Here is a 57671-nt window from a genome sequence, read left to right as displayed (position 1 = left end):
GCGCCGCTTTGAAATTGCCGACGCGGTGCAGCAGGCCGGCGCCAGCGAACTGGTGGTGCACGGTCGCACCAAAGAAGAGGGCTATCGCGCTGAAAGCATTAACTGGCAGGCGATTGGCGAAATTCGCCAGCGTCTGTCGATTCCGGTGATCGCCAACGGTGAGATCTGGAGCTGGCAGGATGCGCAAGACTGTCTGCGCGTCACCGGTTGCGATGCGGTGATGCTGGGCCGCGGTGCGCTCAACATCCCGAATCTCGGTCGTGTGGTGAAATATAACGAAGCACCGATGCCGTGGCCTGAAGTGGTCGAACTGCTGCTCAAATACACGCAGTTAGAGAAGCAGGGCGATACCGGCATGTATCACGTCGCCCGCATCAAACAGTGGCTCGGCTATTTGCGTAAAGCCTATAACGAAGCCGATGGGCTGTTCAGTGAAATCCGCACCCTGCGCGTATCTGCAGAGATCGCCACGGCGATTGAGCGCCACGCCCTACAGTTAACCGCACCGGTTTAACCCATCCTCATTTAAACGCCGTTGTGTAGTGCATCTGCTTGCTGGCTGAATAGAAGAGGGCAAGTTGCTCGCTGAATTTGCCGGGATCGTGTTGCTCAGCAATTCTCTTCAGTGATTGCGCAGAGTATTGCGTGATCACGCCCGGATTGCGCAAAATATCAATGATATACCCCTTTAGCTGCTGCACGATTTGTCGGCGGATCTGCAATTTACTCTCCTGAGAATCAACCACATACTCATATTCGTCATTCACCGGCTGCTGAATCAGCCACCCTGCACCGGGTGGATTGATCTCCGGCAAGGCGCGAATGTTAGTGGTGATCACCGGACAGCCACTGGCTTGCATCTCCAGCACTGAGAATCCGTAAGTATCCTGCCAGCTGGGCAACAATCCCACGTGCGAATGCTGCAGTAAGGTCAATACCTGATTGTTGGGCAGGGTGGTGAAATGCTGAATGTGGGGCGAGATTTTGATTAAGTGCTCAATGCGCGTGTAGAACGCCTCATCATCCTGAAATTGCCGATGGGCAATATTATGGCGCTGTGTGATGTCCCCAATCAGCGTGACCTGAATCTGGCCGCGGGTGAACACATCCTCTTCGGTTAATTGCGAGATGGCCAGTACCACTTCCGCGCCGCCTTTGCGATAGAACTCATTGCCGATAAAGATGAAACGTATTTCTCCGGGCGAGATCAGGCGCGGTTTAACGCACAACAGCGGTTGCGGCGGATGCAGAACGTGTAACTTGTGTCTGACGGCGGCTTTGATCGCGGGAAACGCATCGAGCAGCTTCCACTGGATGTCGAGGGTCGCTTGCGAGATGGCAATCAACGTGAGGCATTCCGCTTTCGCGATTAATTGCAGCTGCGACTTCAATTCAGGATTGTCGTATTTTGCCACACCGGGCACCGGCAGCACGCGTGGGATTTCGGTTTCAAAGGTGGCGATCCAGTTCCTTTTGGTGTCGGCCACTTCATTGAAAAGGTGAATGACATCCGCATCGTGTGGCAGTAAGCCGGGGAGCGGAAGAAAAATAAATTGTTTATTTTTATGTAAGATTTTTGCTTTGACGGCATTTAAATAGAAATAAATATTCTTTTTTCGGCAATCAATATATTTGTTGTGTGGGTTAGTGATGATATTTCTTTTTTCAGGATATCCGCTTCCACTGATGATTATCTTCATAATCTCTCCTGGTCGGTAGGGAACAGAATGAACAGAGGTCAGAAATTGGCTTAAGCGGGTGCACAGGCTCAACGTTGCCGCTATGCCTATTACGCACCGAAAGTAACGATCGGTATTTGATTGATTAATCTGTAACCTAAAGGCAATCAGGGGCGGAATCTATGTCTTAATGTGAATGATTGCGTGCGCCTCTCTCAGCATTCGCGCGACCTGAAAAGATTAACAGTTGGTTTTGTTGCTATTTTAATGGAATATTTTTTGGATAATCGTTTTCCGAAAAGGTTTTTTTTCAGATTTGTCAGGCCGATGTGTAAAAGAAATTGAATTAATTTCTGTTATTAATCGAAGGTGAAATGCTGGGGCGATATTTAAATAAGCCTGATAAGGGAATTATACAGAATTACCCTATGACACAGTCCCATGTAAAGTCAGGTTCAAGCTCAACGCTAATTGCGCTATAGTAGCGTTTCACATTCATTTGTAATGCCATCACTTATGTCTGACGCCGCTGTACTGAGTCATGCTCAGTTAAATAAACGCATCATCTCCGTTATTGTCTTCACGTTTTTCTGCTACCTCTCGGTAGGGTTGCCGCTCGCGGTGCTACCGGGATTTGTGCATAACCAACTGGGGTTCAGCTCGTTCATCGCCGGATTGATCATCAGCCTGCAGTACTTCGCCACGCTGCTCAGCCGTCCGCATTCGGGCCGTCTGGCCGATCGTTATGGCCCGAAACGTGTGGTGATGATGGGGTTGGTGTGCTGCGGCATGAGTGGCGTACTTTCCCTTTTCGCTGCGTTGTTCACCGATGTGCCGATGCTCAGTCTGGCGCTATTGGCGGTGGGAAGGCTGTTTCTGGGGGTGGGTGAAAGCTTTAGCAGTACTGGCTCAACGCTGTGGGGGATGAACATTGTCGGACCGTTGCAGACGGCGCGTGTGATCTCATGGAATGGCGTTGCCACCTACTTTGCGATGGCGATAGGCGCACCGCTCGGGGTGCTGCTCAATCAAATGTTCGGCATCAGCGGCTTTGCCGGGCTTGTGGCGTTGATGGGCGTCATCGGTTTCTGCATGGCGAGCCGTAAAGCGGCGGTCAGCGTCACCGCGGGCGTGCGTATCCCTTTTCATCGCGTGGTCAGCCGCGTCTGGCTGTTTGGGCTGGCGTTGGGCTTTGGCACCATCGGATTTGGCGTTATCTCAACGTTTATCACGCTCTATTTTGCCAGCCGCTACTGGAGCGGCGCTGCTTTTGCCCTGACGTTGTTTAGTCTGGGCTTTGTGCTGGTGCGTCTGGCCGGTGGCCGCTACATCACTCGTTTTGGCGGGTTGAAAGTGTCGCTGGTGTCATTTGTGCTGGAGTGTGCCGGTCTGCTGTTAATCTGGCAGGCTGATAGCAGTTGGCTGGTGGATATCGGTGCATTCCTGACCGGCGGTGGTTTCTCGCTGGTGTTCCCGGCGCTGGGCGTGGAAGCGGTTAAACGCGTGCAGCAACAGGATCAGGGCTCGGCGCTGGGCACCTACTCGGCGTTTCTTGATTTAGGGCTGGGATTAACCGGTCCGGTGGCGGGATTGCTGATTGGTCATTGGGGGATGCAGTCAGTGTATCTGGCAGCGGCCCTGATGGTACTGGGCGCATTTGCCATAACATTGCGTCTGCAACAGCAGCACGGCCGCGAGGCAGCCGTGCAAACTGTTAATTAATACTTCTCTGGCACCACCATGTTTTCTGGTACTGGCGCGCGGCGATAATCTTCATGACGTTCGCGCGTTGGTAACATTATGGTTTTGCTCTCGCTCTCTTCGTACGGCACCTGTTGCAGCAGATGGCTGATGCAGTTCAGGCGCGCACGCTTCTTATCCACACCTTGCACTACCCACCATGGCGCTTCAGGGATGTGCGTACGCTCCAGCATCTCTTCTTTCGCTTCGGTGTAATCTTCCCAACGGCGGCGGCTTTCGAGATCCATCGGGCTCAATTTCCACTGTTTCAGCGGATCGTGGATGCGGCTCAGGAAGCGCAGTTCCTGCTCTTCATCGGTGATCGAGAACCAGTATTTGATGATCTGAATGCCGCTGCGGGTCAGCATTTTTTCGAATTCCGGCACGCTGCGGTAAAACTCTTCGACTTCGGCTTCATTACAGAAGCCCATCACGCGCTCAACGCCTGCGCGGTTGTACCAGCTGCGGTCAAACATCACAATCTCACCGGCTGCAGGCAGGTGAGCGATATAGCGCTGGAAATACCACTGGGTTTTCTCACGATCGTTCGGCGCGGGCAGGGCGGCGACGCGACAGGTACGTGGGTTTAAACGCTGGGTGATACGCTTGATCACCCCGCCTTTCCCGGCGGCATCACGGCCTTCAAACAAAATCACCACGCGATGTCCGGTGCGCATCACCCAATCCTGCAACTTCACCAGCTCGCCCTGCAGATGCAGCAACTCACGGAAGTAGCGGCGGCGGAAAGCCTTATCGCCTTCCTGCTGCGGTTCACCGTTATCATTGAAGCGCAGATCATCCAGCTCCATTTCCAGCTCTTCGTCGTAGCTGTCGTAAAACTCCTGCAGCAGACGCGCATTGAAGGTCTCGCTGTGGAAGCTATTGTCGTGTGTCGCCATGACTTTTCCCCGTTACAGATGAATAAACAGAGCGTAAAGCAGCCCTGAAAGTAAGACTGAGACCGGCAGCGTCAGCACCCACGCTAGCGCGAGGTTACGAATCGTCGAGAGCTGCAGGCCAGATTTGTTAGCGGCCATCGAACCGGCCACGCCTGATGACAGGACATGTGTGGTGGAGACTGGTAAGCCGAACACATCCGCCGCGCCGATGGTTGCCATCGCCACCAGCTCCGCACTGGCACCCTGTGCGTAGGTCAGATGGGTTTTGCCGATGCGCTCACCGACGGTGACCACAATGCGGCGCCAGCCCACCATGGTGCCGAGCCCAAGGGCAATCGCCACCACCACTTTCACCCACATCGGGATAAAGCGCGTGGCGGCATCCAACTCTTTCTTCACGGCGGTGAGATTGCTGGCAATCTCTTCCGGCATCGCGACTTTGGCCGATTGCAGATGTTTGATGGTTTCGGAGGCGAGGTACATATCATTACGGGTGTTTGTCACCGCCTGAGCCGGGATATTCTCCACGGCACCATAACGACGGATCTGATCGCCGATATCGCCCAGCATCATGCCGAGGGCAGGGAGTACCTGAGGGCGGTTCTGGCTGGTGCGCACGAACTCGGTCAGCACTTCACGCGGCGCGGGCATCGCGGCGGGTGCCGGTTGCAGCGTCAGCAGCTGCTGTTCGGTGACCTGGGTTAATGCGGCCACGCGCGGGATTTGATCCGGCGGCAGCGAACGGTTCAGGGCGTAGGCAATGGGCATGGTGCCCACCAGAATCAGCATGATGAGGCCCATGCCTTTCTGGCCGTCGTTTGAACCGTGGGCAAATGAGACACCGGTACAGGTCAGGATCAGCAGGCCGCGAATCCATGCCGGTGGAGGCTGATTGCCCTTTGGTGCTTCATACAGCTGGCGGTTGCGGATAAAGGCCTTCATCGCCAGCAGCAGGAGCGCCGCACAGATAAAGCCGACAATCGGCGACAGCAGCAGGGCGTAACCCACTTTGATCGCCTGATCCCAATCCACACCGCTGGTACCACTACGACCGTGCAGCAGGGCATTCGCCACGCCCACGCCGATGATCGAACCGATCAGCGTGTGCGAAGAGGACGCCGGCAGGCCGAAGTACCAGGTGCCGAGGTTCCAGATGATCGCTGAGAACAGCAGCGCATACACCATAGCGAAGCCGTTGCCGCTACCTGCCTGCAGAATCAGCTCCACCGGCAGCAGTGAGATAATGCCAAACGCCACCACCCCGCTGGAGAGCAAAACGCCAAGGAAGTTGCAGAAGCCAGACCACACCACGGCAACACCCGGCGACAGCGAATGGGTATAAATCACGGTGGCGACGGCATTGGCGGTATCGTGGAAGCCGTTAACAAACTCAAAGCCGAGCGCAATCACTAAAGCCACGCCCAGCAGCAGGAACGGCGTATAACTGGTGACAGTCGCGCCGGTCTCCTCCACGTCATTAAACAGGTTGATGGCGGTGAACAGCAGGCCGCCGCACAGCAGGATCAGGAAAATGATGCGTGAGATTTTTCCGTTGCCCTGGTTAAGATTCGGGCGTCCGTTTTGGGACGATGATGTAGATGCAGGTAAACTGTTTTCAGCCATAACACACCCCGGTGTGGATTGACGATGCTCGATTGGCATCCGTTACCCGCAGTGTGATACGTGGTTTGTATGACAGAATGATGATCGCGATCACGCTCTGTCATCTTGCTGTAACACGGCTGTCGCAGTCTGTGGATCTGACCGCTTCGGGATCCTCACGCTGCCATGCTCCAGCCTGTCTTGCCGCTTGCCTCATTGCCGGACTTCAATAATGAAGTGGCCGGACTCATTCATGGGTATCTGTTCACGCCGGAAGCACCGCCACAGCGGCTCAACGCGCGTGAAGCTTCGCAGCTCGCGCAGCAAAATTTGCCAGAATCCTATTTTCTTTGGCTACACATCAACCTGAATCATGCCCGTGCCGAGCGCTGGGTTCAGGACCACTTTAGTGTAGACGATGATTTTTTCGATGAGATCCATTCTGCTTCACCGCGCACGCGTTTGGCCCATCAAAACGATGCGCTGCTGGCAGTGCTCAATGATGTGACTTTCAGTAAAGAAGAGCGCAGTACACAGAATGCCACGCTGTGGATTTGGTGTTGTACACACACCATTGTCACCGCGCGTTATCGCCCGGTGGGAATGATTGAGCGCATGCATCAGCAAATTGATCGTCTCCCGTTCGCCGAGCCGGATGCGATGCTGTTGTGGTTGCTGGGTGAGCAGGAAGCGCAACTAGAGCAAGTGGTGCGCCGCTCCAGTCAGGCGGTGGATGCCATTGAGGAGCGTTTGCTCAGTGCCGCGATTAAAAGCAACCGCAGTGAGTTGGGCCATTTACGCCGTATGCTACTGCGTGTGCAGCGTTTGCTGGCACCGGAACCCGCCGCGCTATTTCGTTTGTTAAATCGGCCACCAAAGTGGCTCAAGCGCGAACCGCTAAGTGAACTGCGCATCTTTACCGAAGAGTTCAGCGTCGCATTGAATGACCTGGCGGGACTGATGGAACGCATTCGTTTGTTGCAGGAAGAGATTGCCGCGAGTTTGATGGAGCAGAGTAACCGCACGCTGTTTTTACTGACGGTGATCACCGTGCTGGCGCTGCCGATTAACATCATTGCCGGCTTTTTCGGTATGAACGTGGGCGGGATTCCGCTAGCAAATAATCCGCACGGTTTCTTACTGCTGGTGATTGTGGTGTTGGTGTTTACCCTGGTGGCGGGCTGGCTGGCGTTGAGACGGCGGCGGGAATAACCCCGTAGATAAGCCAATGAGTGCGTATTTAACCCGGTACGCATAAATGCGCCCCCTACGAATACCATACCCAACTTTGTAGGGTCGCCATTAATGCCGACCAAAGCGCACTTAAGTGACAAGCATTACGCAATAACATCGTAGGGTTGCCACTTATGGCGACCGGGCAAAAAAAAGCCAGCCACAATGGGCTGGCTTTTTACTGCATGGCGAGTCAGCGATTACAGGCTGTTGCCGGTCGCTGGCGCAGGCTGAGCAGCCGGAGCCACATCACTCTGCGGTGCAACGGCGCTGGCGCCCTGCGGGGTCATCGGCTCTTCTTTTGGCGTGGCGTCAGAAGATTCCTGAACCGGTACCGGAGCAGGCATCACTTCACCCTGCGGACCGTTGATTTTAGTTGGCATGCCGTTACGCGCCTGAATCGCGTTATTCACCGCGTCCTGGTTAGTGCTGCCATCGGCAATCACTTTGGTCACCGCTGCGGTCAGCGTAATCGGCACCACTTCACGTGAGTTGAACTGCTCTTCGGTAGTAGAGAGTGGGTTGTGCACTTCTACATAGCGAGAACCGTCTGGCTCAACGGTGGCTTTCACCGGCTGATCGATAAACTGTACGCGAGTGCCAACCGGCACGTTGTCGAACAGCCATTTGATGTCGTCAGCACGCAGACGCACACAGCCGTGGCTCACGCGCAAACCGATACCGAAGTTGGCGTTAGTACCGTGAACCGCGTACAGACGGCCGATATACAGCGCATACAGGCCCATCGGGTTATCCGGACCTGCCGGGAATACGGCTGGAATGCTTTCGCCACGTGATGCGTATTCTGCGTGCATCGCTTTGGTTGGCGTCCAGGTTGGACCGGCTTTTTTACGCTGAACGGTCGTGGTCCAGTTCACTGGCGTGTCTTTACCCAGTTCACCGATACCGATTGGCAGCACAACCACGGTCTTGGTGCCTTTCGGATAGTAGTAAAGACGCATTTCCGCGCTGTTGATCACGATGCCTTCACGCGGGGCGTCAGGCAGGATCAGCTGCTGAGGGATCACCATTTTGGTGCCCGCTTTTGGCAGATAAACATCAACGCCCGGATTGGCTTCCAGCATGTTGCTGAGGCCCATCTGGTACTGAGCAGCAAAGGCTTCCAGCGGAAGTCGGCTGTCATCAGGCACGGTGATTTCAAGGTTTTCGCCGATCAAACGGCTGTTAGCCGCTGGCAGCGGATACACTACTGCGAATGCCGACTGGCTGAACGCCGCCAGTACCAAAGCAAGTGAAGCGAACGCGCGAATGCTCTTTTTCATGTTTTTCAAGTCGTTATAGCCGTGTTTCAGGCTTGTCAGTGTGTCGAATCCATCATGGTCTCAATGACCCGGTGCGCATTATATGTGCATAGGCGCAGTGATGGGAATCAGGATTTTCAATGGCTGATGATACTTTACTTAAATAGTGGGCATTTCCCGACCCATCTCGTTGCCGTACCGCCCAAAATGTGAATTTTCTTAAGGCTGCCACAGCGTCACTTCATTGCTCAATTTACGATTGAGGAAAAAAGCGGCACTGATTAACGCCAGATGCGACAGCGCCTGCGGCATATTTCCCAGCGCTTCGCCATGCGTAGTAAATTCCTCGGCGTACAATCCCAGGGGATTGGCATAGCTCAGCAACTTTTCAAACTCAAAATGGGCTTCATGCACGCGTCCGGCCCGCGCCAGACACTCCACATACCAGAAGGAACAGGCGGCAAAGGAACCTTCACCCCCGGTTAAGGCATCGGCAGGGGTTTCACTAATGTTATAGCGGCGCACTAAACCGTCGCTCACCAGATGCGTTTTAATCGCGTCAAGGGTGGCAATCCAGTCGGGATCGGTGGAGCTGACAAAGCGCACCAGCGGCATGAGCAACATAGAAGCATCAAGGAACTTGCCGCCGCGTGTAGCGGTAAAATGGCCCAGTTCCGGGCTCCAGAAGTTTTGCCAGATGTCATCGCGGATCTCGCTGCGCACACGATCCCAGCGCTCATACGGCATCGGCAATGAACGCTTCAGACCGAGACGCAGGGCGCGATCCAGTGCCACCCAGCACATCAGGCGCGAATGCAGAAAGTGCTCTGGCTCACCGCGCATCTCCCAGATACCGGCATCGGGCTGATTCCAGTTGCCGCAGACATAATCAATCATGTCGGAAACATGCCGCCAGCCGCGCTGTGAAATGGCTTCACCGTATTTATTGGCAAGGTAAATGGCATCCATCAGCTCGCCGTAAATATCCAGCTGGGTCTGCCGCCACGCATCATTGCCGATGCGCACCGGGCGCGAGTTGGCATAGCCGGAAAGATTGAGCAACTCGGTTTCATGCAGTTCGGTACCGCTGTCCAGACGGTACATCACCTGCAGGTGCGGCGTGTCGTCATGACTGTGCTCGACGCAGCGACCCACCCAATGGGTAAAGTCTCGCGCTTCTTCCACATAACCCAGGCGCATCAGCGCATACATGCTAAAGGAGGCATCCCGAATCCACGAGGCGCGATAATCCCAGTTGCGCTCGCCGCCTAACTCTTCCGGCAGGCCAAAGGTTGCTGCAGCGGCAATCGAACCGTGCTGTTTCGAGGTGAGTAGTTTGAGTGCCAGTGCGGATCGCGTCACCATTTCCTGCCAGCGTCCGCGATACGTGCTGTGGCTGCTCCAGCGCCGCCAGTAGGCCAGTGTATCGCTGAAGCACTGTTCAGTGGCAATCTCCGCCACAAAGGGATCGTCATCGCTGCCAAAGACAAACTCAGCAGATTCCCCGGCCTGGAGGGTAAATTCGGCAACTGCACTGTGGTTTTCCCGGGTCATTACCACCGTAGCACTCAGCCGTAACGCGGGCTGGCCTTCGGCAAGAAAGGCCACGCCACCGGGGCGCAGTTCGGTATGGGTTTCGGCACGGGCATAATCATGGCGCGGGGCGCACAGCAGATTGAAGGTGGCCGAACCGCGCACCATTTTGACCCGGCGTACCAGCCGCGGCACTTTATTGGGCTGGTCGCAGATCGGCATGTAATCGGTTATCTCTGCCACGCCCGCATCGCCTAACCAGCGCGTCTGTAAAATATTGGTATCCGGCAGATAGAGCTGCTGCTGGCGCGCATTTTTCCAGTCCGGTGCCAGTGAGAACAGACCGGCATCATCGCCATCCAGCAACGCAGCAAACACGGACGGGCTATCCAGTTCCGGCCAGCAGAGATAATCGATGGTGCCGTCATTGGCGATCAATGCACAGGTCCGTAAATCCCCAATCACGCCGTGATCATCAATTCTGCGTTTAATTTTGCTCATCCTGCCTCCTTGACTGCATCTGATTGTTAACTATAGACGAAAGGGTGTTTTCGGCTGACCCGAGGCACAGATCGATAACTTCTATACTGTGAAGACACCCATCACGCAGGAGAATGTTATGGCACTGGGCAAACAGAAAGTGGCCGTGGTTACCGCATCCGATTCCGGCATTGGCCGCAGCTGTGCCGTCATGCTGGCTGAAGCGGGCTACACGTTAGGGATCACCTGGCGCTCAGATGAAGCGGGGGCACAGGAAACGGCGCGACTGGTCGAGAGTAAAGGGCAAACCGCACAGGTACGGCAGCTGGATCTCTCTGATCCGCAAGAAGGGGGCAAGCAACTGGCGCAGCTCATCAATTCACTGGGTCGCATTGACGTACTGGTCAACAACGCGGGCGTGATGATGAAAGCTGATTTTCTCGATGTCACCTTTGAAGATTGGCGGAAAACGTTCAGCGTCGATGTGGATGGTTCGTTTATCTGCGGACAGATCGCTGCCCGTCATATGGTCGATCAGGGCGATGGTGGGCGCATCATTAACATCACTTCAGTGCATGAACACACTCCGTTGCCGGATGCCACCGCTTACACCGCGGCGAAACATGCGCTCGGCGGTCTGACCAAGTCGATGGCGTTGAGTTTGTTGCCCCATCACATTCTGGTGAATGCCGTGGCACCGGGCGCGATTGCCACTGCGATGAACCATCTGACTGACGATCAGGCGCGCAGCACACGTATGCCGGAAATTCCGATTGGACGCCCCGGTGATACGCGTGAAGTGGCAAGTTTAGTGGCGTGGTTGTGTTCGGAATGGGCGACCTATACCACCGGACAATCGTTTATTGTTGACGGTGGCTTTATGTTGGCCAACCCGCAGTTTAAAGGTTACCACCACTAATCCGCCCGGCGGCGGTTCCAGCGGCGAATCACGTAACGCAGCGCGATGCCGAACACAATCGCCGCCACCAGCCACAACAAATGTTTAAGGTGCTGGTCGAGCTTGTGCAGCCACGGGGTAATGATCTCCCCGGCGAAGTAACCCAGGGTGACAAAGATCAGCGACCAGAGCGCGGCGCCTATCACGTTGAGCACAAAGAAGCGCAGCGGTTTTAACCGGCTGGTACCGATGATGATCGGGCCAATAATGCGGAAGCCGTACATAAAGCGCACGCCAATCACAAACAGACTCGGGCGCTTCTGAATCAGGCGATTGGCTTTACGAATGGTGTCTTCATGTTTACGGAAACGGCGCAGGATGCGCGTGCCGTAGCGACGGCCCAGCCAGAACAACAGCTGATCGCCGATAATCCCTCCGATCATCGCGGCCAGCACCACGCCGGTGAAGTGCAGCAGGCCTTCATGCGCCGCCACGCCGCCCAGCAGGGTAAAAGTTTCCCCTTCCGCGATACAGCCAATCAGCAACGCCAGATAGCCGTACTGCGTAATTAATCCATTGATATCGAGATGCAAATTATCCTCCCTGTCGCGATTGATTCAGGTAACAGTTTATACGCCAGCGGCTTTTTTTGTGCCGCTGTCCGCAAAAACAGCCGCGCCGATTATACTTGAAGGGAAGCTGCCTGAGTGAGACAGCCTGATCGCTGAAGTGGCAGCCCGTCGCATCAGAGGAGTGATTTTATGAATCATGTCTGGGGTCTTCTGGCGCATCCTAACCAGGAAATGCGCGATATCAAGCAAGAAAACGAGAGCGTTTCGCACCACTACACCCACCATGTTTTGATGATGGCAGCGATCCCGGTGATCTGTGCCTTTATCGGTACCACACAACTGGGCTGGAATCTGGGCGAAGGGCAGTTCGTACAACTCAACCTGCTGACCGGCATCGGTCTCGGCATTCTTTTCTATCTGATTATCTTAGGCGGCGTGGCGGTGATGGGCCGCGTCATTCATTGGATGGCGCGCGATTATCCGCAGCGTCCCAGCGTTCAGCGCTGTACCGTGTTTGCTGGCTATGTCGCCACCCCGTTGTTTATTAGTGGGCTGGTGGCACTTTATCCGCTGGTGTGGCTGTGCGTGTTGGTCGGCGCGGTGGCGTTACTCTATACCGGTTATCTGCTGTACGTCGGCATTCCGGTGTTCCTCAATATTGATCGTGAAGAGAGCATGCGCTTCTCAGGATCGACACTGGCGATTGGTGTGCTGGTGTTTGAAGTACTGCTGGCACTGACCGTGGTGTTGTGGGGTTACGGACCACGATTGTTCTAACCTGCAATGACACCGTGAACGGGAGGCCATTTGGTCTCCCGTTTTTTTAACGCTCAGAAACAATCTACCTAAGAAATTTCGCAGATAAGCGCGTATTATGCTGCTGCCAGCCCGCATCCCGTCTGGTTTGATGCGCGCGGCCTGTGTCTTAAACACGGCGCAAAACTCCTAACCGGATTTTTTTGACACGATGTCTGTAAAAATGCGTATTTCCTTGCTGTCGCTGGCGCTGTTTGTCGCCGCACCGGCAGCTGTCACTCCGGCACTGGCCGCGCCTGCTGCGCTGTCTAATCTGGCGCCGATTGCCCAACCGCAAATCGCCTCCGGCAGTGCCATGATTGCCGATCTTGAAACCAATAAAGTGCTGTTCTCCAGCCATCCGGATCGTGTGCGGCCTATCGCGTCACTCACCAAGCTGATGACGGCAATGGTGGTGCTGGATGCCAAACTGCCGATGGATGAGATGCTGTCGGTGGATATTAGCCACACGCCAGAAATGCGTGGGGTGTTCTCTCGCGTCAAATTGAACAGCGAAATCAGCCGCCGCAATATGCTGCTGCTGGCGCTGATGTCTTCGGAAAACCGTGCTGCCGCCAGCCTGGCGCATCACTATCCGGGCGGTTATGACGCCTTTATCCGCGCGATGAATGCCAAAGCACGTGCGCTGGGCATGACGCATACCCACTATGTTGAACCGACAGGTTTGTCGATTCACAACGTCTCCAATGCGGAAGATTTGATTAAGCTGGCAAAAGCCACGCGTCAATATCCGTTGATTGGTGAACTGAGCACCACCAAAGAAGATACGGCGGTGTTTAAACATCCGAACTATGCGCTGCCGTTCCGTAACACCAATCACCTGGTGTACAAAAACGACTGGCGTATCGCGCTGACCAAAACCGGTTATACCGATGAAGCCGGCCACTGCCTGGTGATGCGCACGGTGATCAACAACCGTCCGGTGGCGCTGGTGGTGCTGGATGCGTTTGGCAAGTACACCCACTTTGCCGATGCCAACCGTCTGCGTGACTGGCTGGAAACCGGCAAAGCGGCGCCGGTTCCGGCAGCGGCGCTGGCCTACAAGAAGCAGAAATCGTCGCAAACGGCCAGCAACGAGTAATCACGACGTCTGTTTCCCTTCACAGATGCACAATGGATTGTGCGTCTGTGAGTGCTTCCGATTGGCGGGATAAGTACTCCCGAACGACCAAAAAAATCCCTAATCGTCAGCACCAAAGTTTTCGCGCTTCATTCCTATAGTTTCCGCTTCGGCTACGCTCTACACTGGCCGCCATCTAAAGTTAACTGGCATTTATCGGCTGTCATTGCGCTGGAATCTCACTCATATGTACAAGCTTCGTTCGCTATTTACCCCATTTATACTGCTGCTGGTGCTGTTAAGCCCGGCACTGAGCTACGCGGATGACAACACTGCCGCCGCGGCTCAGCAAGAGGACGCCGCACCCAAGGTCAATCCTGCGGTTGAGCTGCCGAAAATGCAGAAAATCCTCGACAAGATTAAAGGCCAGGTGTCAGGCGATACCAATGAGAGCCAGCTCAACCAGCTCAATGAGATGGCGCTGGAGCTATCCGGTAACGCAGAAACTTTAGGCCAGGCGCTGATCCCGCAGCGTCAGCAACTGGATGCGCAGCTCGCGGTACTGGGTCCGGCACCGAAACCGGACAGCGGCGTGAAAGAAACGCCGGAAGTGACGCGCAAACGCGCCTCGCTGGAGAGCCAGAAAAGTAAACTGGACGATCAAATCAAGCAGGCCGATGGCATTAAAAATGGCGCGCTGGTGCTTTCCTCCCAGATCGTCAACCTGCGTCGTGACCAGCTGAAGAGCCAGCTGGCGCTGAACTCCGGTAGCATCCTGGGACCGCGCTTTTGGGCGCCGATGGTCAGCCGTCAGGATTTGGATGGCGAGAAAATCAGCGACTTTATCGCTGAATTGCAGGACACCGCAGCACTCTCCTGGGAGCCTGGCTGGCGCTTTGGCACTATCGGCTGGTTGATTGCGGCCATGCTGGTGATGACGCTGGGGCGCCGTTACAGCGAAGAGTTTCTCGCCTGGGTGAGCATCCATAAAATGCCGGAAGGGCGTCTGCGCCGTAGCTTCCTGGCGGCAGCGATTGCGCTGACAACCCTGGCCGCGGTGGTGCTGACCTTTAACTTTATCGCGCTGGCGTTTACCCGTCGTGATGAGGTCTCGACTGATGTGCAGGATTTTGTTGAGCGTCTGGTACAACTCAGCGTCTATTGTGGTTTGATCGCCGGTTTGGGCCGTGCTTTCCTGTCGACGCGCCGTCCGAGCTGGCGATTGCCCAGCATCTCCAATGAAGTCGCGCAGGCGCTGAAGCCGTTCCCGCCGATTACCGCTGCGCTGGTGTTTATTTTCCAGACCGCAGAGTCCTTTAACTACAGCGTCGGCACCAGCCTGAACACCACCATCTTCGCTAACGGCCTGACGGCACTGCTGATCGGTACCACCGGCCTGGCGATTAGCATGCGTACCAACCGCGTGCGCCGTCGCCTGGCGCAAGAGGGGAATCCACCGGAAGCGCGTCCCACTATCGTTGGGCTGGTTCAGCTGGCGTTGACCCTGACCGCGCTGGCGATTCTGATTTCGTTGATCATCGGCTATGTCACGCTGGCCCGCTTCCTCGGTTATGAGGTGATTTGGTGCGGCATTCTGTTTGGCTCGTTCTACTTCCTCAGCCATTTGATCAATGACGGCTGTGAAAGCCTGTTTTCTACCAACAACGCTACCGGCAAACGTCTGCAGACCTCGTTAAACATTGACGAACGCCATCTGCAGCAGGCGGCTACGCTGCTGGGGGCTATTGGTAAAACAGCACTGATAGGGATTGTGGTGCTGGCGCTGCTGAACGGCACCTTCGCCTCTTCAACGCCGATCGAACTGATTCAGAAGGTGATTGAGTTCTGGGGCGGCAAAGGTCTGGAATCACTGAACATCGTGCCGGCGCATATGGTGAATGCCATTCTGTGTCTGGTGGTGGGCATCTACGTGCTGCGTTCGGTGCGTCGCTGGCTGGATAAAGATTTCCTGCCAAAAACCACCATGGACGTGGGCATGCGCGTATCGTTGGTGACGCTGTTCAGCAATATCGGCTATGTGCTGATCATTCTGCTGACGCTCTCGATCATGGGCCTGCAGTGGAACAAACTGGCGTGGATCGTCAGCGCCTTGTCGGTCGGTATTGGTTTCGGCTTACAGGAGATAGTGAAGAACTTTATCTCCGGTTTGATTCTGTTAACCGAGCGCCCGGTGAAAGTGGGCGATCTGGTGAGTATCAGCGGCATTGAAGGGGATATTCGCCGTATCAATGTGCGCGCCACCGAGATTCAGCTGAGTGATAAATCCACGGTGATTGTGCCGAACTCACAGTTCATCTCACAGAACGTGCGTAACGCCACCATGGGCAATGCACAGGGTGTGGTGACCATTATGTTGACCTTCCCGCTGGATATCGATCCGGTGCGCGTGCGTGAGATTCTGCTGGAGGTTTACCAGGAGAACGAGCGTATTCTGGAAACGCCTGAGCCATCCGTCTCATTCAAGGATTTGACCTCTGCGGGTATCGTGTTGAGCGTCACCGGCAACGTGGCGGGCCAGCGTCAGATCTCCAGCGCCAAGAGTGATTTGCTGTTTGATATTCTGACACGCCTGCGTAAAGAGGGCATTGTGCTCTCGACACCGCAGACGATGATCATTGAACGTCGGGCAATACCTGCCGCAGCGCAGGATGAAGGCGAGCAACTGTCATAATCCAATGGGCGGCTTTCGGGCCGCCCATTAGTTTAATCAAGCCTTCACCGCCCAACCCTTCTGCTTACTGGTTTTACCAATCCCCGGATTAAAGGTATTGGTCGGATCGAGCTGACGATAAAACGCCTGCAACTGCGGTTTCGCCTGATAAAGATGCCCGACGTTGTGCTCGGCGGGATACTCGGCACCACGCTCGCTCAGAATTGCCAGCATCTTCTCCTTCAGCGCATGCGCATCCACGCCTTTCTTCACGATGTAATCCTGATGGAATACATGGCAGAAGAAGTGGCCGTAATAGAGGCGATGGCTCAGATCGTTGTCGAACTCGGCGGGTAAACGTTCAAACCAGTCGCTATCGTTGCGGCGCAGCGCAATATCCAGTGCCAGAATATCTTCCACTTCATCCGCATGCACCGCGTGGTAGCGCACCGCGGCACCGGCAGCGGCGAAGCGATGCAGGAAAGCATGTGCGCCTTCCTTGCCGTCGCAGGCAAAGAACTCGCCACCGCCTTCGCGGAAGTATTCGTGCAAATACTCCTGCGCTTCCGTAACGCCTTCACCGGACATTTTCAGCATCAGGTGATGTTCAAACTTATCGCGATACTGCTTCATGCGTTTCGGCAGATGGGCAGGTAACCAGCCGCTGATGCGCTGCAACACGCGATCGGTAAAGTGGGGTTTAACAAAACTCAACTTACCCAGCCAGGCATCCACCCGACCTTTCAACGTGAAGAACAGCGGCATTTTGTCGGTGCCGAGCTTGTCGATCATCACAAAGGTGTCTTTGCCGTACACTTCGGCGATATCGAAAATGTCGCGGTGCATGTATTCGCCCGCTACCGGTAAGTTGTTAAACTCGGCCAAAATATGGCGGCGCAGATCGCCCAATACCGCCGGATCGTTGGTACCGATATAAAACACCTGCTGTTTCGGTTCGGTGGGGAAGGTATCAAGACGCACGGCGAATACCGCCAGTTTGCCCGCGCAACCCGAAGCCTCGAACAGGCGGCGCTCATCGGCGTTGAAGCGAGCGGGTGTATCCGCATGGATATCGCGCACGCGTTCTGCATATTCATGATCCGAAGCATGACGTTCATCCCAGCGCACATCGCTCTGCTGCCAGCGATCGTCATCCAGTCGACCGAGCATCTCTTCCGGCGAGTGGCCGAGATCCATGCCGAGATGATTGACCAGCTTCAGTTTGCCGTCGGCATCAATCTGCGCATAAAGCGCCATTTCGCTGTAGGCCGGACCGCGTTTGATCAGCGAACCGCCGGAGTTATTACAAATCCCGCCCATGACCGACGCGCCGATACACGAGGAACCGATCACCGAGTGCGGTTCACGTCCCAGCGGCTTAAGGGCTTTTTCCAGCTGATAAAGGGTGCTGCCGGGGAAGGCCAGAATCTGATTGCCGCCATCGATCAGCTGCAATTTATCGAGGCGCAAAGTACTGATGATCACCACCGGTCGATCGTAATCATTGCCGTTGGGCGTCGAGCCTTCGGTCAGGCCGGTGTTGGCGGCCTGCATCAGAATCACTGCATCGGCCTGCACCAGCGCCTGCAATACCCGCCACAACTCCAGCAAGGAGCCGGGGAACACCACCGCCAGCGCATCGCCTTCACCGGAGCGGAAACCCTTACGATAGCGTGCGGTTTGTTCCGCCTCGGTTAACAGATGTGACGGGCCGACGAGGCGGCGCAGTTCAGCCAGCAGTGTAGGGTGTGAGGTGTTGTTATTCATGAACCTGTCCTTGTCGTTAACGTTGCGCATCTACTTTAGCACGCGTCAACGGCATGGTCGCGGTGTGACATCGGTGGCTACCTGCTATCCTGAACTTGTGGCACACTGGCCCGGTTATTTCGATATTGCGCAGTCACTTAAGAGAACCCGACCTGATGAAATGGATTTGCTCTGTTAGCCTCGCTGTTTCCCTTGCCATGCAGCCTGCCTTCGCAGATGACCTGTTTGGCCCCCATCCGATGACTGAACAGGCGCGTGACGCCTTTGTTAACCAGCTGCTCGGCAAAATGACCCTTGATGAAAAAATCGGGCAGATGCGCTTGATCAGCGTGGGGCCAGACACGCCAAAAGAGGCGGTTCGCGACATGATCCAGCACGGTCAGGTTGGCGCAATCTTCAATACCGTCACGCGTCCGGATATTCGCGCGATGCAGGATCAGGTGATGCAACTCAGCCGCCTGAAAATTCCATTGTTCTTCGCCTACGACGTGGTGCACGGTCAGCGTACCATTTTCCCGATCCCGCTCGGCCTCGCAGCCAGCTGGGATCTGGATGCGATCGGGGAAGTCGGCCGCATCTCCGCCTATGAAGCCGCCGATGATGGTCTCAATATGACCTGGGCGCCGATGGTGGATGTCACGCGCGAGCCGCGCTGGGGACGCGTGTCTGAAGGCTTTGGAGAAGACACTTTCCTGTCCTCGCAAATGGGCAGCGCGATGGTGAAATCCATGCAGGGCAAAAGCGCGGCCGACCGTTATTCGATCATGACCAGCGTGAAGCACTTCGCCGCTTATGGCGCAGTGGAGGGCGGACGTGATTACAACACCGTGGATATGAGCCCGCAGCGCCTGTTCCAGGATTATCTGCCACCGTACAAAGCTTCTCTGGATGCGGGCAGCGGCGGCGTGATGGTGGCGCTCAACTCACTGAACGGCACGCCAGCGACGGCGGATGGCTGGTTGCTGAAAGACCTGCTGCGCGGTGAGTGGAAATTTAAAGGCATCACCATCAGCGATCACGGCGCGATCAAAGAGCTGTTGAAACACGGCGTGGCCAGCGATCCGCAGGATGCGGTGCGTATTGCGCTGAAGTCCGGCATCGATATGAGTATGAGCGATGAGTACTACAGCAAATACCTGCCAGGGCTGGTCAAGAGTGGTGCCGTTACCATGGCAGAGATCGACGATGCCGCGCGTCACGTGCTGAACGTCAAATATGATATGGGCTTGTTTAACGATCCCTACAGCCATTTGGGGCCAAAAGGCAGCGATCCGCAGGACACCAATGCCGAGAGCCGTCTGCATCGTGCCGAAGCGCGTGACGTGGCGCGTAAGAGCATTGTGCTGCTGAAAAACTGGCATGAAACCTTACCGCTGAAAAAAGACGCCACCGTGGCGCTCGTGGGGCCATTGGCCGACAGCCAGCGTGACATTATGGGCAGCTGGTCAGCCGCGGGCGTGGCGAAACAGTCGATTCCGCTGCTGCAGGGTGTGCGCAATGCGATGGCGGGCAAAGGCACCGTGCTGTATGCCAAAGGAGCCAACATCACCGATAACAAAGGTATTCAGGACTTCCTCAACCTCTACGAACAGGCGGTTAGCGTGGATAAACGCTCGCCGCAGGAATTGATTGATGAAGCCGTTGCCCAGGCGAAGAAAGCGGATGTGGTGGTTGCTGCCGTGGGCGAAGCGCAGGGGATGGCGCATGAGGCCTCCAGCCGCAGTGACCTGGTGATTCCGCCAAGCCAGCAAAAACTGCTGGCGGCGCTGAAAGCGACCGGCAAGCCGTTGGTGATTGTGCTGATGAATGGCCGTCCACTGACGGTGGTGAATGAAGATCGTATTGCGGATGCGATGGTAGAAACCTGGTTCAGCGGCACCGAAGGGGGGAATGCGATTGCTGACGTACTGTTTGGCGATTACAACCCATCGGGCAAACTGCCGATGTCCTTCCCGCGCTCCGTGGGCCAGCTGCCGATTTACTACAACCACTTGCCAACCGGGCGTCCGTACAACTTCGCGAAGCCGAACAAGTACACCTCGCATTACTACGATGCGGTGAATGGCCCGCTGTATCCGTTTGGTTACGGTCTGAGCTACACCACTTTCACCGTTTCGCCGGTGAAAATGTCCGCCAAAACCATGCCGCGCAATGGATCAGTTGAAGCGAGCGTTACTGTTACCAACACCGGCAAACGTGATGGTGCCACGGTGGTACAGATGTATCTCAACGATCCGGTGGCCAGCATCAGCCGTCCGGTGCAGGAGCTGCGCGGCTTCAAACGCATCATGCTGAAAGCGGGCGAGTCACAGACCGTAAGCTTTAAGATTGATGTGGATGCACTGAAATTCTGGAATCAAAAAATGCAGCATGTCGCCGAGCCGGGCAAATTCAATGTGATGATTGGCCTGGATTCGGTCCGCACGCAAGACGGGCAGTTTGATTATCTGTAAACGTTAGTGCGATTTGGCACAGGGTCAGCAGGAATGCTGTCCCTGTAATGCTATGCTGGCGGGGTGTTGTCAGGTTGAACTAAAAACCGATCTGACAACGCTTTGCTTGCCAGGTTTTGCAGGATTGGCCTGAGTGCTGATCCTGCAATGCTTTGCTTGCCAGATTTTACAGGGTTGGCATTTATGCCTGCTACGTCAATCAGCTCATCATCCAGACACCATGAATCTTCGTAACCGCATCCAGCAGCAAGTCTTTCGCCTGAATGGCCTCGCACTGAACGAATTCGATATCTCGCAACCGTTGGGCGATCCGGGTCTGTTTGGCCCCGATCATGTGATTTGGCGTGTGCACGGCGATTTCCCTTCGATGCTGTGCGGTGGGATTAGCGCACTCATGCTGCAAATGCTGCATCCGGCAGCGCTGGCAGGAGTGTGGGATCACTCCAACTTTCGTCAGGACATGCTGGGCCGTTTACGGCGCACCAGCCAGTTCATCGCTGTCACCACCTTTGGTAACACGCAGGATGCCAACATCCTGATCGAGCGCGTTAAAGCTATCCACCTGCGCGTCACCGGTATTGATAACGCAGGGCAACCCTACGCCGCCAGCGATCCGCATTTACTGACCTGGGTGCACGTGGCGGAAACCAGCCGCTTCCTCGCCGCGCATCTGCGCTATAAAAATCCGCAGCTCTCGCTAGCCGAGCAGGATCGCTATTACGATGAAGCGGCGCTCATCGCCGAAGCACTGGGCGCGGAAAAGGTGCCGAAAACGGTGCAGGCGGTGGACGCTTATCTGCAGGCCATGCGCCCGGAACTGATTTGCGATGAACGCACGCTGGAAGTGATGCAGCTACTAATCAATGCACCGGCCCCAAGCTGGCAGGCGAAACCGGCGATGCGGGTGATGCTAAAAGCCGGGATGGGATTGCTACCGGACTGGGCGCAACAGCAAATTCAGCAGCCGATCAGCCCGTTGACACAGTGGCGCGTGGATAAAGAGATCGCGTTGATTGCCGGTTTGCTACGCTGGTCAATTCAGCGCGGGGCTTATTCCCGCGCCATGCAACGCATGGGACGCTAACGCTACAAATGCAGCTCGTCCTGCTTTTTGGTGTAGGTGCGCGGTGTGCGGGCTTCACGTTTAAGAGTGAGCTGGCGCTGCTGATAATGATGAAGCAGCATCCCTAATCCCACTCCCAGCAGTGCTAATGGCAGCAAGCTGTAGTAAATGTCGATGGGTAACAACACCAATAGCACCGCACCACCGAGCATGAACGTGAGCGCTGACATCACCCATGTATAGCGAAGAAACAGCCACACTAAAATCGCGAAAATCACGACATCGCGCAGGTTCAAATCGAGGTTTTGCAGCACCATGCTGAGCAGCTCCGCAAGGAGGAATGTGCAGACAATAGCATGCGAGGCGGCAAATGAATCGCGAATTAATTTGAAGTTTGTCAGGGCGTTGTGCTGGCATTCATCAGCCATTCTCACGCTTCCTGACTGCACTTTGAGAGTTTTACCCTTGTGTCACGTGGTGCGAGTGCCGATCCTGCTCTATTCTCAGGGAAAATGGATCCCTCAAGGCTTTGTCGAGGCGTTATGACACACCAACCTCTGATTGCTGAGGTGCCAAATCAGCAAAACACACTCACCGCTATCGTCGAACAGGATGCGCGCACGGCCTACTTTTACATCTGGCCGAATGATCTGTTTCGCAGCCAGTATGCGGTGCGCGGCTGCTGGCTGCGCAATCTGTTGCCTGCACCGGCGCGTGAAGATCGTGAAGCGATGGAGCAGGGCATTGCGCCACTGCTCAGCGCAGAGTATTGCCGCACCTTAGAAGCCGAGCCGATGCTCGATCCTGCTGGTCTACAGATTCTGTGGGAACCGAGTGATGACGGCGCAGCCCTGTGGTATTACGGCCAACTGCTGGCGGTGATCCCTGGCTGGAGTCTGTATCAGGATAAGCAGGTTAGTTTCTCCGCGGGCTGCATCAAAGAGAATCGCCTGACCGCGCCGCTCGGCTCCGCCTCCACCAATGATTACTATGCTCGCGCCGAGCAGCAGCGCCACTTCTGGCGTGACTGGCATGACGGCCATTTATGGGATGTTGTGCAGCATGAGCTGATGCAGTGCTACCAGGCGCAGTTTGGTGAGTCGGTAAAGTATTACGCCATCGATCAGGGGAGCTGGCCGCCAATGGCCATCTCTCAGCACTGGCACAATGGCGTGTGGGTTTTTCTCACGCTGGGTATGGGGATTCGGCCCATGCCGCAAGTGGATTACCTGTTTGATGAGCTGGCCCCGCAGTACCGCCGTGTTGAGCTGGCGATGGCAGTGGACGGCGAAGTGATGACCGAAGCCCATGCGGTGCAGATGGCCAGCGCGCTGGCGGAATTCGCGCACTTGCCGTGGGCGCGCCTGACGTGGATTGGCGAAGGGCATACGCTGGCATCGGAAGTGGCGCCAGTGGGCTTCGAGAGTTTCCTGCTGGCCAATGGTTTAGCACCGGAAGTTGCCCAGTTCCGACTGCCCAAGCGCGATGGCGATCGGCCGAATCTGCTGTGGGCCACCCCGATCACCGAAGCGGAACGTCAGTTTGCTCAGGCCGACGATCGCGGTGGACAACAGCTGCTGCAGCGTTTGCAGGCAGAAGGTAATGACCATGTATTTCGGCCACGTCAGGAAGTGGTGGATCCGCCGCAATAGCCCTCTCTGCGGGCGGTTGCCCGCACGCGACTCAGTAAGCGCAACGTTAGTCACCCGCCTAATGATCACCTAAATCAACTATTTGCATTTTTGTGATCTGGCGCACCTCAAGTTCCTCTGTAACACGCCGTTAACCTCGATCAGGCAACTCGCCAACCAGGGTAAGGGCACACTGATGTTAAAAACTACACAATCTCGTTTTACCGCGACGCTGGTCGCATTTTTCGTGGTCCTGATGCTGGTTACCGTGGTGGTGATCAATCAGTTTGTGGCACCGCAGTTGAGTCAAAACGAAAGCCGATTAGTGCGCTATGAGGTGGATGGTCTGGCGGGACGTATCGTCGAGCAGATGAACCGCGTGCAGGCGCAGCAACGTGCCATTACCGAAGCCGCAGGCGTGATGGATAGCGCGGCCATCGACAACTTGCTGCCTGCGCTGGTGAACCAGTATCAGGACAGCAACGTATTTGGCGGCGGTATCTGGCCGCTGCCTAATCGTCGCGATCCGGCGAAGGAAAAAGACAGTTCGTTCTTCGCCCGTAACGCCAGCAACCAGTTACAGGTCAACACCTACTGGAACTCCGATGCAGCGGACAAATACTGGGAGCAGCCGTGGTACAAAGACGGTATGGCCGCGGCCAAAGGGCAATGTGCCTGGGCTAAAGCCTATCAGGATGCGGCCAGCCCGCAGCCGCGAACCAACTGTGCGATGGCAATTTATCGTGATGGCACGGTGTGGGGGGTATCAACCATCGACGTCACGCTCGGTTTCTTCAACCAACTGGCGAAACAGATGGGCGACGCCATTCACGGACGTGTGTTGATCGTGGAAGCGGATGGCAAAGTGGTGGGCAACGCCGCACTGCTGGAAGGCGCACCGAAGCTGGAAAATCTCGCGGATACACAACTGCCGATGGCGGGTGCGCTGAAAGATCTGCTGAGCCAGGCAGGTGATCAGCCTACGCAAACCACTTTTAAAGGCGAAGATGGCGAGCACACGCTGTTCCTGCAGGCGATTGCCGGTAGCCCGTGGTATCTCGCCAGCGATGTGCCGTCCAGTTTGCTGGATGCGCAAACCCACAGCATGCTGACTCGCCTCGGCCTGGTGCAGATCCCGCTGGCGGTTATTCTGCTGCTGGTGCTGCTCGGCTTTGTGCGCGCCATGATGAAACGTCTTAGCCTGCTGAACCGCAATATCGAAGCCCTGTCGACTGGCGGCGCGGATTTAACTCAGCGTCTGCCTGCCAGCAACAGCCCGGAATTTAACGCGGTGGCGCAAAGTTTTAACCAGTTTATTGAGTATCTGCAGGGGTTGATGCGTCAGGTGGGCGACAGCGCACTGGCGATTACCTCCGCCTCACGTGAAATTGCCAGCGGCAACGCCGATCTGTCTGCTCGTACCGAGTCGCAGGCCAGTTCGATTGTTGAAACTGCGGCTTCAATGGAAGAACTGACCGGCACGGTACGTCAGAACGCCGACAATGCCACCCACGCCAATCAGCTGGCGGACGGTGCATCGCAGGTGGCGGCGCGCGGAACGGATGTGGTGCGTCAGGTGGTCACCACCATGGGAGCGATTAATCACTCATCCCGTAAAGTGGTGGATATCATCAGCGTGATTGACAGCATCGCCTTCCAGACCAATATCCTCGCGCTTAACGCGGCGGTGGAAGCGGCCCGAGCGGGTGAGCAGGGTCGTGGGTTTGCCGTGGTGGCGTCAGAAGTGCGTAATCTGGCGCAACGTTCCGCGAACTCGGCGCGTGAGATTAAGAAGCTGATTGAGGAGTCGGTGGCGAATATCGATACCGGCAGCCAGCTGGTGGAACAAGCCGGACAGACCATGGATGAGCTGATGCAGGGCGTGAGCAGTGTGACCACCCTGATGAGTGAAATCATGTCTGCCAGCCGCGAGCAGAGTATGGGCATCGAGCAGGTTAACCAGGCGATCACCCAGCTGGATGGCAGCACCCAGCAGAACGCCGCACTGGTTGAGCAAGTGTCGGCTGCCGCGCGCGCGATGGAAGATCAGAGCGTGCAGCTGGAGCTGGTGGTGCAGAGCTTTAAGTTGTAAGGCTGGCTGGCTTATAGCAGGCTGCTAAACCACAGGTGATAACGCAATCTGGTGCCGCGCAGGGGCCGACTGTCCTCGCGCCGCTGACGCGGTACCCTCACGTCATTCGTCCGCCTGACGGACCGGCTGGGATGGAACATCCCTGTTCCAGCCCAGCCTTTCGACCGCATCCATGCGGTCTCTCCTGGCAGACTCACTCTGTTCGGCGCTGCGGATTGCCTGCCCCTGCGCGACACCAGCTTGCTTCTGAACTTTTGTGTTGCTTATTAGAAAAGGCTATGTGTTTCAGGCTTGAATGGATTGGTGACTCAAAGGGTTATTTCAGCGCCGAGGATTTGACGTTGGGTTTGGGTGCGCAGGCACGATGTTCTTATTACGTTCGTTTTTGGTTTGGGGCATCTCACGGAAACGCGTTACGGATCTCCTCACGCGCGGCATGGCGAGTGGCATTCGCCACCGTACCGCGATCCACCAGTTTCCCCTGCAATAGCAGATTGTAAATCGACGACTGCGGACGATTGAGGCGGTTCTGGATCAGTTGGATCGCCTCATAACCCAGCTCGCGACACGGCACCGCAAAACCGGTGATGGGCATCTCTGGCGATCCTTCCAGCCGGCTGGCTAAATCTGTCGTCATCAGTGAAATATCTTCGGGAATGCGCAAGCCGCGTGACAGCAGTGCATTCTGCACGCCAGTAATAATGCCTTTGCCGCCGGGCAAAATCACATCAGGCCACTGATCGCGTGGGTGTGTATCCAGCCAGTGATTCAGTGCGATCTCGGTGTCCTGCGAGGAGTAAGCTTCGATGACAATCAAATCCTGCTGCGCATTAAACGGCATATGAAAATGGCGGTAAGCGTCTTTGATCCCTTCCAGACGCAAAAACAGCGTCTCACGCCGCAGACAGGTGACGGTCAACACCCGGCGGTGGCCTTGCTCAAACAGATGCTGCATAGCGCTGAAACCAATCGCCCGGTGATCGGGGGACACCGCATCCAGCCGCATATCTTTATCACGAGAGTTAATCAGCACACAGGGTTTGCCGAGTGATGCCGCCAGGCTAAAGATCGCTTGATCGTCGGTACCGATAATGATGATGGCGCTGATGTTTTTCGCACTCGCCCTCTCCAGAAACAGCTTCACATCGGCGCGCTGCTCTTCCAGCGGGCAATAGCTGATATGCACATCATGCGATGCGCATGCCTCGGCTATCCCGCGCGTCACCTCATGATAAAAGTGATCGCCGCGTGGCGTGAAGGTGCGTCCCGGCGCAAACACCACAATGTCATTGATCAGCAGACGACCACTCACCATTTCCTGCAAAACGCCCAGTCGACGGGCGCAGTCGACAATCGCCTCACGCGCCTTATCACTGGTGTAGGATTTTCCGCTCAGCACGCGTGAAACGGTACTGACCGAGTAGCCCGTAATTGCTGAAATTTCGTCCATCCTGAGCTTGCCGGCCATAGTGTGATCCCCATCCCAATCATTTTTTGCAAGTTTTTGCAGACGCAGTGGACTGATATTAAGACGGTTTTACATTTGGTTCACAAACTCCTGCATCGCTCTGCGAGCATTCTCACAAAAACAGATTGTCCGGCTGGCAGCGCTTTTTTATGTTCCTCGCAGACACCTCAACAGCGGCCATGAGCGGAGAATCACCATGTTAAAAATTGCCATAGTGGGCATGGGCAACATCGCCAATTCACATATCCAGGCGTTTCTGCAGTTTCCAGAGCGCGGCAAAATTGTCGCGGTGGTGGATATGTATCCCGAAAAAGCGCGGGAGAAATTGCAGCGCTACGGCCTGCACGATGTCAGGGTTTACCACGATCACCGTGAGATGCTGGCCGAGGGCGCGGATATCGACGTGGTCGATGTCTGTACGCCGCCTTATGTGCATGCGGAAAACACTATTGCAGCCCTGCAGGCGGGCAAGCATGTGCTGTGCGAAAAACCGATGGCGGCTTCGCTGGAAGAGTGTGATGCGATGATTGCCGCGCAAAAAGCCAGCGGCAAAATTCTGTCAGTGGTGGCGCAGAACCGTTTCACTGATGCGTTCTGGCAGTTGAAAGCCGCGGTGGATTCGGGGCTGGCAGGCAAAATATGCCACGCGCAGATCGATTCATTCTGGTGGCGTGGCCATTCGTACTATGACCTGTGGTGGCGCGGCACCTGGGAAAAAGAGGGCGGCGGCTGCACGCTTAACCATGCGGTTCATCACATTGATGCCATGCAGTGGATGCTCGGTGCGCCCAGTGAACTGGTGGCGATGATCGGCAACGTGGCACATGACAACGCCGAAGTGGAAGACCTCAGCGCCGCGATTTTCCGCTACCCCAACGGCACGCTGGCGCAGTTGACCGCTTCCGTTGTGCATCACGGTGAAGATCAGAAAATCGTGCTGCAGGGAGAGAACGCGCGCCTGTCGGCTCCGTGGAAAGCGGTCGCCATGCAGGCAGCGGAGAACGGTTTCCCGGAAAAAGAGAACAATCTGGCGCTGGAGCGCGAGCTGGACCGCCTGCATGCCAGCACCGCACCTCTCACATGGACGCTGCACGCTGGACAGGTCGATGACTTCTTCTCGGCGATTGAGCAGCAGCGTGCACCGCTGATTGATGGCGAGCAGGGCAAACGCTCGCTGGAACTGATTACCGCCATCTACAAATCGGCTATCACCAAAAGCACCGTCTCGCTACCTATCCCTAAAGATGATGCCTTTTATCGCACCGGCGGGCTGATCGCCCATGCACCGCACTTCTATGAAAAACAGGCTTCGGTCGACAACTTCGCCGATGTCGATGACATCCCATTGGGCAAAAACTTTGCGTGAGGAAACAACCATGAATAAGCAGGATGGCATGAACTACGCGCCGAAAGGCAAACCGCAGCCGGTGGTGCAGCCGGGGGAATTTATCATTGCGGCGGCCGGGCTGGATCACGGCCACATTTACGGCATGTGCAATGGCCTGACCGAAGCCGGAGCCACGCTGAAGTGGGTATTTGATCCCGATGCCGCCAAAGTCGATAAGTTTGTGCAGCAATTCCCGCAGGTGCAGATCGCAGACTCGCTGGAGACCATTTTGGCCGATGCGCAGGTGCAGTTGGTGGCAGGCGCGGCGATTCCGTCAGAACGCTGTGCACTGGGGCTGAAAGTGATGGCGGCGGGCAAGGATTACTTCACGGATAAAGCCCCGCTCACCAGCCTGGAACAGCTGGAAGATGCCAAAGCGATGTGCGCTAAAACCGGGCGCAAATATGCGGTGTATTACAGCGAGCGTCTGCATGTGGAGAGCGCCGTGTTTGCCGGGCAGTTGGTGGAAAAAGGGGCTATCGGCCAGGTGGTGCAAACCCTTGGCACGGGTCCACATCGTGAAGGCACCGGACGGCCCGACTGGTTCTATCAGCGTCGCTATTTTGGCGGCATCCTGTGTGACATCGGCAGCCATCAAATCGAGCAATTCCTCTACTACACCGGCAACAGCGAAGCCACAGTGGTGGCCAGCCAGGTGCGGAATTTCCGCCATCCTCAACATCCGCAATTTGAAGACTTTGGCGATGCGATGCTGGCAGGCGAGAACGGTGCCACCGGTTACTTCCGCTGCGACTGGTTTACGCCGGACGGCTTATCGACCTGGGGCGATGGGCGCATGACGTTGCTCGGCACTGACGGTTACATCGAGATTCGCAAATACACCGATCTCACGCGTGGCGAGCAGGATGTGGTGTATCTGGTGAATAAAGAGGGCGAGTTCCGTTATGCCGTTTCCGGTGAAGTGGGCTTCCCGTTCTTTGGACAGCTGATTAATGACTGCCTGCATCGTACAGAGCACGCCATGACGCAAGCCCATGCCTTTAAGGCGGCGGAACTCTGTGTCAAAGCGCAGATGTTAGCCAATGCGGGATAGCATCCCGGCCCAATAAGTTGATTTCCAATTCTGTTGATAACAACGGCGGCAGGGCATAGCACCTTGCCGCTACTACATACCCTACCAGAACAGGAATCGGATCGATGGTTAAACCTACAGAACGTCGCGTCGGTTATGGCGTCGCAATCGGCTACGGCCTGACGGACTTATTTGGTGGCGGTGCCTTTGCGGTCATTGGCACCTGGCTGCTGTTTTTCTATACCACCTACTGCGGATTATCGGTGTTTGAAGCGGGCTCGATATTTGCCATCGCCCGCGTCATTGACGCGATATTAAGCCCAATCATGGGCTACATTACCGACAACTTCGGTAACACCTGGCTGGGACGTAAGTTTGGCCGCCGTCGTTTCTTCCTGCTGATCTCCTCTCCCTTGATGCTGCTGTATGGCGCACTGTGGGTCACGGATATGGGCTACTGGTACTATCTCGGCACCTATCTCACCATCGAGTTGCTGTCAGCGATGGTGCTGGTGCCGTGGGAAACCTTGTCCTCGGAGATGACCAATCGCTTTAGCGAGCGCACGCGTCTTTCGGGCGTGCGCCTGATGTTCTCGGCGCTCGGCAGCTTCCTCGCTGTTTCGGTGCCGGGCGTCATCATGACTTATACCGGTAAAGATAATGCCATTACCTATACGCTGACCGGCATCATCTTCTCGGTGATTTACTGCGTGGCGGTGTTTATTACCTGGCTGACCACCTGGGAGGCCAAAGACATCCAGCCCGAAGAGGATGTGGCGCAACATTCGGCGCGCCAGGGAAGCCTGAAGGCCCACCTGAAGTATCTGTTTGTCGATTTGGCATCGTCTTTTAAAATCAAAGCCTTTCGCCAGCATCTGCTGATCTATATCTGCTCTTTCACCGCGATGGATGCGTTTCTGGCGGTGTTCACCTATTTCGTAATCTACGGCCTGAAGCAGGATGCCTCACTGGCTTCGCTGCTGCTGAGCAACATGATGTTTATGTCGATTCCCGGCACCTTCATTTTCATGATGCTGCTGGGCCGCTTTAATATGACGCCCTCCAACGCACTACGGATCTCCTACCTGAGTATCGTCGTCATCTTCCTGTTCCTGTTTGCGGTTTATCTGTGGCAATGGCAGGTGCCCACGCTGCTGTTTAGCGCAGTCTTTCTGTTTTTGGGCATCGTGCGCGCCGGGCTGTTTTACATCCCATGGAACATCTACAGCTTTATACCTGATATTGATGAGATGGTGACCTGTAAGCGACGTGAAGGGATATTTGCCGGTGTCATGGTGTTGACGCGCAAAAGTTCGGTGGCCATCGCCATTTTCATGATTGGCATCGTGCTGCAGGAGAGTGGTTTTGTAAAAGGTAACGGCGCGCAACCAGAAAGCGCCATCCATGCGATTGTCGGGTTGATGGTGTTTGTCACCACGGCTCTGCTGGTGGCGAGCTTCTGGCTGACTTTTAAATTCAAACTGACGCAGCGTAGCCATAAGTTGCTGATCAAAGAGGTGGCGCGCCGCAAATTGGGTGGCACGGCGAGAGGTTGCGATGCTGAAACGCGTGTGGTGATTAAAGATCTCACTGGCTATGAATATGATGAAGTGTGGGGCGCAACCCGTCACACAACTGCCCGCGATACGACGATAGAATCCGAGCTAAAACTAAAAGGGCGACCTTAGAACGCATGCCTCCCCATTTGGGATTTTTGCAAATAGGGCTGCCATGTGAGGAATGGCAGCTTTTGCGCGCTTATACCGTTCGAGCTTTTTAAAGATGCGATGACGTGGGATGCAAAGGGGCCGGAATCGCGCTCGCAACCGCAGTTCAGCTGGTGACTACGACAGCTTTATTCTGTTCAGCACCGATCAATATGATTTCTGCCTCCGTCGTCGTTACCGCTTTGTCTGATGACTGCTAAGCTTAAATTTCGCGACTTAAACGCACGGAATGTGCGCGATTTCCTCAGTTTCGGTCTTTGAGGTTGTGTACAATAGCTGAGAATTATCTGAAGGAGTTGTCATGCCCGCCATTGAAGTTATTCTCGTCGACCACCTCGATCGTCCCACCGGCAAGATGGAAAAGCTGGAAGTACATGAGAAAGGATTGCTGCATCGTGCGGTGACGGTCTACGTGTTCAATTCGCGTCATGAACTGCTATTGCAACGTCGTGCTAACGGTAAATATCATTGTGGCGGCCTGTGGAGCAACACCTGTTGTGGACATCCTTATCCGCAGGAATCGACCCGCGATGCGGCTGAACGTCGCTTGCGTGAAGAGATGGGGATGCAACTGGCACTGACCCCGGTGTTCGAGTTGAGCTACAACCTGCCACTTAGCAATGGGCTGACCGAGCACGAGTACGGTCACGTCTTCTTTGCCATTAGTGATGTTGAGCCGAAACTCAATCCGGAAGAAGCGGATGCCTGGTGTTATCGTTCGGTTGAACAGATTCAGCAGGAGATGCAGGATCAGCCCGAACAATTTACGCCCTGGTTCCTGCACACCTTCCCACGCATTCCCCATACGTTCGGCGATTTCCGCCTGACCGCATAAAAAACGCCCCTTGATGGGGCGTTGTTATTTACACAAAGTCTTCCGCATCCACATCGTAGCCTGAGGGTTCCCAGCGAATCGCCAGCAGCGCCAGCAAGCCAATCAACGGGGCAAGGAATATCACCCAGAACACGCCGGTGCCAAAGGCCGCCACCAGCAGTGGGAACAGGAACAGCGACACGGTTGAACTGCCGCGCATCAGCGTCTGGTTAAAACCCACCCCCACGCCGCGCAGTGAAGCCGGATAGCTCAATGAGGCAAAGGTCATGGTGTGCGAACCCGGACCGAACCCCTGACCAAACAGGAACAGCGCCAGCATCGCAATCGCCAATGCCGCTTGTTCACCGCCTTCCGGGCGACCAATCAGCGCTAAACCCAACAGGGCAATGCACTGACAGCTGTAACCCGCCACCGACATCTTCCACGCGCCGAGACGTGGCACCAGACGCACGGCCAGCAAGCCACCGACGAAAGCGAACAGCAAATTCAACGCCAGTGACACCAAAATCGTGGTCAGCATCGATTGCGCAAAGAAGCTGGAAATAATCACCGGCAGGCCAAAAGCCACCGCGTTATAGGCAAACGATGAAGCGATAGAGGTCACGGTGGCCAGAATAGTGCGGCGACGATATACGCCCTGCAGCAGCGCGCCATAGTTACGCCAGCTGGCTTTGCGCACCGGTTTAGCGGGCGTCAGTTCGGCATCATCCGCAACGTGTGCATTGATGTTGTAAGATCGCTGCAGGATCTGCGCGGCGCCGTGCAGATTGCCCTGATTGGCCGCCCATACCGGTGACTCACTCATATAACGGCTGCGAATGGCGATGATCAGCAACGCCGGCACCGCGCCGAAACCAAGAATTAGCCGCCATAACCAATCGGTGTGACTCTCCGGCAGCACCGCATACAGCAGCAGCACCAGCAGATAGGAAATACTGATCGCCGCATACCAGGTGGGACACCACATCGCCACACTGGCGGCCTTATTCCCTTGCCCGCGCAGTTTAGAAAACTCGGCAAGAAACGCCATGGCGACGGGCAAATCGATGCCAACGCCGAGCCCCATCACAAAGCGCGCACCGCCTAACACATATTCGTTAGGGGCAAAGGCGCAGGCGAGGGCGGCAATCACAAAGAAGAACATATCGGCCATAAACACGCGGTAGCGGCCAATTTTATCGGTGAGATAACCGCCAATCAGCGCACCCACAATCGCGCCGAAGGTAATTGCGGAGGCCACCATCCCGGTGCCGGTCGGCGTCAGGTTAAATTCGCGCGTGACATCTTTGATACCAAAGGCCAGTGCGCCGAGATCGTAGGCATCCAGAAACACACCGCCGAGAGCGATGGCCACCACGATGCGCGCATTGCTGCGTGATTCGTTGCTGTTGTTAACGAGATTCGACACGTCAGCCGCGCTGCGTATCCATTTGGTTTCGCCAGTTGGCGCATTCCCTGCCAGCGCGACGTGCGCCGGAGAAGCTAAATCGGACATGATGTTATGTATTTTATTGTAAAGAGTGGGCCTATGAGAATAAGCCTACTGAAACCCAATAAAAATTCCATTTGGTTATATGTCCTGCGAATGGGTTATAAGCAATGTGAATTAAATAGCAGAAAAAGCTCGAACTTAGGCGCTTGACCGCCCCCATCCTGTTTCGCCAGGCTACGCTTGATAGTCACAGACTGAAAACATAAGCAGAGGACAGCGGCATGATTAAGCAGGGTTTATTGGGGATAATCGCACTCGCGATGGGTGTGAGCGCAGCGAATGCCGCCGATCCGGTTAAGGTCGGTTCAAAGATTGATACGGAAGGCTCGCTGTTAGGCAACATTATTCTGCAGGTGCTGGATAAACATGGGGTGAAAACGGTTAACAAGATCCAGCTCGGCACCACGCAGGTCGTGCGCGGAGCCATCACCGCAGGTGAACTGGATATCTACCCGGAATACACCGGTAACGGCGCCTTCTTCTTCAGTGATGAGAAAGATGCGGCCTGGAAAAATGCGCAGCAGGGCTATGAGAAGGTGAAAAAGCTCGATGCGGATAAAAACCATCTGGTGTGGTTAACCCCAGCGCCCGCCAACAACACCTGGACCATTGCGGTGCGCGGCGATGTGGCACAGAAAAATAATCTTAACTCTCTCGACGATCTCAGCGCTTACCTGAAAAAAGGCGGCACCTTCAAGCTGGCGGCGTCGGCGGAATTTATCGAACGCAGCGATGCACTGCCTGCGTTTGAAAAAGCCTACAACTTCAAGCTGGATCAGTCACAGCTGCTGTCTCTGGCGGGCGGTGATACAGCGGTGACCATCAAAGCGGCCGCGCAGCAAACGTCTGGCGTGAATGCCGCGATGGCCTATGGCACCGATGGCCCGGTGGCGGCGCTCGGACTGCAAACCCTGACCGATCCTAAAGGGGTGCAGCCGATCTATGCGCCTGCGCCAGTGATTCGGGAAAGCGTGCTGAAACAGTATCCGGACATCGGCAACTGGTTACAGCCGGTGTTCAGTAAGCTGGATGAGAAAACCCTGCAACAGCTCAATGCGCAGATTGCGGTTGACGGTCAGGATGCCAGCCAGGTGGCGAAGCAGTGGCTACAGCAGAATAAGTTGCTGTAAGCGGTGTCGTTGTTACTGAGACCGCGCCAGCAGCCGGTGCTGCTGGTACTCACGCTGCTGATCACTTGCGCGCTAATGGCTTTGCCGTTACTCAGTTTCGCCGCCAACCGCCTGGTGTCCGGACAGCCGCTGATGTTATGGCAAGTGGCACAATCCTGGTTGTTGCTGCTGCCGTTACTCTGGTTATGGCAAGGATTGTGGTGGAAGCCACGGCGTCGCAATCTGGTGATGGCATTGCTGGACGCTGAGATTCTGTTTGCGCTGCTGATCTTTATTGGCGGGCAGACGGCGGCGCAGCTGGCTAACAATGGCAGCCCGTTGGCACGTACGGCCTTTGGCAGCGGTTTATGGTGTGCGGCGGCGCTGGCGTTATTGCTGGCCGCTGAGGCTATCCGCCAACTCACGGCCAGTACGCCATGGCGTATCCTGCTGAATCTGCAAATCTGGCTGGTGCCGCTGCTGTTATTGCTCAGCGGTCATCTCGACCACCTCTCTCTGATGAAAGAGTATGCGAACCGCACGGCGGTTTTTGATGCCGCCTTTAGCCAGCATCTGCTGTTGCTGGCTGGTACGCTGTTGCCGACGGTATTGATTGGTTTGCCGCTCGGCCTGGTGATTGCCCGGCGATCGCGCTGGCAAAGTGCCGCGTTCAGCGTACTCAACCTGATCCAGACCGTGCCTTCTGTGGCATTGTTTGGTTTGCTGATTGCGCCGCTGGCGGGACTGGTGGCTCACTTCCCGGTACTGGCAAGTTGGGGTATCAGCGGTATTGGTCTGGCTCCGGCGCTGATTGCGCTGGTGCTGTATGCGTTGCTGCCGCTGGTGCGCAGCGTGGTGGCGGGGTTGCAGCAGGTGCCGCAGGAGGTACGTGAAACCGCACGCGGTATGGGCATGAGCGCGTTGCAACAGTTCTGGCACGCCGAACTCCCGCTGGCGCTGCCGGTGTGGCTCTCGGGCTTGCGCGTGGTGGTGGTACAAACCATTGGCCTGGCGGTGGTTGCGGCGCTGATTGGCGCCGGTGGCTTTGGCGCCATTGTTTTTCAGGGATTACTCAGCAGCGCACTGGACTTGGTGTTGCTGGGCGTGATTCCGGTGGTCGCGCTGGCGGTGGTGTTTGATGCCGCATTGCGTTTACTGTCGGCACTGCTGGAGAGAACCGATGATTGAGTTTCACCAGGTAAGCAAAATATTTGCCGGCAAAGCGGCGGTGCGTGATCTCACGTTGCACATTGAGAAGGGCAGTTTCACCGTGCTGATTGGCACGTCCGGTTCAGGCAAATCCACCACGCTCAAAATGATCAATCGGCTGGTGGAACATGACAGCGGCGAAATCCGCTTTGCCGGTGAACCGATTGAACGCATGGATGCGCGCGCGCTGCGGCGGCGCATTGGCTACGCTATTCAGTCGATTGGCTTGTTCCCGCACTGGAACGTGGCAAAGAACATCGCCACCGTGCCGTCACTGCTCGGCTGGCCGCAGGCAAAAATACAACAGCGCGTAGAGGAACTGTTGGCGTTGCTGAATCTGGATACGCATCTGGCGACGCGTTTTCCCCATCAACTCTCCGGGGGGCAGCAGCAGCGGGTTGGCGTGGCGCGCGCCCTGGCGGCCGATCCTGAATTGTTGCTGATGGATGAGCCGTTTGGCGCGCTCGATCCGGTGAACCGGCAGGCGCTGCAACAGGAGATGCTGCGCATTCAGAAGCTGTCAGGACGCACGGTGGTGCTGGTGACGCACGATATCGATGAAGCGCTAACGCTGGCGGATCAACTGGTATTGATGGACGGCGGTGAAATCGTGCAGCAGGGCAAGCCGATTGAACTGCTGACGCAACCGGCCACGGATTTTGCCCGTGAATTCTTTGGCCGCAGCGAGCTAGGCGTACGGTTGCTGGCATTGGGCCGTGCGGGCGGTGCAGCACGGCGCGGTGAGTGGCTGGACGGTGAGCCGATAGCCGCCAGCTTGACGCTGCGTGAGGCGCTATCTCAGTTTATCGCCCGGCGCACCGACAAACTGCCGGTGATCGATCAGCATCAACAGCCGTTGGGTGTATTGCACTTCAGCGATCTATTGCGCCAGCGGGAGGCGATGTGATGCGGTTATGGCGCGATCCCCTTTACTGGCTGCTGGCGACGTTTTTGCTGTTGCTGTGGGGATTGCCGTACAGCGGATCGCTGTTTGCCCACTGGTTCCCGCAGCTGGAACGTCCGTTATATCAGCAGGAGAGCTTCTGGCGGCTGGCCCTCGCGCATCTGTCCCTGGTGGTCAGCGGCAGCGCCCTGGCGATAATTTTTGGCGTAGGCTGTGGGGTTTTCGCCACGCGACGTGCCGGGCGGGCATTCAGACCGTTACTGGAGACGCTGGCGGCAGCAGGGCAGACTTTTCCGCCGGTGGCGGTGCTGGCGATAGCTGTGCCAGTGATGGGATTTGGCGCGACACCTGCCATCATGGCGCTGTTTCTTTATGGGCTGTTGCCGATTTTGCAGGGCACGCTGGCAGGATTAGATAGCGTGCCCGACAGCAACCGGGAAATTGCCGTTGGGCTGGGTATGGGGCCCTGGCGGCGCTTATGGCAGATTGAACTGGCGCTGGCCGCACCGGTGATCATGGCTGGCGTGCGTACATCGGTGATGATCAGCATCGGCACCGCAACCATCGCTTCTACGGTGGGCGCAGAAAGTCTGGGATCGCCGGTGATTATCGGACTGAGCGGCTTTAACACCGCCTATGTCATTCAGGGCGCGCTGTTGGTGGCGCTATTGGCACTGATTTGCGACCGCGTGTTAGAACGCGTGCAACGTCAACTCAGTGGCTGGGAAGGATAAGACTGTAGCCTACCAGCATCATGCCACCCATGCCGCCAATGGCCATTACGGCAAATAGGGTGCCAATGAGAATTTTATTCCAGTTCATAAGGGAAACCTGAGAAAAGTCATGGAGTGCGGCATGATAACGCGCACACCCGGCGAGGCAAAGGCCGTGTGTGCGATTTTTTGTCAGGCGGGATCGTGAATATGGGTGGCAAACCCTTGCGCCTGCCAGTGCTCAAACTGCTCTAACTGGCGTCGTGTTGGTTTTTTACCGGTCCAGATAAACAGATTCTGACCGGGGAACAGTTCAGGACGCGGCATATCCAGCGGCTCGGCTAAGACATCCATGCGCCAACCTTGCTGTGACAAGCGCCAGGCTTCGAGCCAAAGACGGGTACGATCTTCCACGCCCCAGCCAATCATCAAAGCATCTTTGCCGGCCTTTTTTCGGCCGCCAGCGAGACAAAACGCCACGTAATCAATCAGTGCGCCATCTAACAGGCTACACATGGTGCGCGCGGTGTGCTGATCAAGCCCCAGGCGCTGGCGCACTGGCATAAAGACATGATCAATCAGCGCATCCACCGGATGTTCGCGGCCAATGGTGGCAATCTTGGTGCGTAATTTTGCCGGACGAACGTGACGCAACACGCTCATCAGCTCTTCCTGCAGCGCGGTCCAGCCATCGTGCACGTTGACGGTTTGGCCTTCAAGCAGGGATTTAACCTTACCGACAGGCACACCACTCTCAATCCAGCGTTTGATCTCTTCAATACGCTGAACATCTTCATCATCAAATTGGCGGTGACCGCCTTCTGTACGCTGAGGTTTTAGTAAACCGTAACGGCGCTGCCAGGCGCGCAACGTTACCGGGTTGATTCCACAGCGTTCGGCAACATCGCCGATACTGTATAAGGCCATGGCGTCCTCGAAAATTCTGACCTGCATTACAACACCTTAACCGCCTCGTTTGGGTTGTACAACTCTTTTGTTCCTGTACAACTTGACGTTTTGCGCAATATCAGGTCATATCTCATTTGTGAGATTTATTTCCCATATATGAGAGGTGAACATGTCTGTACCGGATACCGAAGATCGACTGGCCGCACGTTTAGCCGAATTGCGTGTGCAACGTGGCTGGTCACTGGACGAACTGGCGATGGCTACCGGCATCAGCCGGGCTTCATTGTCGCGCATTGAACGGGCGGAGACCAGCCCCACAGCCGCTTTGCTTAACCGACTGTGCGTTGCCTATGGCTTGACCATGTCACGCCTGCTGAGTGAAGTGGAAGAGGAGGCGGCGCTGCTACTCAAGGTTAGCGATCAAACGGTGTGGCGTGATGATGCCAGCGGGTATCAGCGCCGCAGCGTCTCGCCACCGGCCAGCCACTTCAAAGCGGAAATGGTGGAAGGCGTGCTGCGTCCCGGCGCGCGCATCGATTATGACGCACCTCCGGTACAGGGGCTGGAACAGCATATCTGGCTGCAATCCGGCGAGCTGACGTTCACCATGGACGATCAACGCTGGACGCTGCAGGCGGGGGATTGCCTGCGTTTTCATCTCACCAGCAAATCATCATTTCAGGCGCACCCGGAAGGCGGCGCACGTTACATTTTGGTGGTGTGCAAACCATGACTGAAATTGAACAGTTAAGTGCCACTCAGGCACAGCCCCTGCTGGCTGCGCTGACCGAGGTGTTACACGGTTGCGTGGCTGACGGGGCCAGCGTCGGTTTTATTGATGCCGATGATCGCGCAGCGATGGAACGCTTCTGGCAGGATAAAATCTACAGCCTGGCAAGCGGCGATAATCAGCTGCTCGTGGCGTGGCTGCAGGGTGTGATTGTCGCGACGGTGATGGTCGGGTTTAGCGCCATGCCGAATGGGCGTCATCGTGCGGAGATCAGTAAATTGCTGGTGCATCCCCGTGCCCGGCGTCAGGGAATTGCGCGTCGTCTGATGCAGCAGGCTGAGCAATTAGCGGTTGAGCAGGGCAAAACACTGCTGGTGCTGGATACGCGCAGCGGCGATGTGGCCACGGATCTCTACTTATCGATGGACTGGCAAATCGCGGGTTCCATTCCGTTGTATGCCGAATCGACGGAAGGGGCGTTAGATGCCACCACGGTGATGTATAAAGTGGTGGGGTGATTGCACCAACTTAGTGCACCTCTTCGGCCTCTGCCAGGCCCAGTGATTGCATAAACAGCCGGATAATCGGATTAATTTTCCGGCCTTTTTTCATCATCAGGCAGAACGGATTTTCCCGGCGCACCGATTCATCACCCAACTCACAAAGCTGCCCCCGCGCAATAAAGGGCGCGGCATAGTGTTCGGGTAAATAACCAATAAAGTGCCCGGTTAAAATCAGCATGGCGACGGATTCCACTTGCACCGCCTGCGCACCGCTGTCCTGTAATGGAATGAGGCGACGGTCATCGCGCGGCGTGACATATAAATGATTAATGATTTTCTGCTCACGTAATATTTCCACCGATATATTCTTATCACAAGATCCAGAATATAAAGGATGTGACATGGAGCAATATAATTTCGAATATTCTTTATAAAGCGGGAAGTAATCAAAATCACTTTTCATTTCATAAACCGGCGCAATGCCACAATGAAAACGACCTTCACTCATGCCCCGTTCAATATCATCTAATTGCGCAGTCTGTAAGCGAATCTGCACCTTTGGTGCTTTCTGGTGCAACTGTTGCACCGCCGCAGTGACCGGTGAATGCGGATCAGAAATGGTGTTGTCCACCACACAGATGGCGATGTCACCCAGCAACTCATTGCGGCTGTTGTGCAGACGTTCGCGGAACAGATTCAGGGAGACGAACAGCTCCAGCGTGGCCTGATAGACATTAATGCCGTACTGCGTCAGTTCAAAGCCTTCGCGTCCACGGCTGCATAACGTCATGCCGAGACGAATCTCCAGATCGGAAACCTGCTTGCTGATGGCGGCTAAACCAATATTCAGTTCGTTGCTGGCAGCGGTTAATCCTCCGGCTTCCACCACGCATTTAAATACGCGAAGCAATTTTAAGTCGATATTACTCAGTGCCAGAACCGCATTATCGCCGCGATTATTTGCATTGTTTCCAGACTGGGAAACTTTACTTTCCATCTTTGCTATTCAACTCCGGAATAATTGCGGTGAAAGTACAGTGAACCTGAAATATGACGTATTTACCAGTGTGAGTGTGAAATAAGTTTTTATTATCACGGCTGGTTTATTCATATCTTTTCCATATCGCTGACGAGTATCTGTAAGGGGAAATAGCATGTCTGATAATGCCGAACTGTTATGGGGCGCGCGTTTTAAAGCGGCACCGGCGGCCAGTTTAACCGCGCTGTCGCGCAGCCCGGATTATTACTTTGCCCTGGCACCTTACGATTTAGCAGGCTGCCGGGCACATGCCCGTGAACTGGCACGCGGCGATCTGCTGAGCAGTGAAGAACTCAATACCATGCTGGCAGCGATTGACGCGCTGGATGCTGATTATCGTGCGGGCAATCTGCACCCGATTGCTGCTGATGAAGATGTCCACACGTTCATTGAACGCGCACTGACCGAGCGCTTAGGACCACTGGGCGGCAAACTGCGCGCCGGTCGCTCTCGTAACGATCAGACGGTCAACGATTTGCGTCTCTACCTGCGTGATAACGGCCGCAAAGTGGTCAGCGCTTTACTGGCACTGCAGCAATCTCTGGTTGAGCAAGCGGCACTGCACACCGAAAGCGTGGCGCCGGGCTTCACCCATTTACAACAGGCACAGCCGATTGTGTTTGGTCACCAACTGCTGGCTCATGCGCAATCTTTTGCCCGCGATATTGAGCGTATGCAGGACTGGGATCGCCGCAGCGCGCGCTGCCCACTCGGTGCCGCAGCGATGGCAGGATCGGCAATTGCGCGCCAGCCGGAAAAAGCCGCAGAAGATCTGGCTTATCTGGCACCGTGTGAGAACTCGATCGATGCCGTTGCCAGCCGCGATTACGCCGCAGAATTCCTGTTCGTCACCAGCATGATCGGTATCAACCTGTCTCGCCTGTGCGAAGAAGTGTGCATGTGGGCGTCGCGCCAGTTCCGCTGGGTGGAATTGCATGACAGCTATGCCACGGGTAGCTCAATCATGCCGCAGAAGAAAAACCCGGACATTGCCGAACTGACGCGCGGTCGTTCAGGACGTCTGGTCGGCAATCTGATGGCGTTGCTCACCACCATGAAAGCCATGCCGCTCTCCTATAACCGCGACCTCAGTGATGACAAGCGCAACGTGATCGATGCTGTGGACACGCTGCTGCTGGTGCTGCCTGCCATGGCGGGCATGATGTCGACGCTGAAATTCAACACCGACGTCATGCGTGAGCAAGCGCCGGATGGTTTCACTTTGGCAACGGAAGTCGCCGACTGGCTGGCGATGCGCGGTGTGCCTTTCCGTGAAGCGCATGAAATCACCGGTCAGCTGGTGCAGCTTTGTGAACGCGAAGATTGCGGTTTGTCCGACCTGAGCGATGCGCAGTTGCAGGCCGTCGACGCGCGTTTAACGCCAGAAGTGCGCAGCGCTTTGACGCTGGAAGCCGCACTGGCGGCACGCAGTGGCTATGGCGGCACAGCACCCGCCCGGGTACGTGAACAGTTAGCGCGTTTGCAAATCCTGATGCAGGACCAGCAGCGCTGGACTGAAGATTACGCTGGCCCGCGCGCCTGAGGAGACGCTGATGTCGCAAACCACCCCGGTTGAACCCAGCCTGAAAAACAGCCGCGAGCAGACGCATTACGATCTGGATCGCTATCAGGTGGTGCCGCGCCGTTATTACGGCCGCATCACTGCCTCGGCGGTGATCCTGGTGCTGCTGGCGTTGCTGGTGAATGCCTTCGCCCACGGCAACATTGAATGGTCGTTTGTCGGCCAGTTCTTTACTGCTCAGGCGATCCTCAACGGCGTGGTGAACACGCTGATTATGTCGGTGCTGGCAATGGGACTCGGCATCCTGTTCGGCGTGATCACCGCGATTATGTATATGTCACCCAATCCGGTGTTGCACTACATCGCCGTGGGCTACGCGTGGATCTTCCGTGGTACGCCGCTGATTTTGCAACTGCTGCTGTGGTTTAACCTCGCGCTGGTGTTTCCCACCATCAGTATTCCCGGCGTGTTCAGCGTGCAAACCGTCACCATCATGACGCCGTTCCTCGCGGCACTGCTGGGTCTGAGCATTAACCAGGGGGCTTACACCTCCGAAGTGGTGCGCGCCGGCTTGCTGTCCGTGGATACCGGCCAATATGAAGCGGCGAAAGCGATTGGCATGCCACGTCTGCAAGCGCTGCAGCGCATTATTCTGCCGCAGGCGATGCGCGTGATTTTGCCGCCAGTGGGCAACGAATTCATCAGCATGATCAAAACCACCAGTCTGGCGAGCATGATCCAGTACTCCGAACTGCTCTACAACACGCAAACCATCTACTTCGCCAATGCGCGCGTGATGGAGCTGCTGTTCGTGGCGGGCATCTGGTACCTGATCATCGTCACCGTGCTGTCGTTTGGTCAAAGTCGCCTTGAGCGCTTCTTCTCACGCGGCCACCGCCAGCGTCAGTAATTGGGAGAGAGAGATGAGAAACATCGTGCGCGCCGTCAAGGTGAACAAATATTTCGACCAGTTCCACGCGCTGAAGGACGTCAGCCTCGAAGTGAATTACGGCGAGGTGATGTGCATCCTCGGGCCATCCGGTTCCGGTAAGAGCACCTTCCTGCGCTGCATCAATCAGCTGGAGAAGGTCGATCAGGGTGGCATTTGGGTCGACAACGAATTAGCGGGCTATCGCATTGCGGGCAACAAACTGCATGCGTTAAGCGATAAGCAGATTGCCCGCCAGCGCCTGCAAACCGGCATGGTGTTCCAGCGTTTTAATCTGTTCCCGCACAAAACCGCGCTGGAGAACATTATCGAAGGGCCGTGCCGTGTCCTGCTGCGTCCGAAGCGTGAAGCAGCCGAAGAGGCAATGGCACTGCTGGATCGCGTTGGTCTGGCACACAAAGCGCACGATTATCCGCAGTCACTGTCTGGCGGGCAGCAGCAGCGTGTGGCGATTGCGCGTGCGCTGGCGATGAAACCGAAACTGATGCTGTTTGACGAACCCACTTCGGCGCTGGATCCGGAGATGGTGGGCGAAGTGCTGGCCGTTATGCGCCAGTTAGCAAAAGAGGGCACCACCATGCTGGTGGTCACTCATGAGATGGGCTTTGCCCGTGAAGTGGCCAATCAGGTGGTGTTTATGGACGAGGGACGCATTATCGAGCAGGGCGCACCAGAAGACATTCTGCTGAACCCGCAAAACCCACGGATGAAAAACTTTATTAACGCGATTCTTCTTTAACGTGACCGGGGTGAAAAACATGAAAAAACTGTTATTGAGTGCCATCAGTGCCGCGCTGTTACTGCAATCTTCTGCCTGGGCGGACATTGCTGTGCCAGCCGCCATCAAAGAGAAAGGCCTGACCGTGGCGATCATGCCGAACTATCCGCCCATGGATTTCAAAGATCCGGCCACCAACCAGCTCACTGGTGTGGATTACGATCTCGGTCAGGCGATCGGTGAGAAGCTGGGTGTGAAGATCAACTGGCAGGAGATCGCCTTTGAGCAGATGGTGAACGCCGTGGTGACCAAGCGTGTCGATTTGGTGATGTCCGGTATGACCGACACCAAAGAACGCCAGAAGGTGGTTAACTTCATCGATTACTTCAAAACCGGCCCGCAGTTCTACACCCAGGCCGCGCGTAGCGACATCAACAGCGCCATGGATCTGTGCGGCAAGAAAGTCGGCACCAGCCGTCGTACCACTTTCCCGGTAGAGATTGCCAACTGGTCTAAAGCGCACTGCGAAGCAGCCGGCAAGCCAGCGATCATTGTGGTCGGCGCCGAAGGGACGGCCGATGCGCGTACTCAGCTGCGTCAAAACCGTCTGGATGGCGTGGTGCAGGGGAGTGAAACGCTGCCGTACATCATGGATCTTGAGAAAGGCAAATATAAGCCGCTCGATAAAGCCTTCTCCTTCCAGTACACCGGCATGGCAATTGGTAAAGATGCCGGCGAGTTGACCACTGCGGTGCAGGCGGCCATTGACGCGATGATTGCCGATGGCAGCTACCAGAAGATCCTCGCGAAATGGGGTCTGGCCGACAATGGCGTGACTCAGGCGACCGTTAACCAGGGCTAAAGGAGCGTAGTGATGCAACAACCGGGCGCAGTGCGCTGGCCGCAGGGGAAACGCGGCTGTATGGCGCTGGCGTTTGACCTTGATGGTCCCACCGGTGATGCCATGTTGAATGGCAGCCTGTGGTCGACGCCAGAATATTTCACCTTCGGTGCGTATGGGCCGTACCGTGCGCTCGGGCGGTTGCTCGACCTGCTGCGCGCTTTCCAGATTCCCGCCACGTTTTTTGTGCCGGCGTGGGTGGTGGAGCAGTGGCCGCAGCAGTGTCAGGCGATTATCGAACAAGGCCACGAAGTGGCCTATCACGGCTATCGTCACGAATCTTTCTGGGCGATTTCGCCGGATGAACAGCGTGCCGTGATGGCGAAATCCGCTGAAATATTTAAACAGTATTTGGGCATAACGGCCTGCGGTTTCCGCACGCCGTCGGGTGACTGGCATGCCGAAACGCCACAAATTTTGCGTGATGCTGGGGTCATTTACTCCAGCAGCATGCGCGGTGACGACCGTCCTTATAGCATCCCGGTGGCGGGTCACACGCCGCTGGTCGAAATCCCTGGCAAGTGGGAGATGGATGATTACGCCTCGCTGGCTTACACGCGCCAGCCCGATTTCCCGAAAGGCGGCGACCGCATCGCCAGCTATGCGCACACACGCGATAACTGGCAGCGCGAATTCGATGGTGCGATGGATGAAGGCTTGTGCCTGACCACGCTATTCCACCCGAAAATTTCCGGCCAGCCAGGACGTATCTTGCTGCTGGAGCAGTTGTTTGAACATATGACAGCGCGTGACGACGTGTGGTTTGCACGCTGTGATGCGGTGGCGCAGTGGTATCTGCAGGAGCAACAGCATGACTGAATCTTCCCGCTGGCCGCTGGGCTTCCAGTCCGCCGCCGTTTTGACCATCGATTTCAACGACATTCACGGCATTTTGACGCAGGCACCGGCCGTCGCCGGACGCGATAAAACCCTGTCGGTATGGCGCTATGGCACCCTGCGCGGTGTGGATCGCTTACTGGCATTACTGGCAGATAAACAGCTGAAAGCCAGCTGGTGCTTACCGGCAATCGTCGCGCAAGAGCAGCCGGAACTGATTAAACGCATTGTGGCTGATGGCCATGAAATCGCCTGTAGCGGCGAGCGCCATGAAGATTTCTCGGTGCTGTCGCTGGAGCAGCAGATTGCCAGCGTGACGCGCGGCTGTGAGCAACTGGCACAGTTTATCGGCAAACCGATTCAGGGCTTCCGCACCCCAGCAGGGCAGTGGAAACCGGGTCTGGCACAGGCGCTGGTGGATCAGGGTATTCGTTGGTCATCCAGCTGGCGCGGCGACGATTTGCCGTACTTCCATCCCGGCACGCAGTTGGTGGAATTGCCGATGCACTACACGCTGGAAGACGAACCCTATTTCGCCTTTAACCTGAGCCCGGCCATCCCGCCGGGGCAGTCGCGGATTGCACCTTATGCCGAAACGCTGGCAAACATGACGCAAGACTTCCAGGGCTTCCACCGTTTTGGCCTGTGTTATCTGCTGCGCCTGCATCCGGAAATCATCGGCACTGCCGGGCGCATCGGCTTGCTGCGTGAATTGATCGAGACGCTGCAACAGCACAACGTGTGGATCGCCACGGCGGAGCAGGTGGCGACGCATTGGCAAACGCAGCCGGGTAACGATGTTTCCCATCCAGCCGAAGTGTTTACCCGCATCACAGGAGGTGCGCATGGGCAGTTCGCTTGATCAACTGGCGGCATTTATCGCCGAAACAGGTTTTGAACAGCTGCCTGATGCGCTGGTCGAACAGGCAAAACGCCATTTGCTGGATACGCTCGGGGCTTCACTGGCGGGCAGCGACAGCCCAATCTGGCGCGAATGTCTGCTATTGGCGCTCGCAGAAGGTGGGCATCAGCAGGCACAAGTGTGGGGAAGTGCAAAGCAGGTGAGTCCACGCCAGGCGGCATGGCTCAACGGCGTGGCTGCACATATGTATGAGCTGGATGATACCGGCGGCTGCGATCACTCGGGCGCGGTGGTGATTCCCGCTATTCTGGCGGCGCTGCCTTTGGCGACGCAGCCGGTTGACGGCCAGACGCTGCTGGTGGCGATGGTGATCGGTTATGACGTCGGACGCCGGGTGCTGGAAGCTTGCGGCGGCTACTCTGCGCATAACGGCGCAGGCTGGCACTCCACCGCCAGCTGTGGCGTGTTTGGTGCCGCAGCGGCGGTGTGTTCACTGCTGCAGCTGGATCGCGAACAGTGCGCGTCGGCCATGGGCATTGCCGCCAGCTTTAGCGGTGGGTTGTGGGGCTTTATTCACGACGGCTCGCACACCAAAAAGCTGCATGCCGCACGTGCAGCTGAAGGTGGCGTGCAGGCAGCACAGCTGGCGCAGCGTGGTATTAATGGGCCATCGGCGGTTTTCGAAGCGAAGTGGGGCGGATTCCTGCAAACCCTGGCGCCTGAAACACAGCAACCCGCTGCATTAACCGCCGATCTTAGCGTGGTGTGGAAGCTGGCGCGCTGCTCGATCAAGCCGTATGCCGCCTGCCGTGGAACCCATTCTGCGGTGGATGCCTTGAACCTGATGCTGACACAGCATTCGTTACAGCCTGCACAGATTGAACGTATCCAGGTGGGATTAAATCCATTCCTGCTGGAGATGTGTGGCGGACGTGAGCTGCAGAGCCTGGCAAGTGCACAAATGAGCCTGCCGTATGCGCTGGCGGCGCGTGCGCTGTACGGTTCCGCCGAGCTGGCCAGCTACGATGATGCCAAACGTCTGCATCCACAGGTGGAAGCCTTTATGGCGCGGATTGAGCTGGTGATTGATGAGCAGCAGGGGCGCGATGACGAGCCGTGGGTGCGGATTGAAACCCAACAGGGCGAGCAGTGGCAGCAGCATGTGCCGGTGCCGTCTGGTGCGCCGACTAATCCGTTGAGCCTTGAGGCGCTGCTGGCTAAATACCGTAGCTTAGCGGGGCGTGTATTGCCGGTTGAGCAGGTTGAACAGCTGGAAGCGATTTGCATGGAGTTGGATGACGTCGCGGATGTGCAGGAAGTGGTGGCGCTGCTGGCTCGCGTATAGGGTTTGGGTGATGAATTTTGCACCTAAATCTGTCGCAGTGCCTTGTGTATGCAAAGAGCCTGGTTACGATTTTGTGCAAACTCCATTTTTAGCCATGCCCGTCAAGGCGATTATTTAACTCGAAGATAAAAGGCTCATGACCATCTGCTAATCCTGCAGGAGTATCGTACATTTCTTTAAGCGCTGCGATGATTCCGCTAGTGATTATATCTCTGGCACGCAGCGATAGAACATGACTGCTCATGCTAGTCATGCAGGTCTATTTTTTTCGACAACGAGGTTTAAAAGAGTGTTCCCTGCGATGTGTTGTGCTTAATTCCTGCCTGACTGATGAAATCGCCCCTCCCTGAGGGGCATTCCGCCGTCTAATTCTACGTTTGATTATCGGCAAGGATAAACACTCCTGTCGACGTATGAAAAATTCCGCCCGAATGGAATACTCGTTTGCTTCAATCTACAAAATCCTCATGCTTTTGTAATGGTTTACTACCTTTTAACTTTATTTTAAAATGGAGCTAAAAAGGGAGAGGCTTCGGTTCTGCATTACTGATAAAGCCTCAAATGAAGCTGAGTCTTCTGTATTAAGTCAAATTAAATGATTATTCCAAAATTTTTTATGTGGAGCGAATGCTCCTTTCATGATTATGAACGCGCATGCAGCGAATTTGGTTACAACTGTGAATCTTCCCCCGAATTCATTTCTTTCAAAGTACGTCAGGGTGCTCCGCTTAAATTCTATGCGTACCGTAAAAAAGGGAAGATATTAGGCAGCGTGTGTACCGAGAACGGCTGGCTCGCAAGTGATTCGAAGAATAGTCACCGCTCTCTTGCCAGCCTGCCTGTCCCTTCGTCATCCATTTATGTCCCTCTCAGTAGCGCGGTGGAGAACCGGGTTATTCTGCCTTTCCGCTCCAAGTGTATTCATCATCTGCAGTACAACCGATTTCTGAATACCTCCTATAACGTTTTCAGTAAGCGACAGGCGGCATTTGCTAAAGATCCGGCGCAGGATTACTCAAAAAAGACCGTTTCGACCCGAGAGCGGGAATTGCGAAACTTTCTTAAAGGCGGCGGCACCTTTATCAACGTCAGCCAGCTTGATGGAGAGCACATATTCGAAATCTATGAGACACTTTTTGAGGCCAGACGTCAGCGGAGTCTAAAAGACAGGGATGTTAACCGTGCGTTTTTCCGCGAGTTCCAGCAGCATTTTAAAGGGCACGTCATGTTTTTGAATGAAGAGCCCATAGCTATTCAGTTACTGCTGTCGGTGTCAGGCGTGGCGGGCACGTTCGTTGACTTCATTAATATCGGTTACCGCATGGATGAAAATGCCGGCGCGCTTGGTACAATGATCATGTGGAAAAACCTTACGTCGCTTTATCAGGATGCCCGAGAGAATAATCAGACGCTGTATTATTCTTACGGCGCGCTCTCCGGCGAATATAAGGCGCGCTGGTGCCATCCCGTTCCACTCGGACGCGTTATTTTCTAGGCGAGGAATTCATCCGAAATTTCTTGAGAAGACAGAATAGCCGAAATTATTTTATTCTTGTTTTCAGCTGTACATGGCTCTATTAGAGCACTGCTTGTTGAGGCTTCTTTTGCGCAAGCCTCAACAATCTTTCACATCAATAACGATATTAATATTTTCTGAATTTGTTTTAACGATACATAATCTGCTAGTAGCTGAGAAGAGGCTGGATAATTTTAATTTTTTTAGTTCTTCTGGTCTTTCCGTCCTTTAACGCATGAATCCCTGTCTTCACCCAATTTGCCCGCATCCTGCGGGCCATCCAGGCAGACTCACTTTGCTCGTCGCGGCTGATTATCTGCGGCAAAGCGCCCGCACTTACCACTCACCACAGATTTAAACCCGATCAGCCAACTCTTCAATCCGCTGCATCGCCGCCAGCAGTCGGGCTTCGGTGACCGCCACCGACATATTCTCCATGTCCGGTGCATGTACGGATTCACGCACAATCAGAGCCAGCTCGGCATCATCCAACTCGGCAATCTCATGCAGCGTCAATGGCACACCGCAATCGCGCGCCAGACGCATCTCATCCAGTACCTCTTCATCGCTGCGATCTTCCAGCGCCAACAGGCACAAGTTGCCAAAGCCAACCAACAGGCCATGACCGAACTCACGCGTCTTATCGCAGAAGGTAAATCCTTCATAAATCGCATGGGATGCTGCCGCATGGGCGCCGTTGCTCATCAGCGAGGTCAATCCGGCCCAGGTAAAGATCGCATCCAGCACCTGATCCAATGAGGCGCTGCTCTCGCCGCGCAGCACCGCCGCATAGGCCGACGGGCCGTGTTCCGCGATCACGTCATAGCAAATCTGGCTATGAGCCAATGATGACAATGCATTGCCTTCACGCGCCGGATGGCTGACGCTCACTGCACGAAACTCATACCATTTCGCCAGGGTATCGCCCAAACCAGCAGCCAGCCAGCGAGCAGGGGCTTTAGCCAGCAACTCGCTATCGATGATCACTGCCGCGGGTGCCTGTGGCAGTGGGAAAATATCGAAGAAATTGCCGTTATCATCATAGCGAATGGTCAATGGCGTCACTGCTGAACAAGTGGCGGCAATGGTGGGGATGGTGATAAACGGCAGCCCCAACTGCGCACCCACAGCTTTCACCGTATCCAATGATTTACCACCGCCGACACCAATGATCACCTCTGCTTGCAGCTCGGTGGCGATGGCGGCCAGACGGTTGATCTGGTTAATCGAGGTCTCACCACCAAACCACTCCTGCGCCAGCAGCGTCACGTTGGCCGCCAGCAGTTGAGCGCGCACCTGCGCTTCCACTGACTGCAGTGCCTGATGGCCGCCGATCAGCAGAGCGCGTTTGCCCAGCCCCGCGCAAATCTCGCCCAGCTGATTGATCACGCCCGCGCCGCGCAGCACGCGCGCCGGAAACACCAAATTCTGTTGTGTCATGCTTTTTTCTCTGTGTAACGGACGCCGGGCAATACGCACAGCATCTCATAAAGGATATTGGCTGCCAGCTGGGAAGTCATGCCGCTGATATCGTACGGCGGTGACACTTCGACCAGATCGCCCCCGACCAGATTGAGTCCGCGACAGCCGCGCACAATCTCCAGTCCCTGCATTGAGGTCAATCCACCCACTTCTGGCGTACCGGTGCCGGGTGCCCATGCAGGATCGAAACTGTCGATGTCATAGCTGAGATACACCGGACCGTTACCGATACGCGCACGCACTTCGGCCATCAGAGGCGTCATGGATCGATACCAGCACTGCTCGGCCGGCACCAGGTGGAAGCCTTGATCGACGCCCCACTGGAAATCATCGGCGGCGTAGCCTTGAGCGCGCTGGCCAATTTGCACCACGCGCTGGCAGTCGAGCAGGCCTTCTTCTACTGCACGGCGGAATGTGGTGCCGTGGGCGATCTTTTCGCCGAACATCTCATCGTTGGTATCGGTGTGCGCGTCAATGTGGATCAGGCCCATCGGCCCGTGCTTCTTTGCCAGCGCCCGCAAAATCGGCAGCGTTAGCGTGTGATCGCCCCCGAGCGTTAACGGGATAATCGGCCAATTGTTCAGCTCGGTATAATAGTTTTCGATGATATCGACCGATTTCAGCAGGCTGTAAGTATTGATGGGCACATCGCCGAGATCGCCGACGCGCAACGAATCAAAAGGCGCTGCGCCCGTCGCCATGTTATACGGGCGAATCATCACGGAATCGGCGCGAATGGCGCGTGGACCATAGCGCGTGCCGCTACGCTGCGACGTGCCGATATCCAGCGGAATGCCTACAAACGCGACATCAAGATCGGCAGGGGATTCGGCAGCGGGCAAACGCATCATGGTGCCACGGCCGGCGAAACGGGGCATCTCGTTGCCGCCCTGCGGCTGAGGAAAATCGGTCATCACGAACTCCTTCGGCTAAGTGAGTCTCATCATGGCCTGAGGCAGGCGCGGGAAAAATCCTTGACAGCAAATAATCACTTCATAGATTGGTTAACTTTAGTCTGTAATCACTGAAGGAAATGCGGTGCAAACGCTCCCCAATCTCAAACTGCTCCAGGTGTTCGCCAGCGTGGTGGAGAATCAGGGCTATTCACGTGCTCAGCAGGCGCTGAATATGACCACGCCCGCCATTAGCGCCTATATGAGCGAGCTGGAAACGCAGTTGGGTTTTATTCTGTGCCAGCGCGGACGTGGCGGATTTACCCTCACCACGAAAGGTGAACAGTTTCATCGTTACAGTCAGGAAATGCTGGCCACGCTGGCGGGTTGGCAAGAGCAGGTCGAGACGCTAAAAAGTGCTCAGGGCGGCACCTTTTCGCTGGGCGTGGTGGATGCCACTGTCACCGACAGCACGTTGGATCTGCCGGCGGCGATTGCGCGCTTTAATCAGCGTTTTCCGGCGGTATTTTTCAATCTCAGCGTGCGCGATCCCAACGAACTGCAGCAGCAGTTACTGGAAGACCGCCTCGATCTGGCAATCGGGCACTTTCCACTGCGTGCCAGCAATCTGGTCACCATTCCGCTTTATGAGGAGCAACACTGGCTGTATTGCAGTCCGCAACATCCCCTGGCGCAGGGCGATCCGGATATGCGCACCGTGCAGCAAACCGGCATGGTGACGCGGCGTTACTGGAATCAGCAGGAGTTAAACAAGCGCGGCTTCCGCCAGACTAACGCCTCAGTGGAGAGTATAGAGGCGCAGTTGACGCTGATCCTCTCCGGGAGATATATCGGCTATTTGCCGGAACACTACGCGCAAAGCGGGGAACAGCAGGGCACGCTATGCCGCTTGTTGCCGCAACATTTTCACTTCCGCGCACCGTTCTCCTTTGCCTTCCGTCGGGGACGCGCCCGCGAAACGCTGATTCGTGCGATGCGTGAAATTCTGAATCCAGCGCGAAAAAATAGCAGCGAAAGCTGACGCTGCGTCGATACTGTGTAAAAATACAGGCCAATTCAGCAAACAGTAATGAACATGGCCCTGACAGCAGCGGTAAAAAGCCAGATTGCGCAATGGTATAAGGCGCTGCAGCAGCAGGTTCCTGACTTTATCCCCCGTGCGCCCCAGCGTCAGATGATTGCCGAAGTGGCAAAAAGTCTGGCCGGTGATGAAGGCCGCCATCTGGCGATTGAAGCCCCCACCGGTGTGGGTAAAACTTTGTCTTATCTGATCCCCGGCATCGCGGTGAGCCGCGCCGAGGAGAAACGGCTGGTGATCAGCACCGCCAACGTCGCGCTGCAGGATCAGATCTTCAGCAAAGATCTGCCGCTGCTGAAAAAAATCATCCCCGATCTCACCTTCACTGCCGCGTTTGGCCGTGGCCGCTATGTTTGCCCGCGCAATCTCGCGGCGCTAGCGGCGACCGAGGATCAGCAGGGTGACCTGCTGCTGTATCTCGATGAAGAAGCGGTAACCGGGTCGAAAGAAGAGCAGAAGTTCTGCGCCAAACTGGAAAAGCAACTCAGCAGTTACAAATGGGATGGCCTGCGCGATCACTCCGATGTCTCGATTGATGACAGCCTGTGGCAGCGCCTTTCCACCGATAAAGCCAACTGCCTGGGGCATCACTGCCGCTGGTATCGTGAATGCCCGTTCTTTGTTGCACGTCGTGAAATAGAACAGGCGGATGTGGTGGTGGCCAACCATGCGCTGGTGATGGCGGCGATGGAGAATGAATCTGTCTTACCGCCTGCCAAACACCTGATGCTGGTGCTGGACGAAGGTCATCATCTGCCAGAAGTGGCGCGTGACGCGCTAGAGATGAGCGCGGAAATCACCCCCGGCTGGAGCAGTTTGCAACTCGATCTGTTTGTGCGACTGGTGGAAACCATCATGGCGCAGTTCCGCCCGAAATCGCCTCCTCCATTGACCCACCCTGAGCGGTTAAAAGGCCATTGTGATGAGATGCGTGAACTGCTGCAAATTCTGTGCGACGCGCTGAATCCGTTATTACCCGCGCACAACCAGCCGGGTGAGTTCCGTTTTGTGCTGGGTGAGTTGCCGGAAGAACTGATGACGATGTGCGCACGGCTGTTCAAACTGAGCGATGCCTTACGCGGGTTGAGCGAAGGGTTACTCAATGAGTTAGGTGAGCAAACCGGCAAAGCCGACATTATGCGACTGCATCGGGCGATTATTCAGCTTAACCGCCAGTTTGGCTGGTTCGAATCGATCAGTAAACTTTGGCGACTGGCGGCCATGGAGAAAGCCTCTAATGCGCCGGTATCGAAATGGATCACGCGAGAAATTCGCGACGGCCAGGCGCATCTGCTGTTTCACTGCGCCGGGATTCGCGTCAGCGATCAGCTGGAAAAACTGCTGTGGCGTAAAATCCCGCATGTGGTAGTGACCTCGGCGACCTTGCGCTCACTAAACAGCTTCAATCGGCTGCAAGAGATGTCAGGGCTAAACGAGAAAGCGGGCGATCGCTTTGTGGCGCTGGATTCGCCATTTAATCATGTCGATCAGGGCAAGCTGGTGATCCCGCAAATGCGCTATGAACCGCTGATGGCGAATGAAGCAGAGCACATCGCCGAGATGGCAGGATTTTTCCTGCAACAAATGGCAGAAGAGAAGCACAAAGGCGTGCTGGTGCTGTTTGCCAGCGGGCGCGCGATGCAGCAGTTTGTCAGCCATGTCAGCGCATTACGCTTATCGATGCTGGTGCAGGGCGATCAACCTCGTTCGCGCTTAGTGGAGCTGCATCGCCAGCGAGTCGAGGCGGGGCAAACCAGTATTCTGGTCGGACTGCAGTCTTTTGCTGAAGGCCTGGATTTAAAGGGCGATCTGCTGACGCAGGTGCATATCCATAAAATCGCTTTTCCCCCGGTAGACAGTCCGGTAATTTTGACCGAAGGGGAGTGGCTGAAGAGCCTCAAACGCTACCCGTTCGAAGTGCAGAGTTTACCCAGCGCCTCGTTTACGTTGATTCAGCAAGTCGGGCGTCTGATTCGTAGCCATCACTGCTTCGGGGAGATCGTGATATACGATCGGCGACTGCTTAATAAAGCTTATGGCAGTCGGCTGCTGGCCGCCTTACCGGTGTTTCCGATTGAGCAACCGATGGTGCCTGAAGCCAGCATAAAGCCAGCGGTAAAAGCAGTGGTTAAAGCCCCAGTAAAATCAGCGAAGCGTAAAAGTAAGAAATCTTAGGTGTGCCCAGGCGCACCTCAATGACCTTTTGGCCGCCGGATATCGGCGCGCCCTGGAAGCGGGAATGCCCTGATGGAACTGAATAAAATCATCAAAGAGATTGGGCGCGGTAAGAATCACGCGCGCGATATCGATTTCGACACCGCCGTTGCGCTGTACAGCGCGATGCTGGCGGATGAAGTACCCGAACTGGAACTCGGCGGTGTGCTGATCGCCCTGCGTATCAAGGGCGAAGGTGAAGAGGAGATGCGCGGTTTTTACCACGCCATGCAGCAGCAGATGATGAAGTTGCAGCCGCCCGCCAATCGCCCGATGCCGATAGTGATCCCCAGCTACAACGGCGCACGTCGTCAGGGCAATCTCACGCCGCTGTTAGCTTTACTGTTAAGCAAACTCGGTTTTCCGGTATTGCTGCACGGTGTGAGTGACGATCCGACGCGCATCACCACCGAAGCCGTGCTGGCGGCGCTGGATATTGCGCCGGTCACTAACGCGCAACAGGCACAAGCGAAGCTGGAGAGCGGCGAACTGGCCTTTATCACCATCGATCACCTGTGTGCACCGATGGCAAAACAGCTGTCGCTGCGCTGGCGCATGGGCGTGCGTAACAGTGCGCACACGCTGGCGAAGCTGGCCACGCCGTTTGCCGAACGTGCTGCGTTGCGTCTGGCGAGTGTTTCCCATCCGGAATATGTGCCGCGCGTCGGCAAGTTCTTCCAGGATATCGATGCACCCGGCATCCTGCTGAACGGCACCGAAGGTGAAGTGTATGCGAATCCACAGCGCTGTCCGGCGATTAACTACATTGCCGGTGCGGGCGCAGAGGCGGAAGTATGGGTAGAGCGCCAGCCAGAAATCAGTGTGGAACTGCCAGAAAGTAAAAATGCGCAGGACACCGCAGACTGGATCAAACAGGTGCTGGGCGGCGAACGAGCGGTGCCACAGGCGCTGCGTTTACAGCTGGTGTGCTGCTTAGTGGCAACCGGAGAGTCAGCGACGCTGGATGAGGCGGAAACCCGCTTGCAGCAAGCTGGGATCTGATGGGTAGAACAATACCCGCAGCCTTTGGTTGCGGGTCAAATGCACAGCCGAAGATGATATAAAATCAATCGTGCAATCGTGCAATCGTGCAATCGTGCAATCGTGCTTCGAGGCGTTTTGCGGGCTGGGTGTATGGCGGGCACGTAACCGATTCCCCTCAGCTTGAGTCGCGCCGTCGAGTCTATCGCTGCCTGATAGATTGCCGCTTGAGATTCCTGGATTCCGCGAATCCGGCCGTCAGGCTTTGACCAGCACGCTCTCCACCAGTTGCTGCCAGAAACTGATACCAATTGGCAACAACTCATCATTGAAATCGTAATGCGCGTTGTGCAATGGAGCGGAAGGTGTTGTGCCATCGGCACCGAGCCAAAAGTAAGCGCCCGGGCAGGATTCCAGCATACAGGCAAAATCTTCCGATGCCATGGAAGGATTCACCTGCCAATGCACCTGTGATTCGCCTAACACGCGCTGGGCAACCTCACGTACCTGTTCCGCCGGGAGGGTATGGTTGGCGGTAACGGGGTAACCCGGATACCAGTGAATCTCGCCGCTGACGCCAAACGGGCGCGGCAGGGTAGTGACAAAATCTTCTATCAGACTGCGTACGCGGTCACGTACGTCAGTCTGCAAACATCGCACCGTACCACGCAACACAATCTGCTCGGGAATCACATTAATCGCTTCACCGCCATGGATCTGCGTCACGCTCACCACTGCTGACGCCAGCGGTGACAAACGGCGTGACGGGATGGTTTGCAGCGCCATAATCAATTCTGCTGCCACCACCATCGGGTCGGCACCGCTCTCTGGCATCGCCGCATGGCAGCTTTTACCGTTGAGGGTGATCTCAAAGGAATCCAGCGAGGCCATCATCGCACCTGGATTCACCGCCAGTGAACCCACCGGCAAACCCGGCCAGTTGTGCATGGCGTACACCGCATCCATTGGGAAACGCTTAAACAAACCTTCTTCCACCATTTTCCGCGCACCGCCAAGATTCTCTTCCGCGGGCTGGAACAGGAAGTGCACCGTGCCTTTGAAGTTGCGTGTGGTGGCCAACTGGCAGGCTGCTGCGAGGAGAATCGCCGTATGTCCATCGTGACCGCAGGCGTGCATCACGCCAGGGCGGCTGGATTTCCACTCCGGTGCACCTTTTTCGGTAATCGGTAGGGCATCCATATCGGCACGCAAGCCAATCACCGGCCCAGGACCGTTTTCCAGTGTGCCAATCACGCCAGTGCCTGCCAGGCCACGGAACACTTGTAATCCTGCTTCAGAGAGCACGTTCGCAACCAGCTCGCTGGTTTGTTGCTCCTGGTAACCGAGTTCAGGATGTTGGTGTAACTGACGACGCCATTTCAGGGCGTTTTCCAGCAGGACGGCAGGCAGGCTCATAAAGTAAGGCTCTCCATCAGCAGAAGTTGCTGCGATTTTTCTGACACATAACGCGATGTCTCCACTGTAGTGGTAAGCGCAGGGCGGCGTCTATCGTGGAACGGAATAATTTGGCTATAGGCTATAGCGGAATGGAATATACCCGGCAGCATGCTGCATTTAAGGATTAAGGATTAAGGATTAAGGATTAAGGATTAAGGATTAAGGATTAAGGAGTTGAGGGAATGAGGGAATGAGGGAATGAGGGAATTTAGGGGCTGAAGGGCTGAAGGGCTGAAGGGCTGAAGGGGGATTCACGAGTTTTATGCGGCAATCTATGGTTGTCAGTCCGGGATATGGCACGAAACATTGAGTAGAGAGTAGAGAGTAGAGAGTAGAGAGTAGAGAGTAGAGAGTAGAGAGTAGAGAGTAGAGAGTAGAGAGTAGA

Annotated in this window: 47 protein-coding genes (1 of these 47 running past the window's edge); 32 read left to right on the top strand and 15 right to left on the bottom strand. The window is 55.8% G+C overall.

All coding sequences use genetic code 11. The annotated features are described in order from the left end of the window. A protein-coding gene (gene dusC, locus ACCW76_RS17425; protein ID WP_045816460.1) for a tRNA dihydrouridine(16) synthase DusC crosses the window boundary here: on the top strand, positions 1-514 show its 3' portion. It extends 443 nt beyond the left edge of the window; 514 of the gene's 957 nt are visible here — the last part of the coding sequence; its start codon lies off the left edge, out of view; its stop codon occupies positions 512-514. A gap of 7 nt (positions 515-521) precedes the next feature. Here the strand turns inward: dusC and ACCW76_RS17420 are convergent, their stop codons facing one another. After that, on the bottom strand, positions 522-1700 hold the full coding sequence (locus ACCW76_RS17420) for a glycosyltransferase family 4 protein (protein WP_436339459.1): 1179 nt from the start codon (positions 1698-1700) through the stop codon (positions 522-524). A gap of 495 nt (positions 1701-2195) precedes the next feature. Between ACCW76_RS17420 and ACCW76_RS17415 the strand changes: the two genes are divergently transcribed. Beyond that, positions 2196-3401, top strand: coding sequence for an MFS transporter (locus ACCW76_RS17415; protein ID WP_436339458.1), 1206 nt, complete (start codon positions 2196-2198; stop codon positions 3399-3401). On the opposite strand, the gene ppk2 is transcribed toward ACCW76_RS17415, so the two are convergent. Further along, positions 3398-4318 (bottom strand): polyphosphate kinase 2, encoded by a 921-nt coding sequence (gene ppk2 / locus ACCW76_RS17410; RefSeq protein ID WP_045833553.1) that lies wholly within the window; start codon positions 4316-4318, stop codon positions 3398-3400. The genes ACCW76_RS17415 and ppk2 overlap by 4 nt on opposite strands. A gap of 12 nt (positions 4319-4330) precedes the next feature. After that, entirely contained in the window at positions 4331-5941 is a 1611-nt protein-coding gene (locus ACCW76_RS17405; RefSeq protein ID WP_436339457.1) for an inorganic phosphate transporter, read from the bottom strand. 165 nt (positions 5942-6106) lie between these two features. On the opposite strand from ACCW76_RS17405, the gene ACCW76_RS17400 reads away from it, so the two are divergent. Next, the gene (locus ACCW76_RS17400; protein WP_045816455.1) at positions 6107-7132 is read left to right on the top strand and encodes a transporter; all 1026 of its coding nucleotides are present in this window, start codon (positions 6107-6109) and stop codon (positions 7130-7132) included. Between the two features lie 221 nt (positions 7133-7353). On the opposite strand, the gene ACCW76_RS17395 is transcribed toward ACCW76_RS17400, so the two are convergent. Then, entirely contained in the window at positions 7354-8436 is a 1083-nt protein-coding gene (locus tag ACCW76_RS17395) for a L,D-transpeptidase family protein (protein ID WP_034821064.1), read from the bottom strand. Between the two features lie 198 nt (positions 8437-8634). Continuing rightward, the gene (locus ACCW76_RS17390; protein WP_436339456.1) at positions 8635-10449 is read right to left on the bottom strand and encodes a glycoside hydrolase family 15 protein; all 1815 of its coding nucleotides are present in this window, start codon (positions 10447-10449) and stop codon (positions 8635-8637) included. Between the two features lie 118 nt (positions 10450-10567). Between ACCW76_RS17390 and ACCW76_RS17385 the strand changes: the two genes are divergently transcribed. Next, on the top strand, positions 10568-11347 hold the full coding sequence (locus ACCW76_RS17385) for an SDR family oxidoreductase (protein WP_034821059.1): 780 nt from the start codon (positions 10568-10570) through the stop codon (positions 11345-11347). On the opposite strand, the gene ACCW76_RS17380 is transcribed toward ACCW76_RS17385, so the two are convergent. After that, a complete protein-coding gene (locus ACCW76_RS17380) occupies positions 11344-11919 on the bottom strand; it encodes a DedA family protein (protein WP_038648061.1) in 576 nt (191 codons plus the stop codon). The two genes, ACCW76_RS17385 and ACCW76_RS17380, sit on opposite strands and share 4 nt — an antisense overlap. Positions 11920-12087: 168 nt before the next feature. On the opposite strand from ACCW76_RS17380, the gene ACCW76_RS17375 reads away from it, so the two are divergent. The 3 genes from ACCW76_RS17375 (at position 12088) to ACCW76_RS17365 (ending at position 16466) form a co-directional block, all read left to right on the top strand. Beyond that, positions 12088-12675, top strand: coding sequence for a Yip1 family protein (locus tag ACCW76_RS17375; RefSeq protein WP_038648059.1), 588 nt, complete (start codon positions 12088-12090; stop codon positions 12673-12675). Between the two features lie 190 nt (positions 12676-12865). Further along, entirely contained in the window at positions 12866-13795 is a 930-nt protein-coding gene (pbpG, locus tag ACCW76_RS17370; RefSeq protein WP_436339453.1) for a D-alanyl-D-alanine endopeptidase, read from the top strand. Positions 13796-14021: 226 nt separating this feature from the next. Beyond that, entirely contained in the window at positions 14022-16466 is a 2445-nt protein-coding gene (locus ACCW76_RS17365) for a DUF3772 domain-containing protein (protein ID WP_436339451.1), read from the top strand. Positions 16467-16502: 36 nt separating this feature from the next. Here the strand turns inward: ACCW76_RS17365 and dld are convergent, their stop codons facing one another. Beyond that, positions 16503-18212: a D-lactate dehydrogenase gene (gene dld, locus ACCW76_RS17360; protein ID WP_436339450.1), complete on the bottom strand. Its 1710-nt coding sequence runs from the start codon at positions 18210-18212 to the stop codon at positions 16503-16505. 155 nt (positions 18213-18367) lie between these two features. Between dld and bglX the strand changes: the two genes are divergently transcribed. Then, positions 18368-20665 carry a beta-glucosidase BglX gene (gene bglX / locus ACCW76_RS17355; RefSeq protein WP_045816664.1) on the top strand — a complete coding sequence of 766 codons (2298 nt, stop codon included), beginning with the start codon at positions 18368-18370 and terminating at the stop codon, positions 20663-20665. Positions 20666-20885: 220 nt separating this feature from the next. Then, positions 20886-21749 carry an oxygenase MpaB family protein gene (locus ACCW76_RS17350; RefSeq protein WP_436339448.1) on the top strand — a complete coding sequence of 288 codons (864 nt, stop codon included), beginning with the start codon at positions 20886-20888 and terminating at the stop codon, positions 21747-21749. Between the two features lie 2 nt (positions 21750-21751). On the opposite strand, the gene ACCW76_RS17345 is transcribed toward ACCW76_RS17350, so the two are convergent. Further along, complete coding sequence (locus ACCW76_RS17345) at positions 21752-22156, bottom strand: hypothetical protein (RefSeq protein WP_231647244.1); 405 nt, start codon at positions 22154-22156, stop codon at positions 21752-21754. A 114-nt stretch (positions 22157-22270) separates the two neighbouring features. Here ACCW76_RS17345 and ACCW76_RS17340 point away from each other — a divergent pair, with 114 nt between their 5' ends. Both ACCW76_RS17340 and ACCW76_RS17335 read left to right on the top strand, forming a co-directional pair. After that, positions 22271-23380: a suppressor of fused domain protein gene (locus ACCW76_RS17340; RefSeq protein WP_436339446.1), complete on the top strand. Its 1110-nt coding sequence runs from the start codon at positions 22271-22273 to the stop codon at positions 23378-23380. A 175-nt stretch (positions 23381-23555) separates the two neighbouring features. Continuing rightward, positions 23556-25451 carry a methyl-accepting chemotaxis protein gene (locus tag ACCW76_RS17335; protein ID WP_436339444.1) on the top strand — a complete coding sequence of 632 codons (1896 nt, stop codon included), beginning with the start codon at positions 23556-23558 and terminating at the stop codon, positions 25449-25451. A gap of 400 nt (positions 25452-25851) precedes the next feature. Here ACCW76_RS17335 and ACCW76_RS17330 read toward each other — a convergent pair whose 3' ends face one another. Then, complete coding sequence (locus tag ACCW76_RS17330; RefSeq protein WP_200538947.1) at positions 25852-26919, bottom strand: LacI family DNA-binding transcriptional regulator; 1068 nt, start codon at positions 26917-26919, stop codon at positions 25852-25854. Positions 26920-27115: 196 nt separating this feature from the next. Between ACCW76_RS17330 and ACCW76_RS17325 the strand changes: the two genes are divergently transcribed. The 4 genes from ACCW76_RS17325 (at position 27116) to idi (ending at position 31901) form a co-directional block, all read left to right on the top strand. Continuing rightward, positions 27116-28285, top strand: a complete 1170-nt coding sequence (locus ACCW76_RS17325; RefSeq protein WP_436339442.1) for a Gfo/Idh/MocA family protein — start codon at positions 27116-27118, stop codon at positions 28283-28285. Positions 28286-28295: 10 nt separating this feature from the next. After that, entirely contained in the window at positions 28296-29360 is a 1065-nt protein-coding gene (locus tag ACCW76_RS17320; RefSeq protein ID WP_045816660.1) for a Gfo/Idh/MocA family protein, read from the top strand. A gap of 104 nt (positions 29361-29464) precedes the next feature. Then, entirely contained in the window at positions 29465-31027 is a 1563-nt protein-coding gene (locus ACCW76_RS17315) for an MFS transporter (protein ID WP_436339440.1), read from the top strand. Between the two features lie 340 nt (positions 31028-31367). Continuing rightward, the gene (gene idi / locus ACCW76_RS17310) at positions 31368-31901 is read left to right on the top strand and encodes an isopentenyl-diphosphate Delta-isomerase (protein WP_038648030.1); all 534 of its coding nucleotides are present in this window, start codon (positions 31368-31370) and stop codon (positions 31899-31901) included. Between the two features lie 28 nt (positions 31902-31929). Here idi and ACCW76_RS17305 read toward each other — a convergent pair whose 3' ends face one another. Next, positions 31930-33396 (bottom strand): MFS transporter, encoded by a 1467-nt coding sequence (locus tag ACCW76_RS17305; RefSeq protein ID WP_038648028.1) that lies wholly within the window; start codon positions 33394-33396, stop codon positions 31930-31932. Positions 33397-33614: 218 nt separating this feature from the next. Here ACCW76_RS17305 and osmF point away from each other — a divergent pair, with 218 nt between their 5' ends. The 4 genes from osmF (at position 33615) to ACCW76_RS17285 (ending at position 37349) form a co-directional block, all read left to right on the top strand. After that, positions 33615-34523, top strand: coding sequence for a glycine betaine ABC transporter substrate-binding protein OsmF (gene osmF / locus ACCW76_RS17300; RefSeq protein ID WP_045834061.1), 909 nt, complete (start codon positions 33615-33617; stop codon positions 34521-34523). Positions 34524-34598: 75 nt separating this feature from the next. Beyond that, positions 34599-35690 carry an ABC transporter permease gene (locus tag ACCW76_RS17295; RefSeq protein ID WP_436339498.1) on the top strand — a complete coding sequence of 364 codons (1092 nt, stop codon included), beginning with the start codon at positions 34599-34601 and terminating at the stop codon, positions 35688-35690. Beyond that, complete coding sequence (locus ACCW76_RS17290; RefSeq protein WP_038648020.1) at positions 35683-36618, top strand: ABC transporter ATP-binding protein; 936 nt, start codon at positions 35683-35685, stop codon at positions 36616-36618. Before ACCW76_RS17295 ends, ACCW76_RS17290 begins: the two co-directional genes overlap by 8 nt. Further along, complete coding sequence (locus tag ACCW76_RS17285; protein WP_045816657.1) at positions 36618-37349, top strand: ABC transporter permease; 732 nt, start codon at positions 36618-36620, stop codon at positions 37347-37349. Before ACCW76_RS17290 ends, ACCW76_RS17285 begins: the two co-directional genes overlap by 1 nt. Before the next feature lie 171 nt (positions 37350-37520). On the opposite strand, the gene ACCW76_RS17280 is transcribed toward ACCW76_RS17285, so the two are convergent. Beyond that, positions 37521-38255, bottom strand: coding sequence for a MerR family transcriptional regulator (locus ACCW76_RS17280; RefSeq protein WP_436339497.1), 735 nt, complete (start codon positions 38253-38255; stop codon positions 37521-37523). A gap of 151 nt (positions 38256-38406) precedes the next feature. Between ACCW76_RS17280 and ACCW76_RS17275 the strand changes: the two genes are divergently transcribed. Together ACCW76_RS17275 and ACCW76_RS17270 are read left to right on the top strand one after the other, a co-directional pair. Then, entirely contained in the window at positions 38407-38970 is a 564-nt protein-coding gene (locus tag ACCW76_RS17275) for a helix-turn-helix domain-containing protein (RefSeq protein WP_436339439.1), read from the top strand. Next, positions 38967-39485, top strand: coding sequence for an N-acetyltransferase family protein (locus ACCW76_RS17270; protein WP_436339437.1), 519 nt, complete (start codon positions 38967-38969; stop codon positions 39483-39485). The genes ACCW76_RS17275 and ACCW76_RS17270 overlap by 4 nt, the downstream gene beginning before the upstream one ends. Positions 39486-39495: 10 nt before the next feature. On the opposite strand, the gene ACCW76_RS17265 is transcribed toward ACCW76_RS17270, so the two are convergent. After that, entirely contained in the window at positions 39496-40467 is a 972-nt protein-coding gene (locus ACCW76_RS17265; RefSeq protein ID WP_166933127.1) for a LysR family transcriptional regulator, read from the bottom strand. 157 nt (positions 40468-40624) lie between these two features. Between ACCW76_RS17265 and argH the strand changes: the two genes are divergently transcribed. The 8 genes from argH (at position 40625) to ACCW76_RS17225 (ending at position 49138) form a co-directional block, all read left to right on the top strand. Further along, positions 40625-42052: an argininosuccinate lyase gene (argH, locus tag ACCW76_RS17260; RefSeq protein WP_200538959.1), complete on the top strand. Its 1428-nt coding sequence runs from the start codon at positions 40625-40627 to the stop codon at positions 42050-42052. Positions 42053-42062: 10 nt separating this feature from the next. Next, complete coding sequence (locus tag ACCW76_RS17255; protein ID WP_045816652.1) at positions 42063-42941, top strand: amino acid ABC transporter permease; 879 nt, start codon at positions 42063-42065, stop codon at positions 42939-42941. A 13-nt stretch (positions 42942-42954) separates the two neighbouring features. Further along, complete coding sequence (locus tag ACCW76_RS17250) at positions 42955-43719, top strand: amino acid ABC transporter ATP-binding protein (protein ID WP_038648005.1); 765 nt, start codon at positions 42955-42957, stop codon at positions 43717-43719. A gap of 19 nt (positions 43720-43738) precedes the next feature. After that, a complete protein-coding gene (locus tag ACCW76_RS17245) occupies positions 43739-44560 on the top strand; it encodes an ABC transporter substrate-binding protein (protein WP_436339434.1) in 822 nt (273 codons plus the stop codon). A gap of 12 nt (positions 44561-44572) precedes the next feature. Beyond that, positions 44573-45418, top strand: coding sequence for a polysaccharide deacetylase family protein (locus ACCW76_RS17240; protein WP_436339432.1), 846 nt, complete (start codon positions 44573-44575; stop codon positions 45416-45418). After that, complete coding sequence (locus ACCW76_RS17235; RefSeq protein ID WP_436339431.1) at positions 45411-46298, top strand: polysaccharide deacetylase family protein; 888 nt, start codon at positions 45411-45413, stop codon at positions 46296-46298. The genes ACCW76_RS17240 and ACCW76_RS17235 overlap by 8 nt, the downstream gene beginning before the upstream one ends. Next, positions 46282-47643 carry an MmgE/PrpD family protein gene (locus ACCW76_RS17230; protein WP_436339429.1) on the top strand — a complete coding sequence of 454 codons (1362 nt, stop codon included), beginning with the start codon at positions 46282-46284 and terminating at the stop codon, positions 47641-47643. Before ACCW76_RS17235 ends, ACCW76_RS17230 begins: the two co-directional genes overlap by 17 nt. Before the next feature lie 595 nt (positions 47644-48238). Then, positions 48239-49138 carry a transcriptional regulator gene (locus ACCW76_RS17225; RefSeq protein WP_436339427.1) on the top strand — a complete coding sequence of 300 codons (900 nt, stop codon included), beginning with the start codon at positions 48239-48241 and terminating at the stop codon, positions 49136-49138. Between the two features lie 375 nt (positions 49139-49513). On the opposite strand, the gene ACCW76_RS17220 is transcribed toward ACCW76_RS17225, so the two are convergent. Next, complete coding sequence (locus ACCW76_RS17220) at positions 49514-50599, bottom strand: iron-containing alcohol dehydrogenase family protein (protein WP_436339425.1); 1086 nt, start codon at positions 50597-50599, stop codon at positions 49514-49516. Next, positions 50596-51555, bottom strand: a complete 960-nt coding sequence (speB, locus tag ACCW76_RS17215; protein ID WP_038647995.1) for an agmatinase — start codon at positions 51553-51555, stop codon at positions 50596-50598. The genes ACCW76_RS17220 and speB overlap by 4 nt, the downstream gene beginning before the upstream one ends. A gap of 124 nt (positions 51556-51679) precedes the next feature. Here speB and ACCW76_RS17210 point away from each other — a divergent pair, with 124 nt between their 5' ends. The 3 genes from ACCW76_RS17210 to ybiB all read left to right on the top strand — a co-directional run bounded on the left by ACCW76_RS17210 (position 51680) and on the right by ybiB (position 55849). Next, a complete protein-coding gene (locus ACCW76_RS17210; protein ID WP_038647992.1) occupies positions 51680-52576 on the top strand; it encodes a LysR family transcriptional regulator in 897 nt (298 codons plus the stop codon). A gap of 54 nt (positions 52577-52630) precedes the next feature. Further along, a complete protein-coding gene (dinG, locus tag ACCW76_RS17205; RefSeq protein WP_436339495.1) occupies positions 52631-54808 on the top strand; it encodes an ATP-dependent DNA helicase DinG in 2178 nt (725 codons plus the stop codon). A 72-nt stretch (positions 54809-54880) separates the two neighbouring features. Next, complete coding sequence (gene ybiB / locus ACCW76_RS17200) at positions 54881-55849, top strand: DNA-binding protein YbiB (protein WP_436339422.1); 969 nt, start codon at positions 54881-54883, stop codon at positions 55847-55849. A 237-nt stretch (positions 55850-56086) separates the two neighbouring features. Here ybiB and ACCW76_RS17195 read toward each other — a convergent pair whose 3' ends face one another. Then, positions 56087-57244: a M20 aminoacylase family protein gene (locus ACCW76_RS17195; RefSeq protein WP_436339420.1), complete on the bottom strand. Its 1158-nt coding sequence runs from the start codon at positions 57242-57244 to the stop codon at positions 56087-56089. Positions 57245-57671 lie beyond the last annotated feature (427 nt).

The sequence above is a fragment of the Pantoea sp. C8B4 genome (assembly GCF_051336905.1).
Taxonomy (GTDB): Bacteria; Pseudomonadota; Gammaproteobacteria; order Enterobacterales; family Enterobacteriaceae; genus Pantoea; species Pantoea rwandensis_B.
Note: the sequence above shows the minus strand (reverse complement) of the source record. Positions and strands in the feature narration are given on the sequence as shown.

Coding starts and splice junctions, on each gene's coding strand:
- ACCW76_RS17270 (WP_436339437.1), top strand. CDS start 38,967: ATGACTGAAATTGAACAGTTAAGTGCCACTCAGGCACAGCCCCTGCTG.
- ACCW76_RS17250 (WP_038648005.1), top strand. CDS start 42,955: ATGAGAAACATCGTGCGCGCCGTCAAGGTGAACAAATATTTCGACCAG.
- ACCW76_RS17330 (WP_200538947.1), bottom strand. CDS start 26,919: ATGGCCGGCAAGCTCAGGATGGACGAAATTTCAGCAATTACGGGCTAC.
- ACCW76_RS17405 (WP_436339457.1), bottom strand. CDS start 5,941: ATGGCTGAAAACAGTTTACCTGCATCTACATCATCGTCCCAAAACGGA.
- argH (WP_200538959.1), top strand. CDS start 40,625: ATGTCTGATAATGCCGAACTGTTATGGGGCGCGCGTTTTAAAGCGGCA.
- ppk2 (WP_045833553.1), bottom strand. CDS start 4,318: ATGGCGACACACGACAATAGCTTCCACAGCGAGACCTTCAATGCGCGT.
- pbpG (WP_436339453.1), top strand. CDS start 12,866: ATGTCTGTAAAAATGCGTATTTCCTTGCTGTCGCTGGCGCTGTTTGTC.
- ACCW76_RS17335 (WP_436339444.1), top strand. CDS start 23,556: ATGTTAAAAACTACACAATCTCGTTTTACCGCGACGCTGGTCGCATTT.
- ACCW76_RS17195 (WP_436339420.1), bottom strand. CDS start 57,244: ATGAGCCTGCCTGCCGTCCTGCTGGAAAACGCCCTGAAATGGCGTCGT.
- ACCW76_RS17305 (WP_038648028.1), bottom strand. CDS start 33,396: ATGTCCGATTTAGCTTCTCCGGCGCACGTCGCGCTGGCAGGGAATGCG.
- ACCW76_RS17390 (WP_436339456.1), bottom strand. CDS start 10,449: ATGAGCAAAATTAAACGCAGAATTGATGATCACGGCGTGATTGGGGAT.
- ACCW76_RS17245 (WP_436339434.1), top strand. CDS start 43,739: ATGAAAAAACTGTTATTGAGTGCCATCAGTGCCGCGCTGTTACTGCAA.
- ACCW76_RS17345 (WP_231647244.1), bottom strand. CDS start 22,156: ATGGCTGATGAATGCCAGCACAACGCCCTGACAAACTTCAAATTAATT.
- ACCW76_RS17275 (WP_436339439.1), top strand. CDS start 38,407: ATGTCTGTACCGGATACCGAAGATCGACTGGCCGCACGTTTAGCCGAA.
- ACCW76_RS17285 (WP_045816657.1), top strand. CDS start 36,618: ATGCGGTTATGGCGCGATCCCCTTTACTGGCTGCTGGCGACGTTTTTG.
- ACCW76_RS17420 (WP_436339459.1), bottom strand. CDS start 1,700: ATGAAGATAATCATCAGTGGAAGCGGATATCCTGAAAAAAGAAATATC.
- ACCW76_RS17365 (WP_436339451.1), top strand. CDS start 14,022: ATGTACAAGCTTCGTTCGCTATTTACCCCATTTATACTGCTGCTGGTG.
- idi (WP_038648030.1), top strand. CDS start 31,368: ATGCCCGCCATTGAAGTTATTCTCGTCGACCACCTCGATCGTCCCACC.
- ACCW76_RS17375 (WP_038648059.1), top strand. CDS start 12,088: ATGAATCATGTCTGGGGTCTTCTGGCGCATCCTAACCAGGAAATGCGC.
- ACCW76_RS17320 (WP_045816660.1), top strand. CDS start 28,296: ATGAATAAGCAGGATGGCATGAACTACGCGCCGAAAGGCAAACCGCAG.
- osmF (WP_045834061.1), top strand. CDS start 33,615: ATGATTAAGCAGGGTTTATTGGGGATAATCGCACTCGCGATGGGTGTG.
- ACCW76_RS17315 (WP_436339440.1), top strand. CDS start 29,465: ATGGTTAAACCTACAGAACGTCGCGTCGGTTATGGCGTCGCAATCGGC.
- ACCW76_RS17225 (WP_436339427.1), top strand. CDS start 48,239: ATGATTATTCCAAAATTTTTTATGTGGAGCGAATGCTCCTTTCATGAT.
- ACCW76_RS17230 (WP_436339429.1), top strand. CDS start 46,282: ATGGGCAGTTCGCTTGATCAACTGGCGGCATTTATCGCCGAAACAGGT.
- dinG (WP_436339495.1), top strand. CDS start 52,631: ATGGCCCTGACAGCAGCGGTAAAAAGCCAGATTGCGCAATGGTATAAG.
- ybiB (WP_436339422.1), top strand. CDS start 54,881: ATGGAACTGAATAAAATCATCAAAGAGATTGGGCGCGGTAAGAATCAC.
- ACCW76_RS17295 (WP_436339498.1), top strand. CDS start 34,599: ATGGCTTTGCCGTTACTCAGTTTCGCCGCCAACCGCCTGGTGTCCGGA.
- ACCW76_RS17255 (WP_045816652.1), top strand. CDS start 42,063: ATGTCGCAAACCACCCCGGTTGAACCCAGCCTGAAAAACAGCCGCGAG.
- bglX (WP_045816664.1), top strand. CDS start 18,368: ATGAAATGGATTTGCTCTGTTAGCCTCGCTGTTTCCCTTGCCATGCAG.
- ACCW76_RS17400 (WP_045816455.1), top strand. CDS start 6,107: ATGCTCCAGCCTGTCTTGCCGCTTGCCTCATTGCCGGACTTCAATAAT.
- ACCW76_RS17280 (WP_436339497.1), bottom strand. CDS start 38,255: ATGGCCTTATACAGTATCGGCGATGTTGCCGAACGCTGTGGAATCAAC.
- ACCW76_RS17340 (WP_436339446.1), top strand. CDS start 22,271: ATGACACACCAACCTCTGATTGCTGAGGTGCCAAATCAGCAAAACACA.
- speB (WP_038647995.1), bottom strand. CDS start 51,555: ATGACCGATTTTCCTCAGCCGCAGGGCGGCAACGAGATGCCCCGTTTC.
- ACCW76_RS17385 (WP_034821059.1), top strand. CDS start 10,568: ATGGCACTGGGCAAACAGAAAGTGGCCGTGGTTACCGCATCCGATTCC.
- ACCW76_RS17325 (WP_436339442.1), top strand. CDS start 27,116: ATGTTAAAAATTGCCATAGTGGGCATGGGCAACATCGCCAATTCACAT.
- ACCW76_RS17235 (WP_436339431.1), top strand. CDS start 45,411: ATGACTGAATCTTCCCGCTGGCCGCTGGGCTTCCAGTCCGCCGCCGTT.
- ACCW76_RS17265 (WP_166933127.1), bottom strand. CDS start 40,467: ATGGAAAGTAAAGTTTCCCAGTCTGGAAACAATGCAAATAATCGCGGC.
- ACCW76_RS17395 (WP_034821064.1), bottom strand. CDS start 8,436: ATGAAAAAGAGCATTCGCGCGTTCGCTTCACTTGCTTTGGTACTGGCG.
- dld (WP_436339450.1), bottom strand. CDS start 18,212: ATGAATAACAACACCTCACACCCTACACTGCTGGCTGAACTGCGCCGC.
- ACCW76_RS17240 (WP_436339432.1), top strand. CDS start 44,573: ATGCAACAACCGGGCGCAGTGCGCTGGCCGCAGGGGAAACGCGGCTGT.
- ACCW76_RS17290 (WP_038648020.1), top strand. CDS start 35,683: ATGATTGAGTTTCACCAGGTAAGCAAAATATTTGCCGGCAAAGCGGCG.
- ACCW76_RS17220 (WP_436339425.1), bottom strand. CDS start 50,599: ATGACACAACAGAATTTGGTGTTTCCGGCGCGCGTGCTGCGCGGCGCG.
- ACCW76_RS17350 (WP_436339448.1), top strand. CDS start 20,886: ATGAATCTTCGTAACCGCATCCAGCAGCAAGTCTTTCGCCTGAATGGC.
- ACCW76_RS17415 (WP_436339458.1), top strand. CDS start 2,196: ATGTCTGACGCCGCTGTACTGAGTCATGCTCAGTTAAATAAACGCATC.